45 protein-coding genes, 1 tRNA gene and 1 riboswitch (2 of these 47 running past the window's edge) are annotated in these 57,671 nt (G+C 71.7%); of the genes, 28 read left to right on the forward strand and 18 right to left on the reverse strand.

The window, feature by feature from the left end:
• A protein-coding gene (locus tag IG84_RS0103975; RefSeq protein ID WP_031051392.1) for a sodium:solute symporter family protein crosses the window boundary here: on the reverse strand, positions 1-1,385 show its 5' portion. Its footprint begins 286 nt before the window's first position; 1,385 of the gene's 1,671 nt are visible here — the first part of the coding sequence; the start codon lies at positions 1,383-1,385; its stop codon lies beyond the left edge, outside the window.
• Positions 1,386-1,616: 231 nt separating this feature from the next.
• Here IG84_RS0103975 and galT point away from each other — a divergent pair, with 231 nt between their 5' ends.
• The 4 genes from galT to IG84_RS0103995 all read left to right on the forward strand — a co-directional run bounded on the left by galT (position 1,617) and on the right by IG84_RS0103995 (position 6,194).
• Complete coding sequence (gene galT, locus IG84_RS0103980) at positions 1,617-2,663, forward strand: galactose-1-phosphate uridylyltransferase (RefSeq protein WP_031051393.1); 1,047 nt, start codon at positions 1,617-1,619, stop codon at positions 2,661-2,663.
• The gene (gene galE, locus IG84_RS0103985) at positions 2,660-3,631 is read left to right on the forward strand and encodes a UDP-glucose 4-epimerase GalE (RefSeq protein WP_031051395.1); all 972 of its coding nucleotides are present in this window, start codon (positions 2,660-2,662) and stop codon (positions 3,629-3,631) included. Before galT ends, galE begins: the two co-directional genes overlap by 4 nt.
• A gap of 154 nt (positions 3,632-3,785) precedes the next feature.
• Positions 3,786-4,961, forward strand: coding sequence for a galactokinase (galK, locus tag IG84_RS0103990; RefSeq protein WP_245659213.1), 1,176 nt, complete (start codon positions 3,786-3,788; stop codon positions 4,959-4,961).
• A gap of 426 nt (positions 4,962-5,387) precedes the next feature.
• Positions 5,388-6,194 carry a response regulator transcription factor gene (locus tag IG84_RS0103995; RefSeq protein ID WP_037799156.1) on the forward strand — a complete coding sequence of 269 codons (807 nt, stop codon included), beginning with the start codon at positions 5,388-5,390 and terminating at the stop codon, positions 6,192-6,194.
• 110 nt (positions 6,195-6,304) lie between these two features.
• Here IG84_RS0103995 and IG84_RS0104000 read toward each other — a convergent pair whose 3' ends face one another.
• The 3 genes from IG84_RS0104000 to tamR form a co-directional block, all read right to left on the reverse strand.
• A complete protein-coding gene (locus IG84_RS0104000) occupies positions 6,305-8,308 on the reverse strand; it encodes a beta-galactosidase (RefSeq protein WP_031051401.1) in 2,004 nt (667 codons plus the stop codon).
• 75 nt (positions 8,309-8,383) lie between these two features.
• Positions 8,384-9,187, reverse strand: coding sequence for an SDR family NAD(P)-dependent oxidoreductase (locus IG84_RS0104005; RefSeq protein WP_031051402.1), 804 nt, complete (start codon positions 9,185-9,187; stop codon positions 8,384-8,386).
• A gap of 138 nt (positions 9,188-9,325) precedes the next feature.
• The gene (tamR, locus tag IG84_RS0104010; RefSeq protein ID WP_031051404.1) at positions 9,326-9,823 is read right to left on the reverse strand and encodes a MarR family transcriptional regulator TamR; all 498 of its coding nucleotides are present in this window, start codon (positions 9,821-9,823) and stop codon (positions 9,326-9,328) included.
• A gap of 132 nt (positions 9,824-9,955) precedes the next feature.
• Here tamR and IG84_RS0104015 point away from each other — a divergent pair, with 132 nt between their 5' ends.
• Together IG84_RS0104015 and IG84_RS0104020 are read left to right on the forward strand one after the other, a co-directional pair.
• Positions 9,956-10,780 (forward strand): trans-aconitate 2-methyltransferase, encoded by an 825-nt coding sequence (locus IG84_RS0104015; RefSeq protein WP_031051407.1) that lies wholly within the window; start codon positions 9,956-9,958, stop codon positions 10,778-10,780.
• Positions 10,781-10,784: 4 nt separating this feature from the next.
• Entirely contained in the window at positions 10,785-11,147 is a 363-nt protein-coding gene (locus IG84_RS0104020) for a VOC family protein (protein ID WP_031051408.1), read from the forward strand.
• A 70-nt stretch (positions 11,148-11,217) separates the two neighbouring features.
• On the opposite strand, the gene IG84_RS0104025 is transcribed toward IG84_RS0104020, so the two are convergent.
• On the reverse strand, positions 11,218-11,904 hold the full coding sequence (locus IG84_RS0104025) for a TetR/AcrR family transcriptional regulator (protein ID WP_031051412.1): 687 nt from the start codon (positions 11,902-11,904) through the stop codon (positions 11,218-11,220).
• 7 nt (positions 11,905-11,911) lie between these two features.
• Positions 11,912-12,913, reverse strand: coding sequence for an acyl-CoA desaturase (locus IG84_RS0104030; protein ID WP_031051414.1), 1,002 nt, complete (start codon positions 12,911-12,913; stop codon positions 11,912-11,914).
• Between the two features lie 343 nt (positions 12,914-13,256).
• Here IG84_RS0104030 and ppc point away from each other — a divergent pair, with 343 nt between their 5' ends.
• Positions 13,257-15,944 (forward strand): phosphoenolpyruvate carboxylase, encoded by a 2,688-nt coding sequence (ppc, locus tag IG84_RS0104035; RefSeq protein WP_051861378.1) that lies wholly within the window; start codon positions 13,257-13,259, stop codon positions 15,942-15,944.
• Positions 15,945-16,032: 88 nt separating this feature from the next.
• On the opposite strand, the gene IG84_RS0104040 is transcribed toward ppc, so the two are convergent.
• The 7 genes from IG84_RS0104040 to IG84_RS0104070 all read right to left on the reverse strand — a co-directional run bounded on the left by IG84_RS0104040 (position 16,033) and on the right by IG84_RS0104070 (position 21,800).
• Positions 16,033-16,554, reverse strand: a complete 522-nt coding sequence (locus IG84_RS0104040; protein ID WP_031051419.1) for a hypothetical protein — start codon at positions 16,552-16,554, stop codon at positions 16,033-16,035.
• 81 nt (positions 16,555-16,635) lie between these two features.
• Positions 16,636-17,229, reverse strand: coding sequence for an aminoacyl-tRNA hydrolase (gene pth, locus IG84_RS0104045; protein WP_031051421.1), 594 nt, complete (start codon positions 17,227-17,229; stop codon positions 16,636-16,638).
• 128 nt (positions 17,230-17,357) lie between these two features.
• Positions 17,358-17,951, reverse strand: coding sequence for a 50S ribosomal protein L25/general stress protein Ctc (locus IG84_RS0104050; protein ID WP_031051424.1), 594 nt, complete (start codon positions 17,949-17,951; stop codon positions 17,358-17,360).
• Between the two features lie 215 nt (positions 17,952-18,166).
• Positions 18,167-19,141 carry a ribose-phosphate diphosphokinase gene (locus tag IG84_RS0104055; protein WP_031051427.1) on the reverse strand — a complete coding sequence of 325 codons (975 nt, stop codon included), beginning with the start codon at positions 19,139-19,141 and terminating at the stop codon, positions 18,167-18,169.
• 106 nt (positions 19,142-19,247) lie between these two features.
• Positions 19,248-20,729: a bifunctional UDP-N-acetylglucosamine diphosphorylase/glucosamine-1-phosphate N-acetyltransferase GlmU gene (gene glmU, locus IG84_RS0104060; protein WP_078648590.1), complete on the reverse strand. Its 1,482-nt coding sequence runs from the start codon at positions 20,727-20,729 to the stop codon at positions 19,248-19,250.
• Positions 20,730-20,850: 121 nt separating this feature from the next.
• Positions 20,851-20,922 (reverse strand) — tRNA-Gln (locus tag IG84_RS0104065).
• A 29-nt stretch (positions 20,923-20,951) separates the two neighbouring features.
• The gene (locus tag IG84_RS0104070) at positions 20,952-21,800 is read right to left on the reverse strand and encodes a hypothetical protein (protein ID WP_031051429.1); all 849 of its coding nucleotides are present in this window, start codon (positions 21,798-21,800) and stop codon (positions 20,952-20,954) included.
• A 156-nt stretch (positions 21,801-21,956) separates the two neighbouring features.
• On the opposite strand from IG84_RS0104070, the gene IG84_RS0104075 reads away from it, so the two are divergent.
• Positions 21,957-23,429: a sensor histidine kinase gene (locus IG84_RS0104075; RefSeq protein WP_051861339.1), complete on the forward strand. Its 1,473-nt coding sequence runs from the start codon at positions 21,957-21,959 to the stop codon at positions 23,427-23,429.
• Between the two features lie 78 nt (positions 23,430-23,507).
• Here the strand turns inward: IG84_RS0104075 and IG84_RS0104080 are convergent, their stop codons facing one another.
• On the reverse strand, positions 23,508-24,029 hold the full coding sequence (locus IG84_RS0104080; RefSeq protein WP_031051434.1) for an SUKH-3 domain-containing protein: 522 nt from the start codon (positions 24,027-24,029) through the stop codon (positions 23,508-23,510).
• Between the two features lie 8 nt (positions 24,030-24,037).
• Positions 24,038-24,613, reverse strand: a complete 576-nt coding sequence (locus IG84_RS0104085) for a YwqJ-related putative deaminase (protein ID WP_078648591.1) — start codon at positions 24,611-24,613, stop codon at positions 24,038-24,040.
• A 328-nt stretch (positions 24,614-24,941) separates the two neighbouring features.
• Here IG84_RS0104085 and IG84_RS0104090 point away from each other — a divergent pair, with 328 nt between their 5' ends.
• The 4 genes from IG84_RS0104090 to IG84_RS41770 all read left to right on the forward strand — a co-directional run bounded on the left by IG84_RS0104090 (position 24,942) and on the right by IG84_RS41770 (position 31,250).
• Positions 24,942-25,919, forward strand: a complete 978-nt coding sequence (locus IG84_RS0104090) for an SMI1/KNR4 family protein (protein WP_031051439.1) — start codon at positions 24,942-24,944, stop codon at positions 25,917-25,919.
• Positions 25,920-25,924: 5 nt separating this feature from the next.
• Positions 25,925-28,615, forward strand: a complete 2,691-nt coding sequence (locus tag IG84_RS0104095) for an SUKH-4 family immunity protein (RefSeq protein WP_031051441.1) — start codon at positions 25,925-25,927, stop codon at positions 28,613-28,615.
• A 265-nt stretch (positions 28,616-28,880) separates the two neighbouring features.
• On the forward strand, positions 28,881-29,816 hold the full coding sequence (locus IG84_RS0104100; RefSeq protein ID WP_031051444.1) for an LCP family protein: 936 nt from the start codon (positions 28,881-28,883) through the stop codon (positions 29,814-29,816).
• Positions 29,817-29,990: 174 nt separating this feature from the next.
• On the forward strand, positions 29,991-31,250 hold the full coding sequence (locus tag IG84_RS41770) for a hypothetical protein (protein WP_037799161.1): 1,260 nt from the start codon (positions 29,991-29,993) through the stop codon (positions 31,248-31,250).
• A gap of 10 nt (positions 31,251-31,260) precedes the next feature.
• Here IG84_RS41770 and IG84_RS0104110 read toward each other — a convergent pair whose 3' ends face one another.
• Positions 31,261-32,922, reverse strand: coding sequence for an MFS transporter (locus tag IG84_RS0104110; protein WP_483855140.1), 1,662 nt, complete (start codon positions 32,920-32,922; stop codon positions 31,261-31,263).
• A gap of 296 nt (positions 32,923-33,218) precedes the next feature.
• Between IG84_RS0104110 and mfd the strand changes: the two genes are divergently transcribed.
• Positions 33,219-36,755 carry a transcription-repair coupling factor gene (gene mfd / locus IG84_RS0104115; RefSeq protein WP_031051452.1) on the forward strand — a complete coding sequence of 1,179 codons (3,537 nt, stop codon included), beginning with the start codon at positions 33,219-33,221 and terminating at the stop codon, positions 36,753-36,755.
• Between the two features lie 60 nt (positions 36,756-36,815).
• Here mfd and IG84_RS0104120 read toward each other — a convergent pair whose 3' ends face one another.
• Complete coding sequence (locus IG84_RS0104120; RefSeq protein WP_031051455.1) at positions 36,816-38,282, reverse strand: DUF2079 domain-containing protein; 1,467 nt, start codon at positions 38,280-38,282, stop codon at positions 36,816-36,818.
• A 224-nt stretch (positions 38,283-38,506) separates the two neighbouring features.
• Here IG84_RS0104120 and IG84_RS0104125 point away from each other — a divergent pair, with 224 nt between their 5' ends.
• Positions 38,507-39,271: an HNH endonuclease family protein gene (locus tag IG84_RS0104125; RefSeq protein WP_031051457.1), complete on the forward strand. Its 765-nt coding sequence runs from the start codon at positions 38,507-38,509 to the stop codon at positions 39,269-39,271.
• A 127-nt stretch (positions 39,272-39,398) separates the two neighbouring features.
• On the opposite strand, the gene IG84_RS0104130 is transcribed toward IG84_RS0104125, so the two are convergent.
• Positions 39,399-40,223 carry a DUF4190 domain-containing protein gene (locus IG84_RS0104130; protein WP_031051459.1) on the reverse strand — a complete coding sequence of 275 codons (825 nt, stop codon included), beginning with the start codon at positions 40,221-40,223 and terminating at the stop codon, positions 39,399-39,401.
• 290 nt (positions 40,224-40,513) lie between these two features.
• On the opposite strand from IG84_RS0104130, the gene IG84_RS0104135 reads away from it, so the two are divergent.
• From IG84_RS0104135 to IG84_RS0104200, 14 genes are all read left to right on the forward strand, one after another.
• Positions 40,514-42,748: an N-6 DNA methylase gene (locus IG84_RS0104135; protein ID WP_031051460.1), complete on the forward strand. Its 2,235-nt coding sequence runs from the start codon at positions 40,514-40,516 to the stop codon at positions 42,746-42,748.
• Between the two features lie 226 nt (positions 42,749-42,974).
• Entirely contained in the window at positions 42,975-43,709 is a 735-nt protein-coding gene (locus IG84_RS0104140) for a hypothetical protein (RefSeq protein ID WP_031051462.1), read from the forward strand.
• Positions 43,706-45,487, forward strand: coding sequence for a serine/threonine-protein kinase (locus IG84_RS0104145; protein ID WP_031051464.1), 1,782 nt, complete (start codon positions 43,706-43,708; stop codon positions 45,485-45,487). The genes IG84_RS0104140 and IG84_RS0104145 overlap by 4 nt, the downstream gene beginning before the upstream one ends.
• A gap of 207 nt (positions 45,488-45,694) precedes the next feature.
• Positions 45,695-46,324 carry a SurA N-terminal domain-containing protein gene (locus IG84_RS0104150; RefSeq protein ID WP_031051466.1) on the forward strand — a complete coding sequence of 210 codons (630 nt, stop codon included), beginning with the start codon at positions 45,695-45,697 and terminating at the stop codon, positions 46,322-46,324.
• Positions 46,325-46,427: 103 nt separating this feature from the next.
• The gene (locus tag IG84_RS0104155; protein WP_031051468.1) at positions 46,428-47,390 is read left to right on the forward strand and encodes a nucleoside triphosphate pyrophosphohydrolase; all 963 of its coding nucleotides are present in this window, start codon (positions 46,428-46,430) and stop codon (positions 47,388-47,390) included.
• A gap of 204 nt (positions 47,391-47,594) precedes the next feature.
• Positions 47,595-48,944, forward strand: a complete 1,350-nt coding sequence (locus tag IG84_RS0104160; protein ID WP_078648592.1) for a cytochrome P450 family protein — start codon at positions 47,595-47,597, stop codon at positions 48,942-48,944.
• 274 nt (positions 48,945-49,218) lie between these two features.
• Complete coding sequence (locus IG84_RS0104165) at positions 49,219-50,151, forward strand: transglycosylase family protein (protein ID WP_342668394.1); 933 nt, start codon at positions 49,219-49,221, stop codon at positions 50,149-50,151.
• 275 nt (positions 50,152-50,426) lie between these two features.
• A riboswitch (cyclic di-AMP (ydaO/yuaA leader) is annotated at positions 50,427-50,596 on the forward strand.
• Between the two features lie 3 nt (positions 50,597-50,599).
• A complete protein-coding gene (locus tag IG84_RS0104170) occupies positions 50,600-51,271 on the forward strand; it encodes a LysM peptidoglycan-binding domain-containing protein (protein ID WP_031051473.1) in 672 nt (223 codons plus the stop codon).
• 295 nt (positions 51,272-51,566) lie between these two features.
• On the forward strand, positions 51,567-52,847 hold the full coding sequence (gene eno, locus IG84_RS0104175) for a phosphopyruvate hydratase (RefSeq protein WP_031051474.1): 1,281 nt from the start codon (positions 51,567-51,569) through the stop codon (positions 52,845-52,847).
• Between the two features lie 117 nt (positions 52,848-52,964).
• Positions 52,965-53,354 carry an FtsB family cell division protein gene (locus IG84_RS0104180; protein WP_342668395.1) on the forward strand — a complete coding sequence of 130 codons (390 nt, stop codon included), beginning with the start codon at positions 52,965-52,967 and terminating at the stop codon, positions 53,352-53,354.
• 43 nt (positions 53,355-53,397) lie between these two features.
• Complete coding sequence (locus tag IG84_RS0104185; protein ID WP_031051477.1) at positions 53,398-53,943, forward strand: DUF501 domain-containing protein; 546 nt, start codon at positions 53,398-53,400, stop codon at positions 53,941-53,943.
• Entirely contained in the window at positions 53,940-54,929 is a 990-nt protein-coding gene (locus tag IG84_RS0104190) for a Ppx/GppA phosphatase family protein (protein ID WP_031051479.1), read from the forward strand. Before IG84_RS0104185 ends, IG84_RS0104190 begins: the two co-directional genes overlap by 4 nt.
• Positions 54,930-55,351: 422 nt before the next feature.
• Positions 55,352-56,734 carry an NAD(P)/FAD-dependent oxidoreductase gene (locus IG84_RS0104195; protein WP_031051482.1) on the forward strand — a complete coding sequence of 461 codons (1,383 nt, stop codon included), beginning with the start codon at positions 55,352-55,354 and terminating at the stop codon, positions 56,732-56,734.
• Positions 56,735-57,002: 268 nt separating this feature from the next.
• A protein-coding gene (locus IG84_RS0104200; RefSeq protein ID WP_031051484.1) for an SAM-dependent methyltransferase crosses the window boundary here: on the forward strand, positions 57,003-57,671 show its 5' portion. 645 nt of this gene lie beyond the right edge of the window; the window shows 669 of its 1,314 coding nt (coding positions 1-669); it begins with the start codon at positions 57,003-57,005; its stop codon lies beyond the right edge, outside the window.

Here is a 57,671-nt window from a genome sequence, read left to right on the forward strand (position 1 = left end):
AAGTAGTTGACCATCGCGGCGACGGTGCCGGAGAGCAGGCCCCAGAAGCCGGCGGCGGCGCTGGTCCGCTTCCAGAACATGCCGATGATGAACACCACGAACAGCGGGACGTTGAAGAACGAGAACAGCGTCTGCAGGTAGTTCATGATGTTGCTGAAAGAGGACGCGATGAACGCGGTCCCCATGCCGATCAGCACGCCCACCGCGGTGACCACCCGGCCGGTCTTCAGGTAGTACGCGTCCTCGCGGCCCTTCTTCAGGTACGCCGCCCAGATGTCGTTGGTGAAGACCGTGTTGAACGAGGAGACGTTCGCCGCCATACCGGCCATGAACGCGGCGAGCAGACCGGTCACCGCGATGCCCAGCACGCCGTTCGGCAGCAGGTCCCGCATCAGGACCGGGATGGCGTCGTTGTACTGCAGGCCGTCCTTGGTCTTGCCCAGCGAGGGCTCCATGACCAGCGCGATCAGGCCGGGCACGACCACGACCAGCGGGATGAAGATCTTGGGGAAGGCGGCGATGAGCGGGGTGCGCTTGGCGGCGGAGCCGTTCTTCGCGGACAGCGCGCGCTGCACCTCGGCGAAGTTGGTGGTCCAGTACCCGAAGCTCATCACGAAGCCGAGGCCGAGCACGATCGTCAGCCAGTTGGCGCCCAGCGGGTTGGACTCGCCGATGCCGGTGCCGCCCCAGGCGGTGAGGAAGTCAGCGCCGTGGGAGTCGGTGAGGCTGCTGGTCAGGCCGTCCCAGCCGCCGACGCGCTTGAGGCCGACGATGGTCAGCGGGATCAGCGCGGCGAGGATCACGAAGAACTGCAGGACCTCGTTGTAGATCGCGGAGGACAGGCCGCCGATGGTGATGTACGCGAGGACGAAGAAGCCGGCGACGACGATCGCGACCCATTCCGGCCAGCCGAGCAGCGCCTCCAGCACGATCGCCATCGCGTAGAGGTTCACGCCCGCGATCAGCACGGAGGAGACCGCGAAGATGATCGAGGACAGCAGGTGCGAGGACGGCCCGAAGCGGTGCAGCAGGAACTCCGGTACGGAGCGGACCTTGGAGCCGTAGTAGAAGGGCATCATCACCAGGCCGAGGAAGACCATGGCGGGGATGGCGCCGATCCAGTACCAGTGCACCGTGTACGCGCCGTACTGCGCGCCGTTGGCGGCCATGCCGAGGATCTCGGTGGCGCCGAGGTTGGCGGCGACGAACGCGAGGCCGGTCACCCACGCGGGCAGCGACCGGCCGGAGAGGAAGAAGTCCAGGCTGGTCTTCACGCTGCGTTTGGCGGCGAAGCCGATGCCCAGGACGACGGCGAAGTAGATCGCCAGGATGGTGTAGTCGAGCCCGTTGGTAGGGAGGCGTAGCCCTTCGGCCATCGTGATCATGGGGTCTCGCTTCGTTGCGTGGCGCCGGTGGCTTGAACGAGCAGCAAGTTACGCGCGGTCGCTCGGAAACTGAACACTTTTGTTGGTTTTGTTTGTTGGATCGTGATCGAGTGGGCTCTCTTGGTGACGCTGGGTGCGACGGACGCATCGCTCTGTCCCCAGCGTTGACGGAAGTGTTGGCTCGTGGTTCATTATGTTTGTTTCTGTTTGGTCGCCTGGCGAGGAGCAACAGTGAAGAAGACGTCCACGCGGCTCGCGGACGGCCGGGAGCTCATCTACTACGACTCCCGCGACGACGTCGTGCGCGACGCCGTCGACGAGCGCCCCCTGCCGCAGGTCACCACCGCCTCCGAGATCCGGCACGACCGCCTCCTCGGCGACTCCGTCGCCGTCGCCTCGCACCGCCAGGGCCGGACCTACCACCCGCCGGCCGATGAGTGCCCGCTCTGCCCCTCGCGCGAGGGGCGGCACTCGGAGATCCCCGCCGCCGACTACGACGTCGCGGTCTTCGAGAACCGCTTCCCCTCGCTCGCCGGCGGCACCGGCCGCTGCGAGGTCGTCTGCTTCACCTCCGACCACCACGCCTCCTTCGCCGACCTCACCGAGGAGCAGGCCGCACTGGTCCTGGAGGCATGGACCGACCGCACCGCCGAGCTCTCCGCGCTCCCGGACGTGGAGCAGGTCTTCTGCTTCGAGAACCGCGGCGCCGAGATCGGCGTGACCCTCGGCCACCCGCACGGCCAGATCTACGCCTATCCCTTCGTCACCCCCCGCACCGAGCGGATGCTCGCCTCGGCCACCGAGCACGCCGAGCGCACGGGCGGCCGCAATCTCTTCGACGACGTCGTGGCCGACGAGCTCGCCGACGGCAGCCGCGTCGTCCTGGAGGGCGAGCACTGGGTCGCCTTCGTCCCGTACGCGGCGCACTGGCCGTACGAGGTGCACCTCTATCCGCGGCGCCGGGTCCCCGACCTGCTCGCGCTGAACGAGGACGCGCGCACAGAGTTCCCACAGCTCTACCTGGAAGTCTTGCGACGGTTCGACCGGATCTTCGGGGAAGGGGAGCCGCCGACGCCGTACATCGCCGCATGGCACCAGGCGCCGGTGCGCGCCCCGCACCGCGACGGCTTCGCGCTCCATCTGGAGCTCTTCACCATCCGACGCACTCCCGGCAAGCTGAAGTTTCTCGCGGGTTCCGAATCCGGCATGAATGTGTTCATCAACGATGTGCCGCCGGAAGCCGCGGCGCAGCGACTGCGAGAGGTAGCGAGCACGTGAGCAAGAAATACCTGGTCACCGGCGGAGCGGGATACGTCGGCAGCGTCGTGGCGGCACACCTTCTGGAAGCCGGCCACGAGGTCGTGGTCCTGGACGACCTGTCCACCGGCCACCGCGTGGGCGTCCCCGAGGGCGCGGAGTTCATCGAGGGCCGGGTCCAGGACGCGGCCAAATGGCTGGACCGCTCCTTCGACGCCGTCCTGCACTTCGCCGCGTTCTCGCAGGTCGGCGAGTCCGTCGTGGACCCGGAGAAGTACTGGCGCAACAACGTCGGCGGCACGATGGACCTGCTCGCGGCAATGCGCGTCGCGGGCGTGCGCACGCTCGTCTTCTCCTCCACGGCGGCGACGTACGGCGAGCCCGTGAACACCCCCATCACGGAGACGGACCCCACCGCGCCCACTTCCCCGTACGGCGCCTCGAAGCTGGCCGTGGACCACATGATCAGCGGTGAGTGCGCGGCGCACGGCCTGGCCGCGGTCTCGCTGCGGTACTTCAATGTGGCCGGCGCGTACGGAGACTGCGGCGAGCGGCACGACCCCGAGTCGCACCTCATCCCGCTCGTCCTCCAGGTCGCCCAGGGCCGCCGCGAGTCGATCTCCGTCTTCGGCGACGACTACCCGACGCCGGACGGCACCTGCATCCGTGACTACATCCACGTCGCCGACCTCGCCGACGCCCATCTGCTGGCGCTGGACGCGGCTGTCGCGGGCGAGCACCTGATCTGCAACCTCGGCAACGGCAACGGCTTCTCCGTGCGCGAGGTCATCGAGACCGTCCGCAAGGTCACCGGCCACCCGATCCCCGAGGTCGTCGCGCCGCGCCGCGGCGGCGACCCCGCGGTCCTGGTCGCCTCGGCCCGGACGGCCATCGACCGTCTCGGCTGGCAGCCGAAGCGCGCGGACCTGGCGGAGATCGTGGCGGACGCGTGGGCCTTCGCCCAGGCGGGCCGGGCGGCAACCCGGTAGGGGCCGCAGCACCGCTGCCGGGCGCGCCACCGTCGTGGTCGCTCGCGCAGTTCCCCGCGCCCCTTCAGGGGCGCGGGGAACTGCGCGCTCAGCCAAAGCGGCGCCGCACCCGGGCCCGGGCATTCGCACAATGAGCTGGACGAAGGAGTCCGAGTTGAACAACGACACGGCACACGGCGCACGCCGCACAGAGGCCGCCTTCCGCGAGGTGTACGGAACCGCCCCCGCGGGGGTATGGGCCGCCCCCGGCCGGGTCAACCTCATCGGTGAGCACACCGATTACAACGACGGCTTCGTGATGCCGCTGGCCCTCCCGCACACCACGATCGCCGCGGCCGCGCCCCGTACCGACGGCGTGCTGCGCCTGCACTCCGGCAACGTCAAGGGCGGGATCGTCGAGCTGCGCACCGAAGTGCTGCGGCCGGCACCCGACGGCGGCTGGGCGGCGTACCCGGCCGGTGTCCTGTGGGCGATGCGGGAGGCCGGGCTGCCGGTGGGCGGCGGCGCCGACCTGCACTTCGACTCCGTCGTCCCCACCGGCGCCGGGCTCTCCTCCTCCGCGGCCCTGGAGGTCGCCACGGCGCTGGCCCTGAACGACCTGTACGGCCTGGGCCTGGACGGCCAGGAGCTGGCCCGGCTGGCCCAGCGCGCCGAGAACGCCTTCGTCGGCGTGCCCTGCGGGATCATGGACCAGACCGCCTCGGCCTGCTGCACCGAGGGCCACGCCCTCCTCCTGGACACCCGCGACCTCACCCGCCGTCAGGTCCCCTTCGACCTCGCGGCGGCCGGGCTGCGCCTCCTGGTCGTCGACACCCGCGTTCAGCACGAGCTGGGTGACGGCGCCTACGCCGAACGCCGCGCCGGGTGTGAGCGGGCCGCGCGGGCACTGGGCGTACGCGCCCTGCGCGACGTGGCGTACGACGGACTGCGCCAGGCGCTGGAGTCGCTGGCGGACGAGGCCGCCGTACGGCCCCTGGTACGGCACATCGTGACCGAGAACCGGCGGGTGGAGGACGTCATGGCGCGCCTCGACGCGGGCGACCCGCGCGGCATCGGCCCGCTGCTGACGGCCGGGCACGACTCGCTCCGCGACGACTTCGCCGTGTCCTGTGCTGAGCTGGACCTCGTGGTCGAGGCCGCGAACGAGGCCGGCGCGCTGGGCGCCCGGATGACCGGCGGCGGCTTCGGCGGGTCGGCGATCGTGCTGGTGGAAGAGGCGGAAGCGGAGGCCGTGGGCAAGGCGGTCACCGAGGCGTTCGCGGCGGCCGGGCACGCCGCGCCGCGGATCTTCACCGCCGTGCCGAGCGCGGGGGCCCGGCGGCTGGCGTGAACCGGACGGCGGCGGGGGCGTGAAAGTGCGCCCCCGCACACTCCCGACGCGCTGTCAGCCGGTCCGTGCGACTGGCCGATTGCCCCGCCGACGTCCGGCGGTAACCGGTCGGAATGAGCCGATCACCCGCTACTGGTGTCTCGTGGTGAGCCCGCTGCCCCACCCTGAACACATGGGTCGGGCAGTTTTGCCAATCGGCTTCCGTTGCCGGACCCCGTACGTACGCTGAACAGAGCACCGGTGGGGGCCGGTGCCGATCAGGGGGCGAGCTGGACCCTCTCCGCCGAACGCGGCGCGGGGAGGTGAGGGTACGGCGCCCGGGACGGGACAGCGACGCAGCACGGCGGCGGCCGTGCCGCTGCGGCGACCCCGCCCCCGGGCGCACGTACCCGTTTCTGCCCGTTTCCCCGAGACAGGGGGTCCTCAGTGCAACGCATCCGGGTCTTGGTGGTCGACGACCACCGCATTTTTGCCGAGTCCCTGGCGGCAGCCCTCGCGGCCGAACAGGACGTGGACGTGGCGGCGGCCGGGAGCGGACCGGCGGCCCTGCGCAGTCTGGAGCGGGCGGCCTCCGAAGGCCGGCGCTTCGACGTCATGCTCGTCGACGCCGACCTCGGCGCCGCCGTCGCACCGCTCGCTGCCGTCCCCTTACGGCCGCAGGGTCACCGCGACGGGACCGCCGACGGCGCGCCCGTGGACGGAATTTCGCTGGTCACCTCGGTCCGCACCACGCACCCGATGGTGCGCGCCGTGGTGCTCGCGGAGAAGGACGACCCGCGCAGGGCCGCGTCCGCCCTGCAGGCCGGGGCCGGCGGCTGGGTCGCCAAGGACTGCTCGCTCTCCCGCCTGCTCGCCGTGATCCGCGGCGTGCTGCGGGACGAGACGCATCTGCCGCCCGCGCTCCTCACCGGCGTGCTGCGGGAGCTGACGGCGGCCCGCAAGCACCGCACGGAGAGCGAGCGCCTGGTCGAGTCGCTGACCCCGCGCGAGCGCGAAGTGCTGCGCTGCATGGTCGCGGGGCTCGGCCGCAAGGCGGTCGCGGAGCGGCTGTTCCTCTCGCCGCACACGGTCCGTACGCACATGCAGAACGTCCTGGGCAAGCTCGGCGTGCACTCCACGCTCGCGGCCGTGGCGCTGGCGCGCCGGGCCGGGGTGGGGCCGGTCGAGCTGGAGCCGCCCCCGTCGTCCCCGGCGGCGCAGCCGGTGCCGTCGGCGTCGGTCTCGGTGCCGTGAGGCGCGCATGGACCGGCGGCCGCGCCCCGGCCGGCACGGTGGCCGGCGACCGCCTGAGCACGGCCGCCGGCAGACCCTGACCGCCCCGCCGTCCGGGGCCGCGGCGTAGCTCAGGAGCCGGCCCGCGGGCCGGACTCCGACAGGACGGCCACGCCGCGGGCGGGCAGGGTGAGGTGATACACGGTTGCCGCCCGCGGTGTGGCCTGCGCCAGCGCGTCGGTCATGGGGCGCGGAAGCGCCACCTCGGCCGGCTCCTGGCCGTGGTTGAGCAGGAAGAGATAGCGCGCGCGGGCATCGGAGCGCACGGTGGCCTGCACCCCGGCCGGCAGCCCCGGCAGTACGGGCGTCACGCCCGCCGCCTCCCGTACGTCGTCCATCAGGGCCCGCATCAGCGCCGGGTCGGGACGCGTGCCGACGTACCAGGCGGCGCCCCGGCCGTGGGCGTGCCGGGTGATCGCGGGCCGTAGCCCGTCGTACAGGAAGTCCACGACGGACCCCGCGCCTTCGAGGACGATGTCCTCCGCCCAGAGGTCGGCGCGCCCGGCGTACCGCCCGCGCAGCGGGACGGCCGCGCGCTCGTCCAGCGGCCAGAACTCCTCGACCCGCAGTCCCAGTACCTCGCGCAGCGGCGCCGGGTAGCCGCCGGAGTGCACCCGGTCGTGCGCGTCGACGATGCCGGAGAAGAACGACACCAGCAGATGCCCGCCGTCGCGCACGTAGGCGGCCAGCCGCTCGGCGTCCTCGGTGCGCAGCAGGTAGAGGTTGGGCACGACGACCAGGCGGTACCCGGTCAGGTCCCGGTCCGGGGGCACGACGTCGCAGGCGACGCCCGCCTCGAACAGCGGGCGGTAGTGGGCCAGGGCCCGCTCGGGCGCCTGCAGCGCGGTGGAGGGGCGGGAGTCCAGCTCCAGCGCGCGCCGGCTGTCCCAGTCGGCGAGCAGCGCGACCTGCGCCTCGGAGCGGGTGCCCTCGATGCCCGGTACGGCGGCCAGCTCCCGCCCCAGCTCGGTGACCTCGCGGAAGATCCGCGTGCCGGTGCCGCCGTGCGGGACCATCGCGGAGTGGAACTTCTCGGCGCCGCCGAGCGACTGCCGCCACTGGAAGAAGAGCACCGCGTCGGCGCCCTGGGCGACGGCCTGCCAGCTCCACAGGCGCATCGCGCCGGGCGGCTTGGGGCCGTTGCGGGGGCGCCAGTTGACGGCGCCGGGGGCCTGTTCGAGCAGCAGCCAGGGCTGCCCGCCGCGCGCCGAGCGCATCAGGTCGAAGTTGTAGGCGGCGCGGATGTGGTCGTCGGGGTCGTGGGGGTCCTGGTAGAAGTCCAGCGCCATGACGTCCATGTCGCGGGCCCAGGCGAAGGCGTCGACGGGCTTGTGGTCCGGCATCAGGTTGGTGGTGACCGGCACGTCCGGGGTGACGCGGTTCAGTACCTCCTTCTCGGCGAGGTAGCAGGCGCGCAGCGCGTCGTCGCTGAAGCGGAGGTAGTCGAGCTGCTGCGCCGGATTGGCGGAGGCGGGCGCGGTGCGCGGCGGCAGTACCTCTTCGAAGTCGCCGTAGCCCTGCGACCAGAAGGCGGTGGACCAGGCGTCGTTGAGGGCCTCGATGGTGCCGTAGCGCTCGCGCAGCCAGCGGCGGAAGTCGCGGGCCGAGACGTCGCAGTAGCACTGCCGGGTGTGGCAGCCGTACTCGTTGCCGATGTGCCACAGGGCGAGCGCGGGGTGGCCGGCGTAACGGTGGGCGAGGCGTTCGACGAGGCGGACGGCGTGCTCGCGGTAGACCGGGCTGGAGGGGCAGTAGTGCTGGCGGGCGCCGGGCCAGCGGCGGGTGCCGTCGGCGTCCTCGGGGAGGATCTCCGGGTGCCGGTGGGCGAGCCAGGGCGGTGGTGAGGCGGTCATGGTGGCCAGGCAGACCGCGATGCCGGCCTGCCCGAGGCCGTCCATGACGCGGTCGAACCAGCCGAAGTCGTAGGTGCCTGGACGGGGTTCGACACCCGCCCAGGAGAAGATCCCGGCGGTCACCATCGTGACGTGCGCCTGCTTCATGAGGACGAGGTCCTCGGCCCGTACGTCTTCGGGCCACTGCTCGGGGTTGTAGTCCCCGCCGAACCGGATTCCCATCGCGCGCTCCCCCCTGGGGGCTTGTCGGGTCGCGTGGTCGCTGGTCGCTGCTGTGGTGCTGAACGAATTCGCTGGTCAGGAGGAGTTCTTCAGGACGCTCCAGCCGCCGTCGACGACGAGGCTCGCGCCGGTGACGAAGGAGGCGTCCGGGGAGAGCAGGAAGGCGATCGCCGCGGCGACCTCCTCGGGACGGCCGAGCCGGGCCGCTGCGGTCTCGGCGGCGGTCGCCTCGCGGTCCTCCTCGGGGACGCTTTCCCAGGCGGGCGTGAGGACCGGCCCGGGCAGTACGGAGTTCACCCGTACGTCGGGCCCGTACTCCACGGCGAGCTGGCGGGCGAGGCCGGTCAGGCCCGCCTTGGACGCGGCGTACGCGGGCCGCCCCGGCAGCCCGAAGAGGGCGTGCACGGAGGAGGTCAGCACGACGGCGCCCTGCCGCGCACGCAGGTCGTCCAGGGCCGCCCGTACGCCGAGGAACGCGCCGGTGAGGTTCACGGCGAGCTGGTGGTCCCAGTCGGCGCGCGGGGTGCGGTCGGCGGGCGCGACGTAGCGGGTGAAGGCGTTGGAGACCAGGCCGTCGACGGGCCCGTAGCGGCCCCGGGCGGCGGCCACGGCACGCTGCCAGGCGGCCTCGTCGGCGACGTCGCAGTGCTCGTAGGAGGCGGTGCCGCCGGCGGCGCGGATGCGGCGCGCGGTGCGCTCGCCGCGCTCGTCGTCGACGTCGAGGAGAAGGACGCGGGCGCCCTCGGCGGCGAGCCGGTCGGCGGTGGCCGCGCCGATGCCGGAGGCGGCGCCGGTGACGAGGTGGGTGCGGCCGTTGAACCGCTGCGCCGATTCCGGCGCGGCCGGCCCATCACGCTGCGCGTTGCGCTGCTCGCTCATGGCGGCGATCCAAGTGGACGTGGCCCTTGCGGGCAAGGGGGCGCGACGTGCGGGGCACCGCCGTGGGGCTGTGGTTCGGCCGCCGGGCGCGGCGCCGTCGTGGCTGGTCGCGCAGTTCCCCGCGCCCCTACGGGGCGCTCAGCCCGGAATGTTGTCGAACGGTGCCGTCAACTGCCGCAGCAGGCCCGCCAGTTCGCCGCGCTCCGCGCGGGACAGCTCCGCCAGGATCGCCCGCTCCTGGGCGAGCAGCCCGGCCAGCGACTGATCGGCGCGGTCGCGCCCTTCCGCGGTGAGCCGGACGAGGACGCCGCGCCGGTCGCTGGGGTCGGGCAGCCGCTCGACGAGGCCCTTCTTGGCGAGCCGGTCGATGCGGTTGGTCATCGTGCCGGAGGTGACCAGCGTCTGGGTGAGCAGCTGGCCGGGGGAGAGCTGGTACGGGGAGCCCGCGCGGCGCAGCGCGGTGAGCACGTCGAACTCCCAGGGCTCCAGGCCGACCTCGGAGAAGGCCAGCCGCCGCGCGCGGTCGAGATGCCGGGCGAGCCGGCTGATACGGCTGAGCACCTCGAGTGGTTCCACATCGAGGTCGGGGCGCTCGCGGCGCCATGCTGCGACCAGTCGGTCGACCTCGTCCTCCATGACGATCAGTGTAGTGGTTGTGTCGACATGAAGTCTCTTGACGTCAAGATATATTTTGCTGGACGATTGGGCAGCGTCGGCAGGAGTTCAGGCCCTACCGGCCTTGGCCCGTACCAGCAGAGGGGTTCGACCATGCACGACACGCACGTTGCGCCGACCTGGGACCCACAGCAGTACCTCCGCCACGCGACCCACCGCACCCGCCCCTTCCTCGACCTGCTCGCCCGGATACCCGAGCTGCCCGCGCCCCGCCGCCCCCGCATCGCCGACCTGGGCTGCGGCCCCGGCAACGTCACCGCCCTGCTGGCGGACCGCTGGCCCGACGCGCACATCACCGGCTTCGACAGCTCCGCCGACATGCTGGCCAGGGCCGAGTCCTACGCGGGTCCCACCCCCGGCGGCGGCCGCCTGGACTTCGCCCCCGCCGACGCCGCGACGTGGATCCCCGACGAGCCCTTCGATCTCATCGTCTCCAACGCGGCACTGCAGTGGGTCCCCGGCCACGCCGACTCCTTCGCCCCCTGGATCGACTCCCTCGCCCCCGGCGGCACCCTCGCCTTCCAGGTCCCCGGCAACTTCACCTCCCCCAGCCACGCCCTCCTCGGCGAGCTGTGCGAGACCCCTCAGTGGCGCACCCGCCTCGGCGGCAAGGGCCGGCGCTTCGTGCACATCCTGCAGCCGGAGGAGTACCTCGAGCGGCTGGTCGACCTCGGCTGCGCGGCGGACGCCTGGGAGACCACGTACGTCCAGGTCCTGCAGGGCGAGGACCCGGTACTGGACTGGGTCAAGGGCACCGCGCTGCGCCCCGTCCTCACCGCCCTGGACGGCGACACCGAAGCCATGACGGAATTCCTCGACCAGTACCGTGACCTGCTGCGCAAGGCGTATCCGGCCGGCCCGCACGGCACGGTCTTCCCCTTCCGGCGGATCTTCGCCGTGGCCCGTAAGGAGATCTGAGCGGATGATCACCGGCCTCGACCACGTCCAGCTCGCCGCGCCACCCGGAACGGAGGACGCGCTGTGCCGGTACTGCGAGGGCGCGCTGGGCATGGCCCGGGTGCCCAAGCCGCCCGCGCTTGCCGCTCGCGGAGGGTGCTGGTTCGAGGCCGGGACGGTCCGACTCCATCTCGGCGTCGATGACGCGTTCCGGCCATCGGCCAAGGCCCACCCTGGCCTCCGCGTCACCGATATCGATGCTCTCGCCGCCCGCCTCACCGCCCACGGCGCGGACGTCACCTGGGACGACGGCCTCCCGGGCCACCGCCGCTTCTACTCCCACGACCCCGTCGGCAACCGGCTGGAATTCCTCGAACCCCTGTCCTGACCCGGCGCGCACGGGGTCTCCTGCGCTGCTCACTCTTTCGGGTGAACTTTGGGGCGCGTGTGGCCAGAGGTCACGCCTTCCGGTGGCCTATCAGCCGCGGTTTCGGCTCCAGCCCGTCCAGCCCGTGCCAGGCGAGGTTCACCAGATGCGCGGCGACTTCCGCTTTCTTCGGCTTGCGCACGTCCAGCCACCACTGGCCCGTCAGCGCCACCATCCCGACCAGCGCCTGCGCGTACAGCGGCGCCAGCTTCGGATCAAAGCCGCGGGCCTTGAACTCCAGACCCAGGATGTCCTCGACCTGAGTGGCGATGTCGCTGATCAGCGACGCGAACGTACCCGTCGACTGCGCCACGGGGGAGTCCCGCACCAGGATGCGGAAGCCGTCGGTGTAGGTCTCGATGTAGTCCAGCAGCGCGAACGCCGCCTGTTCCAGCAGCTCACGCGGGTGCCCCGCGGTCAGGGCACCCGTCACCATGTCCAGCAGCTGCCGCATCTCCCGGTCCACGACGACCGCGTACAGCCCTTCCTTCCCGCCGAAGTGCTCGTACACCACCGGTTTGGACACCCCGGCCTTCGCCGCGATCTCCTCCACCGACGTGCCCTCGAAGCCGCGCTCGGCGAACACCGTGCGCCCGATGTCCAGCAGCTGCTCCCGGCGCTCCTTGCCCGTCATGCGGACCCGCCGCGCACGCCGCGCGCCCGCACCGGAAGACGCCCTGTCCTTACTGCCACTCACGCTGCTGCCATCGATCGCCACCCGTCAATCATGCCGCCTGTGCGGCCTTGTCCTTGCGGCGGGAGCCGTTCTCCTGACGGCGGGAGTCGAGCCGGGAGGCGTTCGGCCAGCGCACGTCGTACGCCCACCTCAGCTGCTCGAACCAGCGGATCAGCCGGGCACTGGAATCGAGCTGCCCCTTCAGTACACCGTGCCGCGCACTGGTCGGGTCCGCGTGGTGCAGGTTGTGCCAGGACTCGCCGCAGGACAGGATCGCCAGCCACCACACGTTCCCGGAGCGGTCACGGGACTTGAAGGGGCGCTTGCCCACCGCGTGGCAGATGGAGTTGATCGACCACGTGACGTGGTGCAGCAGCGCCACCCGCACCAGCGAGCCCCACAGGAACGCCGTGAAGGCGCCCCACCACGACATGGTCACCAGCCCGCCGATCAGCGGCGGGATCAGCAGCGACACGGACGTCCACAGGACGAACTGGCGGGAGATCCGGCGGATCGCCGGGTCCTTGATCAGATCCGGCGCGAACTTGTGCTGCGGCGTCTGCTCCTCATCGAACATCCATGCCATGTGCGCCCACCACAGGCCCTTCAGCAGGGCCGGCACGGTCTCGCCGTAACGCCACGGCGAATGCGGGTCACCCTCCGCATCGGAGAACTTGTGGTGCCGGCGGTGATCCGCCACCCACCGCACCAGCGGACCCTCCACCGCCAGCGACCCCATGATCGCCAGCGCGATCCGCAGCGGCCGCTTCGCCTTGAACGACCCGTGCGTGAAATAGCGGTGGAAACCGATCGTGATGCCGTGGCAGCCAATGAAGTACATCGCCACCAGCAGCCCCAGATCGAGCCAGCTCACGCCCCATCCCCAGGCCAGTGGCACCGCGGCCACCAGCGCCAGGAACGGCACGATGATGAACAGCAGCAGCGCGATCTGCTCCACGGAACGTTTGCTGTCGCCGCCCAGTGTCGCGGGCGGCGGCGCACTCTCGGCGCTCTTCGGTGTTTTCTCGACGACTTCAGGGCCAGCGGTCATGTGTGTCCCTCGCTGGGGTCGGAGGCAAGGCTACGGTTCCGTAACCTACGGTCTCGTAAGTATGGCAGTGCGGCCACACCGTACAAGGGTGTGACCGGCCCGACAGCTCCTCTCACAGAGCGGACGGTATGACCGCCCGAAAAGCGGAGATCTATTCTTGAGGCGTCGGACAGCGCGGTCCGCAACCCGCCACCAGGGAGTGTCCACAAGACACCCACCAGCCCAGACGTGCTCAACACTGCAAGGAGCCGCACCTGTGAGCAGTGCCGACATCTCTCCCGACGCCGCCCAGCAGACCCCGCGCCCCGGGGCCCCCGACACGCCGGACGCAGGCAATGGCGCCCTGCGCGCCGACATCCGCCGCCTCGGCGACCTGCTCGGCGAGACCCTCGTACGCCAGGAAGGCCCCGAGCTCCTCGATCTGGTGGAACGCGTACGCGCCTTGACGCGCACCGACGGCGAGGCCGCCGCCGAGCTGCTCGGCGACACCGACCTGATCACCGCCACCAAGCTCGTGCGGGCCTTCTCCACGTACTTCCACCTCGCCAACGTCACCGAGCAGGTGCACCGCGGCCGCGAGCTGCGCACCCGGCGCGCCGCCGAGGGCGGCATCCTCGCCCGCACCGCCGACATGCTCAAGGACGCCGACCCCGAGCACCTCCGCGAGACCGCGGCCCACCTCGGCGTACGCCCCGTCTTCACGGCCCACCCCACCGAGGCCGCCCGGCGCTCCGTCCTCACCAAGCTCCGCAAGATCGCCGAGCTGCTGGAGACCACCGACGCCGGCGACCGCCGCCGCGCCGACCTCCGCCTCGCGGAGAACATTGACCTGATCTGGCAGACCGACGAGCTGCGCGTGGCGCGCCCGGAGCCCACCGACGAGGCCCGGAACGCCATCTACTACCTCGACGAGCTCGGCCGCGGTGCCGTCGGCGACGTCCTGGAGGACCTCGCCGCCGAGCTGGAGCGGGCCGGCGTCCAGCTTCCGCCCGGCACCCGCCCCCTCACCTTCGGCACCTGGATCGGCGGCGACCGCGACGGCAACCCCAACGTCACCCCCCAGGTGACCTGGGACGTCCTCATCCTCCAGCACGAGCACGGCATCACCGACGCGCTGGAGCACATCGACGAGCTGCGCGGCGCCCTGTCGAACTCCATCCGCAACTGCGGCGCCACCGAGGAACTCCTCGCCTCCCTCCAGCAGGACCTGGAACTCCTCCCCGAGATCAGCCCCCGCTACAAGCGGCTGAACTCCGAGGAGCCCTACCGCCTCAAGGCCACCTGTATCCGCCAGAAGCTCGTCAACACCCGCGAGCGCCTGGCCAACGACACCCCGCACGTCACCGGGCGTGACTACCTCGGCACCGGCGAGCTCCTCGACGACCTCGCCCTGCTGCAGACCTCGCTGCGCGAGCACCGCGGCGGCCTCGTCGCCGACGGCCGCCTGGAGCGCACGATCCGCACGATCGCCGCGTTCGGCCTCCAGCTCGCCACCATGGACGTCCGCGAACACGCCGACGCCCACCACCACGCCCTCGGCCAGCTCTTCGACCGCCTCGGCGAGGAGTCCTGGCGCTACGTCGACATGCCGCGCGACTACCGCCGCAAGCTCCTCGCCAAGGAACTGCGCTCGCGCCGCCCTCTGGCCTCCACCCCCGCCCCCCTGGACGCGGCCGGAGCCAAGACCCTCGGCGTCTTCGAGACCATCCGCAAGGCCAAGGCCACCTTCGGCCCCGAGGTCATCGAGTCGTACATCATCTCCATGTGCGCCGGCTCCGACGACGTCTTCGCCGCGGCGGTCCTTGCCCGCGAGGCGGGCCTGATCGACCTGCACGCCGGCTGGGCCAAGGTCGGCATCGTCCCCCTCCTGGAGACCACCGACGAGCTGAAGATCGCCGACCAGCTCCTGGACGAGATGCTCTCCGACCCCTCCTACCGACGCCTCGTCGCCCTCCGCGACGACGTCCAGGAGGTCATGCTCGGCTACTCCGACTCCTCCAAGTTCGGCGGCATCACCACCAGCCAGTGGGAGATCCACCGAGCCCAGCGCCTGCTCCGCGACGTCGCCCACCGGCACGGCGTCCGGCTGCGCCTCTTCCACGGCCGCGGCGGCACCGTCGGCCGCGGCGGCGGCCCCTCCCACGACGCGATCCTCGCGCAGCCCTACGGCACCCTCGAAGGCGAGATCAAGGTCACCGAACAGGGCGAGGTCATCTCCGACAAGTACCTCGTGCCGTCCCTGGCCCGCGAAAACCTGGAACTGACCGTCGCGGCCACCCTGCAGGCATCCGCCCTGCACACCGCGCCGCGCCAGTCCGACGAGGCGCTGGCCCGCTGGGACGCCACCATGGAGACCGTCTCCGACGCCGCGCACGCCGCGTACCGCAAGCTCGTCGAGGACCCGGACCTGCCGACGTACTTCCTCGCCTCGACCCCCGTCGACCAGCTCGCCGACCTGCACCTGGGCTCGCGGCCCTCCCGCCGCCCCGGCTCGGGCGTCTCCCTCGACGGCCTGCGCGCCATCCCGTGGGTCTTCGGCTGGACCCAGTCCCGCCAGATCGTCCCCGGCTGGTTCGGCGTCGGTACGGGCCTGAAGGCGGCGCGCGAAGCCGGCCTGGACTCCGTGCTCGACGAGATGCACGAGCACTGGCACTTCTTCCGCAACTTCCTGTCCAACGTCGAGATGACGCTGGCCAAGACCGACCTGCGGATCGCCCAGCACTACGTCGACACCCTCGTCCCCGACGAGCTCAAGCACGTCTTCGACGTCATCAAGGCCGAGCACGAGCTCACCGTCCAGGAAGTCCTGCGCATCACGCAGGAGGCCGAACTGCTGGAAGCCAACCCCGTCCTCCAGCAGACCTTCCGCATCCGCGACGCCTACCTGGACCCGCTGTCCTACCTCCAGGTCTCCCTCCTCGCCCGCCAGCGCGAGGCCGCCCAGCGCGGCGAGGAATCGGATCCGGTACTGGCCCGGGCCCTGCTGCTGACCGTCAACGGTGTTGCCGCGGGTCTGCGTAACACCGGCTGACCTGCCGAACACAACGAAAGGGCCGGGCACCGCTCTCCGCGGCGCCCGGCCCTTTCGGCTGGATCAGAGGTTCGACCGGCTCACGGCGTCACAGCGTGAAGAACGCCGCCACCAGCAACGCGGCCCCCGCAAGACCCACGCCCCACGCCGTCCGCCGCATACGCAGCCCCCCGGCCACCACCAGCGAAGCCAAAAGCATCGCACCGCCCAGCGGCGCCCACGCGTACAGAATGCCGCCCGGACCCGTACGCACCGCACGATCCGAAGCGGGCTCCACCGTCACCTCGACGAGCTGCCCCTTCTCCGGGGCCGCCGCCTCCGCGAGCACCACCTTCGCCCGCCGCTCCCCGTCCCCGCCCGTCGGCACGTACGGACCCCAGCAGCGCTCCTCACCGCACGACGCCACCGTCATCGTGCCGCGCTCCTTCGCCTGCACCAGCATCGCGTACTGCGCCGTACCCCACGACGTCCACGCACCGGCCACCAGCAACAGCAACGCGAGCAGCGTCATCAGCAGGTTCTTCAGGACGAGCAGCAGCCCGAAGGCGCTCTCGCCCGCCCGCTTGGTACGGCTGCGCTTCTTGGAACCTGTCGTACCTGTCCTGGACATGGCGGCGATCCTTGGCCATCGAGGTACGCCCGGTCAACTCGATCAGAACGCTTCGTCAGACGTCGTCCCGCGCTGTCCCGCTCAGGAGTTGTAGGCGGATTGCGCCCGTTCCAACCCCTCTGTGACCAGCGCCTCCACCGCATCCGCCGCCCGGTCCACGAAGTAGTCCAGCTCCTTGCGCTCCGCCGACGAGAAGTCCTTCAGCACGAAGTCCGCCACCTGCATCCGCCCCGGCGGCCGCCCGATCCCGAACCGCACCCGGTGGTACTCGGCACCCAGCGACTTCGTCATCGACTTCAGCCCGTTGTGACCGTTGTCCCCACCGCCCAGCTTCAGCCGCAGTGCCCCGTAATCGATGTCCAGCTCATCGTGGACCGCCACGATGCGCTCCAACGGCACCTTGTAGAAATCCCGCAGCGCCGTCACCGGACCACCCGACAGGTTCATGTACGACGACGGCTTCGCCACCACCACCCGCCGACTCCCCGGCCCCGGAGGACCGATCCGGCCCTCCACCACCTGCGCCCGCGCCTTGTGCGCCTTGAACCGGCCGCCCATCCGCTCCGCCAGCAGATCGGCCACCATGAACCCCACATTGTGGCGATTGGCGGCGTACTCGGGACCGGGATTCCCCAGCCCCACCACCAGCCACGGGCTCGCCGATTCCTCACTCACCGCTGCACTCCTGCACGTAAGAAACAGTACGTAGAAAAGCCGCCGCCCCGCTCGCAACGAACGGGACGGCGGCGGAAAAACCGGTGACGGAAACCGCCCGAAGGCGACCGTCAGAGGCGGTCCGAGGCTCAGGCCTCGGCGCCCTCCTCGGCCTCGCCCTCGCCCTCAGCGGCGGCCTCGGCCTGCGCGGCCACGACCTGCAGGACGATCGCGTCGTCCTCGACACCCAGGGAGACACCGGCCGGCAGCTTGATGTCCTTGGCCAGCACCGACTGACCGGCGTCCAGACCCGAGATGTCGGCGGTGACCGACTCGGGGATGTGGGTGGCCTCGGCCTCGACCGGCAGGGTGTTCAGCACGTGCTCGAGCAGGTTGCCACCCGGGGCCAGCTCACCCTCGGTGTGGATCGCCAGCTCGACGGAGACCTTCTCGCCCTGGCGGACCAGCAGCAGGTCGACGTGCTCGATGATGCCCAGGCGGATCGTGGCGCGCTGCACGGCCTTCGGGATCACCAGCTCGCGCTTGCCCTCGATGTCCAGGCTGATCAGAACGTTCGAGTTCTTCAGCGCCATCAGGGTGTCGTGGTGCGGCAGCGCCACGTGACGCGGCTCCGCGCCGTGACCGTAAATGACCGCGGGAACCTTGTCCTCGCGACGCAGACGGCGGGCGCTGCCCTTGCCGAACTCGGTACGCAGCTCGGCGGAAATCTTGACCTCGGCCATGATGCACTCCTCGTAGTACTTCTCAACGGATCTGACGGCCGTCACCCGGCCCACGACAGACCTGCTACGAAGAGCGCGTCGATAACGGACAGCCGTACAAAAAAGTACGGCCTCCCTCGCCGAGCAACTCCGTGAGTCTACCCGGCGGGGAGGCCGCCTCGAAAATCGATCTACAGAAGCTCCCGAGCGGAGCCCCGGCTAAGCAGGAAATCAGCTCACTGCTCCTCGAACAGGCTCGTCACCGAGCCGTCCTCGAAGACCTCACGGATCGCACGCGCGATCGTCGGGGCCATCGACAGCACCGTGATCTTGTCCAGCTCCAGCTCACCCGGCGTCGGCAGCGTGTTCGTGAACACGAACTCGCTCACCTTCGAATTCTTCAGCCGGTCGGCCGCCGGGCCGGACAGAATGCCGTGCGTGGCGGTGACGATGACGTCCGCCGCACCGTTCGCGAACAGCGCGTCAGCGGCCGCACAGATCGTGCCGCCGGTGTCCACCATGTCGTCGACCAGGACACAGACGCGGTCCTTCACGTCACCGACGACCTCGTGGACCGTGACCTGGTTCGCCACGTCCTTGTCACGCCGCTTGTGCACGATCGCCAGCGGCGCGTCCAGCCGGTCGCACCAGCGGTCGGCGACGCGCACGCGGCCAGCGTCCGGAGAGACGACGGTGAGCTTGTCGCGGTCGACCTTCGCGCCCACATAGTCCGCGAGGACCGGCAGCGCGAACAGATGGTCCACCGGGCCGTCGAAGAAGCCCTGGATCTGGTCCGTGTGCAGATCCACCGTGACGATGCGGTCCGCACCCGCCGTCTTCAGCAGATCCGCCACCAGACGCGCCGAGATCGGCTCACGGCCGCGGTGCTTCTTGTCCTGACGGGCGTACCCGTACGAGGGGATGACCACGGTGATGCTCCGCGCCGAGGCACGCTTGAGAGCATCAATCATGATCAGCTGCTCCATGATCCACTTATTGATGGGAGCCGTGTGGCTCTGCATCAAAAAGCAGTCCGCACCACGCGCCGACTCCTGATAACGGATATAGATCTCACCGTTCGCGAAGTCGAAAGCCTTCGTCGGGACCAGGCTGACACCCAGCTGGTGAGCAACCTCCTCCGCCAGCTCGGGGTGGGCGCGGCCGGAGAAGAGCATCAGCTTCTTCTCGCCGGTCGTCTTGATCCCGGTCACAGCAAATCTCCTTGCCAAGCTCTCAAACATGAGGGCGCTTTGCCTGCGCCGACCACGTTGCGTGCGCTTATCACGGTACGCCCCGCACGGCGCACCCGTTGCCCGGTCACTGCTCGCCCTCACTCTTCTGACGAGCAGCCGAAGCGGCCTGCGCGGCGGCGCTTCCCGGTCGCTTGCGAGCGACCCAGCCCTCGATATTCCGCTGCTGACCACGCGCGACAGCCAGCGAACCCGGGGGCACATCCTTGGTGATCACGGAGCCCGCCGCGGTGTACGCGCCGTCCCCGACCGTGACAGGAGCCACAAACATGTTGTCCGACCCCGTCTTGCAGTGAGACCCCACCGTCGTGTGGTGCTTCGCCTCACCGTCATAGTTCACAAAGACGCTCGCAGCACCGATGTTGGTGTACTCACCAATGGTCGCATCCCCCACATACGACAGATGCGGCACCTTCGTGCCCTCACCGATCGAAGCGTTCTTCATCTCCACGTACGTGCCGGCCTTCGCCTTCGGCCCCAGCTCCGTACCCGGCCGCAGATACGCATACGGACCCACACTCGCCCCCGGCCCGACCTTCGCACCGTCCGCCACCGTGAAAGACACCACAGCGCCCTCACCGACCACCGTGTCCGCCAGCCGCGACTGCGGCCCCACCTCCGCGAACGACGCCACATGCGTGTCACCCAGCAACTGCGTACCCGGATGCACCACCGCATCCGGCTCGAACGTCACCGTGGCGTCCACCCACGTCGTCGCCGGATCCACGACCGTCACACCGCTGAGCATGGCCGCTTCCAGCAGCCGGTCGTTCAGCAGCCGGCGCGCCTCCGCCAACTGCACACGGTTGTTGATCCCCAGAATCTCCCGGTGATCGGCCGCCACCGCCGCACCCACTCGGTGCCCGGCCTCCCGCACGATCCCCAGCACATCCGTGAGGTACTCCTCACCCTGGCTGTTGTCCGTCCGCACCTTGCCCAGGGCCTCGATCAGCAGCCGCGCGTCGAACGCGAACACGCCGCTGTTGATCTCCCGGATCGCACGCTGCGCGTCGCTGGCGTCCTTGTGCTCCACGATCGCGGTGACCGCGCCGGTCGCCTCGTCCCGCACGATCCGGCCGTACCCGGTCGCGTCCGGCACCTCGGCCGACAGCACGGTGACGGCGTTGCCGTCGGCGGCGTGCGTCTCGGAAAGCTTCTTGAGGGTCTCCCCGGTCAGCAGCGGCGTGTCGCCGCACACGACGACCACGGTGCCGTCCAGCTCGACACCCGGCGCGCCGGCCTCGCCGGAGCCCCCGGAGGTCAGCTCTTCCAGCCCCATACGGACGGCGTGCCCGGTGCCGTTCTGCTCGTGCTGCACCGCCGTGCGGACGCCCGCGTCGATCTCGCCGAGATGCGCGGTCACCTGCTCGCGGGCGTGGCCCACGACCACGACGAGGTGTTCGGGGTCCAGCTCACGGGAGGCGGCGACGACGTGGCCGACGAGGGAGCGGCCGCAGATCGCGTGCAGGACCTTCGGGGTCGCCGACTTCATGCGGGTGCCCTCACCCGCTGCGAGAACGACGACGGCTGCCGGGCGGTTGGCGCTCACGGGGATGCCCTTCGGCTTCTTGGCTACTTCGGGTGGTGGACACCCGAAGGATACCGGTGCGTATTGCAGCCGAAACGCGGACGGGTCCCGACGATGCCGTCAGGACCCGAACTGAGCATTGCTCCCCTGCGAGGACTCGAACCTCGAACGATCGGACCAAAACCGACTGTGTTGCCTATTACACCACAGGGGAGTGTAAAAGCGTCCAAACCGGACACCTCGTCAGGCTGGCCGCTCAGCACCCAACACTATGCCGTACCACCAGCCTTCAATGCGACGGTACAGATCGGCTCCTTGTGCGACGCGGACCGTCAGGCAGCCGTGGTAGCCCTCGCCGACATTCTTGCGGACGGTGCTCGGATTGTGCTTCTTCAGTGTCGTCTTGCTGAGGGCGCCGACGCCGATACCGACCAGCTCGGCCCAGTAGCGCTCCGCGCCGGCGGTATCGGCGGATTCGTGGATCGATACGCGGAACTCCAGTCGGTCACGCTCTACACCGAGCAGGTCGAGCCAGGCGAGGTAGACGCGGATCATCTGCGGGTCGCTGTTGATGAAGGTGACGCGCTCCCGCCGCGCGTGCGGCTTGCTCTTGGTGCCCTCGGACCAGTACAGCCCGACGCCGATCAAGAAGAGCTCGCGATCCGTGACGGCTCCGATCTCGTCGGTCGCCTGCCGCTTGGTTGTCTGGCGCTCCTCCTCACGGCGCTTGAGCGTCGCCTCCCAGCCGCGTCTGGCGATCGCGGAAGCCTCCTCCGAGGTGCGTTGCCGCTCCGGCTTCGGCAGGTCCCGGACCCATAGCGAGATCGAGCTCTTCGAGCAGCCGAGCTCCAGTTGGATCTGGTCGTAGGTCATGCCTTGGAGGCGCAGTTCGCGGGCCCGTGCTCTGAGGTCGTCCTTCGCGTGGGGGCGTGTGGTCCATTCCGGGACCGGGACGCCGTCCAGGAGGCGGTTGAGGAGGTCGTTGTTGTGGACGTGGAGGCGGTCGCGGATCTGGCGGCGGCTGAGGCCCGCGCGGCGGAGGGCCACCGCCTCGTCGCGCAGGGACTCGAATCCAGCGTGGGTGTTCGTCACAGTGCAGAGCGTCGCGCCCGCCGTGGACAGATGTGCCGAAAATGTGGGTGATTCGCCGGTTCGAGGGAAAGTCGCAGGTACTGGTCCGTAACGGACGGGTCGCAGGGTGGTGGGCGTGGCCGGAAATCGGGGGCGGGCGCCCGTAGGGTGGGCGGTATGACCGCGACGGGGGTAAGGGACGCCGGGGGCGTCAGGGGTGCGCCGGGTGGCGGGCCGTGGTGGTGGGAGCACCGCCGCAGCGCCGTGTTGGACGTGTGTCTGGCGCTGGCCTCGACGGTGGAGTGCGTGCTGGAGGGCGTGCAGTTCGCGCAGGAGTCCCGGCTGCCGGTGGCGGTGGGGATCGCGCTCGGTCTGCTGGTCGGCCCGGTGCTGCTGCTGCGGCGCAAGTGGCCGATTGTCGTCGTACTGGTGTCGATCGCGGTGACCCCGGCGGAGCTGGGTGCGCTGCTGGGGATCGTGGGTCTGTACACGCTGGCGGCGTCGGACGTGCCGCGGCGGTTCACGGTGTTGCTGGCGGGGATGTCCGTCGTCGGCACGTTGATTGTCACGATCTTGAAGATGCAGCAGGACGTGGCGTCGCAGGAGGACTTCGATCCGCCGTGGTGGTTCGTGCCGCTGGTGTCGGTGGCGCTGGGGCTGGTGCTGACGGCGCCGCCGGTGCTGCTGGGGCTGTATGTGGGGGCGCGGCGGCGGCTGGTGGAGAGCCTGCGGGAGCGCAATGACGGTCTGGAGCGGGAGCTGATGCTGCTCGCGGAGCGCGCGGAGGAGCGTGCGGAGTGGGCGCGTAATGAGGAGCGGACGCGGATCGCGCGGGAGATGCACGACGTGGTGGCGCACCGGGTGAGTCTGATGGTGGTGCATGCGGCGGCGTTGCAGGCGGTGGCGTTGAAGGATCCGGAGAAGGCGTCGCGGAATGCGGGTCTGGTGGGGGACATGGGTCGGCAGGCGTTGACGGAGCTGCGGGAGATGTTGGGGGTGTTGCGTACGGGGGAGGGTTCGGGGTCGTCGGTGCGGGTGTCGGACGAGCCGGAGCGGCTGGTGGCGGTGGCGTCGAAGGTGTCCAAGGTGTCGCAGGTGTCGGAGTCCGCCGGGTCGTCGGAGGGGGCGGCTGCGGCGGGGGACGTGCTGGTGGACGGTGGGCCGGGGGCGGTGCGGGAGCGTCATGCGAGTGGCGGCCGGGCGGCGGGGCGGTCGGAGGCCGAGGGGGAGGGGCCGTCGCTGGCGGATGTGGCGGGTCTGGTGGATCAGTCGCGGGACGCGGGCACGGTGGTGGAGCTGTCCGTGGAGGGGGAGGCGCGGGCGTACGGGCCGGGGGTGGAGCAGACGGCGTTCCGGGTGGTGCAGGAGGCGCTGACGAATGTGCACAAGCATGCGCCGGGGGCGCGGGTGCGGGTGCGGCTGGCGCATCGTGCGGGGGAGGTCGCGGTGCAGGTGGAGAACGGTCCGTCGGAGGGCGGTGCGGCGGACGCGGGGCTGCCGAGTGGGGGGAACGGCCTGGTGGGGATGCGGGAGCGGGTGACGGGGCTCGGTGGCGTGTTCGTGTCGGGTGCGACGGAGGCGGGTGGCTTCCGGGTGTCGGCGGTGCTGCCGGATGGGGTGGAGCGCCGGGCGGACGGGGCGGACCGCTAGCGGGACGGCGTATCGGGTCCGTCCCGCCGGGTGGTGCGCGTCGTGTCGGGCGTGCCGAGGGTCAGGCGGTGCCGGCGGTCAGGCCGTGCCGACGGTCAGGCGGGTCGGGCGGGTGCCCAGGACGAGGGTGGCGAACGCCTGGTCGATGTCGTGGCCGAGGTACCAGTCGCCGGTGTGGTCGAGGCTGTAGACGTGGCCTTCGGCGTCGATGGCGAGGGTGGCCTGGCTGTCGGCTTCCCGGCCGAGCGGTGCGACCTGGGTGTCCAGGGCGCGGCCGAGGTCGCCGAGGGTGCGGGCGAGGTGGATGCCGTACAGCGGGTCGATCTCGAAGGGGGTGGGGGCGATGTGCCGGCCGGGTCCGGGTGCGCTGATGCGGAAGGTGCCGAATTCGGCCCAGGCTTCGACGGCGGCGGGGAAGACGGTGTGCCGGTGGCCGCCGGGGGAGGCGTATTCGCGGAGGGCGTCGGCCCAGCGTTCGGCCTGCTTGATGTCCCAGTGGCCGGGCTGCCAGCCGGCTTCGTGCAGGGCGGCGTCGACGGCGACGGGGAAGCGGGTGGTGGCGCCGGCGGCGCGGTCGTACGCGGTGGTGGGTGGGGTCATGGTGCGGTTCAGCTCCCTGCCGCGGAGAGGCCGACGGGCATGACGCCGAAGAAGGCCAGGAGTGCGTCGCAGGAGCGGCAGGGCGCGGCGTAGTGGCCGTGCTGGGGGTCGCCGTCCTCGCGGATGTGGCGGGCGGTGAGTTTTGAGTGTTTGAGGGAGCGGCGGGCCTCGCCGTTGGTGAGCGGTTTTTTGGACTGGCGTTTGGAGCGGTTCGCTTCGACGGCGGTGAGGTGCCGGGAGAGCAGGACGGCTTCGGGGCAGCGCCCGGTGAAGCGTTCGCGCTGTGCGGTGTTCAGGGTGTCGAGGAAGTCCTGGACGAGGGGGTGGAGTGCGGGGGGCTGTTCGGACTTGCTCGCGGTGCAGGTGAGGGTGGTGCCGCGGACGGAGAGGGCGGCGGCGACGGTGGGGAGGATGCCGTCGCGGCGGTGCCGGAGTGTGGGCGGTCCTTCGTTGTCGGCGGTGGCGCTCCAGCCGATTCGGGGGTCGCCGTTGGGGTGCGCGGATGACGGCGCGGTGCCCTGGTCGGTGCTCCCGGTGCCGGTGCCCGTGGCGGTCCGTGCGGCGGACTGTGCGGTGGTGCTCATGCGGTGCTTTCCCTCCCTGCATCCCCCCGTCTGCGGGGGTCAGCCTGCCAAACGCGCTGGGTGTTGCGGAAGTCGGGCATGCCCTGTGGGTGTCACGGCTCTGTGCCGGTCCTTGTCACCGGTCTGTGACAGTCGGCCGGTCGGGGGTGTGGTGGCACAGATGTACGAGGGTGTGGTGGTGCGGGTGTGACGTCCCGAAAAGGCGCTCTATAAGCGGCCGGTGCGTGGCCGACGGGCGGCCTGCAAGGGCGGGCGGGGGCGGGAGCGGGGGTTGCCGCACCGCTTAGGCTGTGCGGCAGTAGCCAGTTCCAGCCAGGGGGCAACCGCCATGACGACAGGTCGGCTCGGGCAGAGCGCCGCGCCACCGAACACGGCCTACGCCGGGCAGGTCGTGCATTTCCCGGACCCGGTCCGGGCCGCGCGCTTTCCGCGGGGTGTACAGGTGGACGGTTCGGGTTTTCCGGACTTTTCTCTGTATGCGCGGGCAGCGGCGGAGGTCGCCGAGCCGCCGGAGGGTTTCGGGGTCGACGAGCTGCGGCTGACGGACTTCGTGTCGGCCAACGCCGCCCTGCACGCGGCGGGCCACGAGCTGTGGGAGGACGTGCCGTCGGTGGCGACGCCGCACGGCTGGACGTGGCACCACGTGGCGGGGACGCGGCGCATGGAGCTGGTGCCGGTCGAGGTGAAGGCGCTGCTGCGGCACCACGGCGGGCTGGCGACGGCGGCGGTGGACCACGAGAAGCGCGGGACGCGGCCCTTGCAGGAGACGCGGCCGGCGCACTTCGGGCTGCCGCACCGTGACGTGTCGGTGCCGGAGGACGCGGTACTGCAGGCCGAGGAGGCGCTGGGGTACCGGCTGCCGGGCGCGTACCGGGCGTTCCTGAAGGCGGCGGGCGGGTGCGCGCCGGTGGGCGCGGCGCTCGATCCGGAGCTGGGGCTGCTGGTGGACCAGCCGTTCTTCACGGTGCGGGACGACGCGGCCGTGAACGATCTGGTGTACGTGAACAAGTGTCTGCGGGACCACTTCACGAAGGACTACCTGGGCGTCGGGTTCGTCCAGGGCGGTGTGATCGCGGTGAAGGTGCGGGGGGAAGCGGCGGGGTCGGTGTGGTTCTGCGCGTACGACGACGCGCGGGACCGGGACGGCTGGTCGGTCCAGGAGCGGGTCGAGCGGCTGCTGCTGCCGTGCGGCGGGGACTTCGACGAGTTCCTGGAGCGGCTCGCGGGCAATCCCCCGGAGCTCACGACCGTGGCGAACCTGATGGTGGACGGTGGCTTCGCGCGTGCCGTTCCGGTGGAGGGATGAGCGCGATGGTGACGTTCGCGCAGGCGCAGGAGCGCGCGGAGCGCTGGGTCAACGGCGAGGTGCCGGCGTACCAGCAGCGTGAGGTACGGGTACGGGAGTTCGAGCTGGGCTTCGTGGCCTGGGCCGAGGACCGCGAGGGCGGGCCGGTCGTCGACGGCGGCCGGCAGCGGCTGGTGATCGCCCGGGACAGCGGGGAGACGACGCTGTGGCCGGGGCTGCCGGTGGGCGAGGTGATCCGGCGGTACGAAGAGGAGTACGGCGCGGTGCCCGAGGCGGCGCCCGCGCCGGAGGTGCCGCGGCAGCGGATCGATCTGGAGCAGACGTCGTTCCTGCTGACGCCGCCGGAGTGGCTGCAGGAGGCGGCGGACGCGGTCGGCATTCCGGATCGGGGAGCGGGGGCGTCGGAGACGCCGGAAGTGCCGGAGACATCGGGGGTGCAGGCTCCTGCCGCGGAGACTCCTGTCGCCGCGCAGGGGCCTGCTGAGCAGCCGCCTGCCGCGCCCGTGCCTGCCGCCGCGCCGGAGTCGGAGGAGCAGCAGCCCGAGGAGGAGAAGGAAACCGCTGCGCCCGTTTCCGGTACGGCCGCCGCTTCCTCCTGGGAGGGCACGGACATCACCGCGGACGACGACGGTGACGACCGGTCGGTGGGGCTGCCGGCGACCGTGTTCGCGCCGCCGCTGAGCTTCGACGAGGACGCCGAGCGGGGTTCGGCGCAGCCTTCGGTGCGCCCGGATGCCAGGACCGAGCTGCTCCAGGGGGGCAGCCAGTTGCCGCCCACGGCGGTCGCACCGGCCATCGAGGACCCGGCCGCCGGTCCGCCTCCGGGCCCCGCGGCTCCGGCCGCCGCCGCGCCCGGTCTGTCGGACCTGCCGCCGCCGTCCGGCCCGCCCGTCACGCATCTGCCGCCCCCCGGTGTGCCCGGCGCGGGCCCCGAGCGCCCGTCCGCCGCGGACGTCGCGGACGAGGCGACGAGCAGGGCGCAGGTGCAGTCCGGCGGTCCCGGTACGCCGCCCCCGGCTCCCAGTACGCCTCCGGCACCCAGTACGCCTCCGGCACCCAGTACGTCTGCGGCGCCCAGTACGCCCCCGGCACCCGGTACGCCCCCGCCGCCCGGTGCCCCGGGAGGCGGCGGTTACGTACCGACGCAACTGGTCTCCCAGTTGGACCCGAACGCCGCCGGCCCGTCCGGCGCCCCGGCCGCGATCGAGGGCTCGCAGCCCCCGCCGCCCGGCCCTCCCGCAGCCCCCGGTGCGCCGGGTACTCCCGGTACTTCCGGTGGTGGCGTGCACGCGGCCGCCACGATGCTGGCCGACGGTTCGTCGCTGCCCGGCAACGCCGGTGCGGCGAAGAGCGGGGGCGACGGGCCGCCGCCCCCGTCCCCGCCCGGTATGCCCCGCGCCGCGGGCCCCGGTACGCCTCCGCCGCCGCCCGCCGCCCCGGCCACTCCGCCCCCGGGAGCCCCCGGCGCTCCCGGCGCTCCCGGTGGTGGCGTGCACGCCGCGGCGACGATGCTCGCGGGCCCCGGTACGCCGCCGCCCGCCGGCCCCGGTATCCAGCCTCCGCCCGCCCCCGGTGCGCAGCCTCCCGCTGCCCCCGGTATGCAGCCTCCCGCGGGCCCTGGTGTGCAGCCTCCCCCCGGCCCCGGTATGCCGCCGCCCGCTGCTCCCATGGGGCAGCCCGGCGCTCCGGCCGGGCCGCCGCCGACCGGTCAGCCGACCGTCGGCCCCGGCTACATGGCCGTGCTGCGGTACCGCGCGCCCGACGGGTCCGAGCAGCAGATCATCCGGCGTTCGGCGCCCGGTACGCCGCATCCGGAGTGGCAGATCCTGCACGAGCTGCGCGGGCTGAACGTGCCGCCGGAGCAGGTGCTGGAGCTCCACACCGAGCTGGAGTCCTGCGACCTGCCGGGCGGTTACTGCGCCCGGATGATCCGGGAGACCTGGCCGCAGGTGCGGATCAGCCACACCGCCGCGTACGGCCACGACCACGCCTCGCGGCAGCAGGGCGTACGGCATCTGGTGGAGCATCAGGGCGAGCTGCACCAGGTGGCGGACGGGCCCGCCCGTCCGGCGCCGGTGCGCGTGCCGCTGCCGCACCCGTCGCAGATCCAGCTCGCGCCGCCGGTCCCGCCGCAGGCGATCGGGCAGGAGCTCGAGCAGGCGTTCGGGCCGCAGGGGGTCTTCCGCTTCGATCAGCGCGCCGTCTCCCGGCAGGGCGTGCCCGACGTGGTGGGGCAGACCCTGGTGTGGGCCGGTGTACCGGTCGATTTCGGCCCGTTCTTCTGGGGGCAGGCGCAGCCGGGCCGCCCGGTGCCGACACTGGCGGAGCTGGCCCAGGAGCGGGGCGTGCAGCCGGCTCCCGATGCGGGCTCGTACCTGGTCATGGGCTCGGACTTCGGCCGTCAGCTGTGCGTGCAGTACGGCACGGCGCACATCGTGGCGGTGCCGTTGGAGGCGGGCCCCGGTGGGCAGGCGGCGACGCCGCAGTTCGTGAACACCGGGCTGCCGGAGTTCGTGCGCTGCATGGCGATGCTGGGCCGGATGTGGCGGCTGCGGTACGGGCTGAACCCGGAGCAGGCGGGCCGCTGGACCACCGACTTCCAGGTGCAGCTCGCGGCGCTGGACCCGGCGGCGCTCGGCTCGCCGGAGACCTGGTGGTCGGTCCTGCTGGAGCAGATGTGGGACGGCCTGCTGTAACGGCGGGACGGCCTCCTGCAGCCGTGGGACGGCCTCCTGCAGCCGCGGGGCGGCGGCGCTGAGCGCGGTGTCGCCCGTACGGCCGTGACGGTGTGTCATACGTGGCGCTCGACCTGCGAGACGGGTCGGGCGCCACGATCATGCCGGTATGGCCCCACCGTCCCGACCCTCCCCACCGTCCCCGCCGCAGCCGAGTTCGACGGCGCTGTACCGCGCGGGGCGCGGGCGGGGCCGGCGCGGGCGGTCCTGGCCGCGGCGGATCGCGCTGCTGGTGACCGTGCTGGTGCTGCTGGCCCTGGCGCTGGCGGTCGCGCTGTTCTTCTGGGCGGGCGGGCAGCTCCGCCAGATGGACGCACTGAGCGCCTATCCGGGCCGGCCGGCCGCGGGCAAAGGCACGAACTGGCTCCTGGTGGGCTCCGACAGTCGGCGCGATCTGACCCACCGCCAGCAACAGGAGCTCCATGTGGGCCATGAGGCGGTGCGCAACACCGATACGGTGATGCTGCTGCACTACGGGGACAGCGGCCCGTCTCTGGTGAGCCTGCCGCGGGACAGTTACGTCGCGGTGCCGGGACACGGCAAGAACAAGATCAATGCGGCGTACGGCCTCGGCGGCGCGAAGCTGCTCTCGCGCACCGTCGAACAGGCGACGGGCCTGCGCGTGGACCACTACGCCGAGGTCGACTTCCTCGGCCTGGTGCGGGTGGTGGACGCGCTGGGCGGCGTACGGCTGTGCCTGGACGCGCCGCTGAAGGACGAGAAGTCCGGCGCCGACTTCCCGGCGGGCTGCTCGCGGATGAACGGCACTCAGGCGCTGGCGTACGTACGGGCCCGTTACAGCGACCCGAAGGGCGACCTGGGTCGGGTGCAGCGACAGCGGGCGCTCATCAGCGCCGTGTCGGAGAGGATGCTCGGCCCCGGGACGCTGCTGAACCCGTTCCGGACGGTGCCGGCACTGGACGCGGCGCTGGCGGCGCTGCGCGTGGACGGCCGGACCGGCGTGGTGGACCTGACGCAGATGGGACTGTCGATGAAGCAGGTGGCGAAGGGGTCGGGGACGGCCACGACGGTGCCGGTCACCGGCCCGGGGACGGCGGTCGCCGGCGCGGGGGACGTGCTCGTGTGGGACGCGGAGCGGGCGCGGCGGCTTTTCCGTGCCCTCCGTACCGACGAGCCGATTCCGACTTCTGCGGAAAAGTAACGCATCCTTGGGCAGTGATAGGTGCGGAGTGTCGCGTTATGGGCGCTTCGGAACAATCAACAAAGATGTGCGCCGGACCACGTCACTGTCGGAGAGGGGCTTTGAGGGATGAGTGCATCGGTGTCGCCTCACGGATTCGAGGTCGTACGAGGGCGTGGTTACCGTCCGGCGGACGTGGACCGCAGAGTCGAAGGGCTCTCCCTCGACCGCGACTCCTGCTGGGAACGGGCGGCCCGCCTCACCGTGCTGGCCAACGAGATGACCGCCGAACTGGAGCGGCTGCGCGAGTACCTCGCCCATATGCCGCCCCAGACGTACGAGTCCCTGGGCGAGCAGGCCCGCCTGATCCTGACCACGGTGGAGTCCGAGGCGGAGCGGCTGCGCACCGAAGCGGCGGCGGACGCCGAGCGGCTGCGGGAGGAGGCGGCGGACTACGGGCGGGAGCAGGGCGACGCCGCCGACGCGTACGCGCTGAGGCTCTGCCAGGACGCCGAGGACGCCGCTGTACGCGCTGAGGAGGCGGCGGAGGCCGAGGCGCGGACCATGGTCGAGGAGGCCGCCAGGGCCGCCGAGGAGGCGCGCCAGGAGGCGGAGGAAGGGCTCCGCGAGATGCGCCGGCGCACCGCGGAGGTCCTGGAGGACCAGGAGAAGAGCCTGGCCGAGCAGTGGACGGCGGCGGAGCAGGAGCTGGCCGACCGTGAACTGGCCATACAGCAGCGGATCGCGGACCTGGAGGAGCGCGGCGAGGCGCGCATCGTGGAGGCGCAGCGCCACTACGCCAGGATGGAGGAGTCCGCGCGGCACATCGATGAGGAGGCCGCGGCCCGCGCCTCCGAACTGATCGCGGAGGCCGAGGCGGAGGCGGCCCGCGTCGAACGCGCCACGGAACGCGTCCTGCGCGAGCACGAGGAGCGCCGCGAGGAGCTGCGCTCCCACATGGCCCACGTACGCAGCAGCCTGGCCACCCTCATGGGCAAGGACCCGGACGCGGCGGAGCAGGAACACGAGCAGGAGCAGGAGCAGGAGTACGGACGGGAGTCCGACGCCGGGCACGTGTACGACGTGGCGACGGAGGACGGGGAAGGCGTACGGGGGCACACGGAGGCGCCGTACGAAGAGGCTCCGGACGCTGCGTACGAAGGGGCCGCGGACGCTGCGTATGAAGGGGCCGCGGACGCTGCGTATGAAGGGGCCGCGGACGCTGCGTATGAAGGGGCCGCGGACGCTGGGTACGACGACGGCGCGAACGCTGCGTATGAAGGCGGCGCGAACGCTGCGTACGAAGAGGCACTCGCCCCCGAAGCCGCGCCTGCCCCTGAAGCAGTGCGCGCCTCTGAAGCCGCGCCCGCCCACGAGGAGGCCCCCGCCAAGCGCGGTGTGGACCCCGACGAGGAGGACACGCTCGAGACCGAGCTGCCGCGTACGGAGGGCTGAGCCGCCCGCCTCAGTCCTTCTCGGCGGGTCCGGCCTCCCCCTCTCCCCGTGCGTCCGCGTGGACGGGGAAGCGGCGCGGGGCGAAGAGCAGCGCGGCCAGGGCGAGCAGCCCGGCGACGGCGGCGCCGTAGTAGACGTGTTCGACCGTGGTGTCCACGGCGTGCCGCAGGTAGTCGGTGGCCTGCTCGGTGAGCGTGCCGGCGTGTTCCAGCGCGCGGGAGACGGCGTCCAGGTCGCCCGGCAGCCCGGCGCGGATGCCGGCGGGCGCGTCGGCCAGCCGCCCGGCCAGGGTGGTGTTGGCGACGGCCCCGAAGAGCGCGGCCCCGACGGACTGGCCGACCTGGCGGCAGAAGAGGATCGAGGCGGTGGCGGTGCCCCGTTCGGCGTACCCGACGGAGGACTGCACCCCGATGATCAGCGGCAACTGGAACAGTCCGAGGGTGGCGCCCAGCGCGAGCATGAGCAGCGCCGGCTGCCACGCCGCGCCGGGGTAGGGCAGTTGCGGGAAGGCCAGCAGCACCAGCGTGGCGGCGCCGATGCCGAGGAGCGCGCACGTGCGGATGCCGAAGCGGTTGTAGACGTGGCTGCTGAGCGCGGCCGCCACCGGCCAGCTCATGGTCATGGTGGACAGCACGAACCCGGCCGCGATGGGGCCGAGGCCCAGTACGGCCTGGGCGTAGGTGGGCAGGAAGACGGTCGGGGCGACCATCAGCAGCCCGAGGGCGCCGAGCGCGAGGTTGACGGTGGAGATGGTGCGGCGGCGCCAGACCCAGCCGGGGATGATCGGCTCGGCGGCGCGGCGTTCGATCAGTACGGTGGCGGCTGCGCACAGGGCGCTGCCGCCCAGCAGGAGCAGCGAGGGCGCGGACAGCCAGGGCCAGGCGACGCCGCCCTGGACGAGCGCGGTCAGCAGCAGCCCGCCGCAGGCGAAGATGGCCAGTGCGCCGGGCCAGTCGATGACCGGCCTGGTGGTACGGGTGCGGTGCGCGGGGTCCTCGTAGCCCCTCTTGTCCTCGAAGAAGTGGCGCAGGACGAGCCAGAGGGCGAGCGCGCCGACCGGCAGGTTGACGAGGAAGATCCAGCGCCAGTCCGCGTAGGCCGCGAGCAGGCCGCCGAGCGCGGGCCCGGCCACGGAGGAGGTGGCCCAGACGGTGGAGAGCTTCGCCTGTATGCGCGGCCGCTCCTTCATGGGGTACAGGTCGGCGGCGATGGTCTGCACGGTGCCCTGGAGGGCGCCGCCGCCGAGGCCCTGCAGGACGCGGAAGGCGATCAGCGAGGCCATGTTCCAGGCGCCCGCGCACAGCAGCGAGCCGGCGAGGAAGATCACGATGCCGGCGACGAGGACGGGCTTGCGGCCGAAGGTGTCGGAGAGCTTGCCGTAGACGGGCAGGGTGACGGTGACGGCCAGCAGGTAGCCGGAGAAGAGCCAGGAGAAGACCGAGAAGCCGCCGAGGTCGCCGACGATCTGCGGGACGGCGGTGGCGATGATCGTGGAGTCCAGGGCGGCCAGTGCCATGCCGAGCATGAGGGCGGCGACGACGGGGCCGCGGCGGGTGGCGGGTGCCGCGGCGCGTGTCTCCGGCTGCTCCGCTGCCGCGCTCCCGGTCGGCTCCGTCTTCGGTACCGCACCCGCCGTCCGCTCCGGTTCCGTCCGTCCGCCGGTGCCGCTCACCGTGCCCCCTCCGCCGTATCCGTGTACCGGACACCATTCCACGCGCAGCCGGGATGCGGTACGGGGCTTCTCGCCCGTCGAGACGGTGCCGCGCCGTCGTGGCCGAGCGCGCGGTTCCCCGCGCGACCAGCCGCAGCGGCGGTGCGCCGGTACCGCGCTCCCGAACCACCCCGATAGCCTCATCCGCACCGCGGCCGGGCGTACGCTGGGGGATCCTGGCCCGCCCGCGGTGCCGGCCGTCGAGCCGCCGCAGGGCGGCACCGCGTTGTCCGACTCCCTGGGACGGAAGCCTTTTCATGAGCCTGACAGGACTGCTCGACGCCGTCGTACGGGACCCGGCGCTGGCCGAAGCGGTCGAGGCCGCCACCGACGGGCACCGCCGTCACGTGGACCTGGTCGGCCCGCCGGCCGCCCGCCCCTTCGCCGTCGCCGCGCTGGCCCGCGATGCCCAGCGCCCGGTGCTCGCGGTCACCGCGACCGGCCGGGAGGCCGAGGACCTGGCCGCCGCGCTGCGCTCGCTGCTCCCCGAGGACAGCGTCGTGGAGTACCCCTCCTGGGAGACCCTGCCGCACGAGCGCCTCTCGCCCCGTTCGGACACCGTCGGCCGCCGCCTCGCCGTGCTGCGCCGGCTCGCCCACCCCACGAAGGACGACCCGGCGACCGGCCCGGTCTCGGTCGTGGTCGCGCCTGTGCGGTCCGTGCTGCAGCCGCAGGTCAAGGGGCTGGGCGACCTGGAGCCCGTCGCGCTCCGCAGCGGCGAGAGCGCCGACCTCGGCGAGATCGTGGACGGCCTGGCGGCCGCCGCGTACAGCCGCGTGGAACTGGTCGAGAAGCGCGGCGAGTTCGCGGTCCGCGGCGGCATCCTGGACGTCTTCCCGCCCACCGAGGAACACCCGCTGCGGATCGAGTTCTGGGGCGACGACGTCGAGGAGATCCGGTACTTCAAGGTCGCCGACCAGCGGTCCCTGGAGATCGCCGAGCACGGCCTGTGGGCGCCGCCCTGCCGCGAGCTGCTGCTCACCGCCTCCGTACGGGAGCGGGCCGCGGCGCTCGCCGAGGAGCACCCGGAGCTCGGCGAGCTGCTCGGCAAGATCGCCGAGGGCATCGCGGTGGAGGGCATGGAGTCCCTCGCGCCGGTCCTCGTGGACGAGATGGAGCTGCTGCTGGACGTGCTGCCGGCGGGCTCCATGGCGGTGGTCTGCGATCCGGAGCGGGTGCGGACGCGCGCCGCCGACCTGGTCGCCACCAGCCAGGAGTTCCTGCAGGCGAGCTGGGCTGCCACGGCCGGCGGCGGAGAGGCCCCCATCGATGTCGGCGCGGCCTCCCTGTGGGGCATCGCGGACGTCCGCGACCGCGCCCGTGAGCTGGGCATGATGTGGTGGTCGGTCTCGCAGTTCGCCGCCGACGAGGCGGCCGAGACGGACGGGGACACCCTCAAGCTCGGCATGCACGCCCCCGAGACGTACAGAGGCGACACCCAGCGCGCGCTCGCCGACACCAAGCAGTGGCTGGCCGACGGCTGGCGCACGGTCTACCTCACCGAGGGCCACGGCCCCGCGGCCCGTACGGTCGAGGTGCTCGGCGGCGAGGGCATCGCCGCCCGGCTGGACCCCGAACTGCCGGAGATCTCACCGGCCGTCGTGCACGTCTCCTGCGGCTCGATCGACAACGGCTTCGTCGACCCGGGGCTGAAGCTCGCGGTGCTCACCGAGACCGACCTCTCGGGCCAGAAGGCGGCCGGCAAGGACGCCACGCGGATGCCGGCCCGCCGCCGCAAGACCATCGACCCGCTCACCCTCGAAGCGGGCGACTACATCGTGCACGAACAGCACGGCGTCGGCCGGTACATCGAAATGGTGCAGCGCACGGTCCAGGGCGCCACCCGCGAGTACCTCCTCGTCGAGTACGCGCCCGCCAAGCGCGGCCAGCCCGGCGACCGCCTCTACATCCCCACCGACCAGCTCGAGCAGGTCACCAAGTACGTCGGCGGCGAGGCCCCGACGCTGCACCGCCTCGGCGGCGCCGACTGGACCAAGACCAAGGCGCGCGCGAAGAAGGCCGTCAAGGAGATCGCGGCCGACCTGATCAAGCTGTACTCGGCCCGGATGGCGGCGCCCGGCCACACGTTCGGCCCGGACACCCCCTGGCAGCGCGAGCTGGAGGACGCGTTCCCGTACGCGGAGACGCCCGACCAGCTCACCACCATCGCCGAGGTCAAGGAGGACATGGAGAAGTCGGTCCCGATGGACCGACTGATCTGCGGCGACGTCGGCTACGGCAAGACCGAGATCGCGGTGCGCGCCGCCTTCAAGGCCGTCCAGGACGGCAAGCAGGTCGCCGTGCTGGTCCCGACGACGCTGCTCGTGCAGCAGCACTTCGGCACCTTCACCGAGCGCTACGGTCAGTTCCCCGTCAACGTCCGCGCCCTCTCCCGCTTCCAGACCGAGACCGAGTCGAAGGCCACCCTGGAGGGTCTCAAGGACGGCTCGGTCGACATCGTCATCGGCACCCACCGGCTGTTCTCCTCCGAGACCAAGTTCAAGGACCTGGGCCTGGTCATCGTCGACGAGGAGCAGCGCTTCGGTGTCGAGCACAAGGAGCAGCTCAAGAAGCTGCGTGCGAACGTGGACGTGCTGACCATGTCGGCGACGCCGATTCCGCGGACCTTGGAGATGGCGGTGACGGGCATCCGTGAGATGTCGACGATCACCACCCCGCCCGAGGAGCGGCACCCGGTGCTCACCTTCGTCGGGCCGTACGAGGAGAAGCAGATCGGCGCCGCCATCCGCCGCGAACTGCTCCGCGAGGGCCAGGTCTTCTACATCCACAACCGTGTGGAGTCCATCGACCGGGCCGCGGCCCGCCTCCGCGAGATCGTCCCCGAGGCGCGCATCACCACCGCCCACGGCCAGATGTCGGAGTCCGCACTCGAACAGGTCGTGGTCGACTTCTGGGAGAAGAAGTCCGACGTACTGGTCGCCACGACCATCGTCGAGTCCGGCATCGACATCTCCAACGCCAACACCCTGATCGTTGAACGAGGCGACAATTTCGGCCTCTCCCAGCTCCACCAGCTCCGCGGCCGCGTCGGCCGTGGCCGCGAGCGCGGCTACGCCTACTTCCTCTACCCGCCGGAGAAGCCGCTTACGGAGACCGCGCACGAGCGGCTGGCCACCATCGCCCAGCACACGGAGATGGGCGCCGGCATGTACGTCGCGATGAAGGACCTGGAGATCCGCGGCGCGGGCAACCTCCTCGGCGGCGAGCAGTCGGGCCACATCGCGGGCGTCGGCTTCGACCTGTACGTCCGCATGGTCGGCGAGGCCGTGGCGGACTACCGCGCCTCCCTGGAAGGCGGCGTGGAGGAGGAGCCGCCGCTGGAGGTGAAGATCGAACTGCCGGTGGACGCGCACGTCCCGCACGACTACGCCCCCGGCGAGCGCCTGCGCCTGCAGGCGTACCGCGCGATCGCCGCCGCCAACACCGAGGAGGACATCGCCTCGGTACGCGAGGAACTGACCGACCGCTACGGCAAGCTCCCCGAGCCGGTGGAGAACCTCCTGCTGGTCGCGGGCCTGCGGATGCTCGCCCGCGCCTGCGGCGTCACCGACATCACGCTGCAGGGCTCCAACATCCGCTTCGGCCCGGTCGAGCTGCGCGAGTCCCAGGAGCTGCGGCTGAAGCGGCTGTACCCGCGTACGGTCATCAAGCCCGCCACCCACCAGGTCCTGGTACCCCGCCCGGCCACGGGCAAGATCGGCGGCAAGCCGCTGGTCGGCCGCGAACTGCTGGCCTGGGTGGGGGAGTTCCTCACCTCGGTACTGGGGTCGTGAGGTCGGTTCTGGGGGCTTAGCGGGGCCGCAGCGGCGGGGAACTCGGGTTCCCGCCGCGCCTCAGTCCTTCGTGGCGCGTTTGAGGAGGGTGAGGCCGCCGGCCTCGCCGTCCGGTACGTACACCGCGCCCGGGTGGCGGTGGCCGGCGTCCGCGAGGGCCTGCGGAGTGGTCCGGCCGTCGCGGAGCTGGACGGCGACGTAGTCCGGGGCGATGCCGCGGGTGTCGCCTATCCAGTACACCGTCGTACGGCCGGTGAGCCGGCTGATGGGCCGGACGTCGGCCTCGACGGTGGCACCGTCGGGGATGCGGCCGAGCAGCGCCTCGGCCTGGGCGACGGAGGGATCCGTGCGGTAGGTGTCCGCTTCGGTGAGCCGCGCGAGCGGCAGCGTCGTGGTCAGCGCGAGGGCTGCGGCGAGCGCGGCGGCCGGGAGGTGCGTGGCGTAACTGCGCAGCCAGGGGCGGACACTCGTACGGAACCGGGGCAGCGCGTCGACCAGCGCGAGGAAGACCACCGGCATCAGGACGGCGCTGTAGTGCCAGTCGGTGCCCCAGTAGTGGTCGTCGTGCGAGACGAAGCGCCAGCCGATGGTCGGCACCGCGGCGAGCAGCAGCGGTGAACGCAGGGCCAGCAGGCCGGTGGTGGGCAGCAGTATCCACAGCAGCGTTCGGACGGCCGTGTCCACGGGGATGAGCGGTGCCGGTCCGCCGTCGCCGCTGAGCTTGGTCCAGTAGTCGTACGAGCCGGTGCCGTTGAAGGCGGGGATGATCACGGCGAGCGTGAGGGCGGTGGCGGCGAGGCCGAGGAAAACCAGCGTGACGGCCGCGGGCACCGCGCGCCGGGCCCGGATCAGGACGATCACGCCGATGGCCGCCGCGGTCACCCCCAGATCCTCCTTGACCAGGATCAGCGGGGCCGCCCAGCACACCGCAGCGGTCCAGCGTCTGCCGATGACCGCTTCCAGCGAGAAGGCGATCATCGGCAGCGCGAACGCGATCTCGTGGAAGTCGAAGTCGACCGCGCGCTGCACCCCCCAGGACAGTCCGTACGCCGCGCCGACGGCGAGCCCGGCGCGGCGGCCGAGCAGCCGGGCCGCGCAGCGGGTGACGGGCACGGCGGACAGGGCGAAGAGCGCGGCCTGCGCGACGAGCAGGGTCACCGGGGAGGGCAGCAGCCGGTAGAGCGGGGCGAGCAGGGCGAGTACCGGACTGAAGTGGTCGCCGAGGATGTTCGCGCCGGGGCCCTTGAGGTCGGCGACGGGGGCCTGGAGATGCGCGTAGGACCGGACCACCTGCTCGAATATCCCGAGGTCCCAGGAGATCGTGCCCATGGTGCGGTACCGCTGTACGGACAACGTGGCGAACAGGGCGAAGAGGACGGCGGCCGTCCAGCACGGGTCCAGGCGCGGGCCGCGCAACGCGGCGGCCCGGACACCGAGGCGGCCCGGCCCGCGTCCGGTACGGCCGTCGGCCGCGGCCGGGGTCCGGGCGCCGGCCTCGCCCGTCGCGGTTGCTGCGGCCGTGTCCATGCGGATCCTTACTCTTCCTCGCTCGCCTGTCCCTGGTACTTGGGTACGTGCTCTCTGCCGTCTGAACTCTGAACTTCCGAAAAGGTACTCGACACCATCGAACCGGACGGCCCGTCATACAAGGTGGCCCACGAGACCTATGGTCACCAAGGGGCGGACACCCGCCCCGACCGCCCGCCGTGGCCACCGGCCCCGATGATCGTCGTGACGCAACCGAAGATTGGATGTCCCCCTTGATACGGTCCGCGCTTCCCGTACGCCGCGCCGCGCTCTCCGCGACGGCTCTCGCCGCGGCCCTCGCCCTGGCCGGCTGCAACCCGTCCAGCGGCAGCACTCATGGAGACGGCAAGCGGAGCCCGGACGTTCCCACGGCGACGGGCGAACCGGGCAGTGCACTCTCGGCGCTCGGCTCGCTCACGGTCAAGGGCCGGGCCCCGAAGACCGGATACGAGCGGGACCGCTTCGGCACCGCCTGGGCCGACACCGACAGCAACGGCTGCCCGACCCGTGAGGACATCCTCAAGCGCGACCTGACGCAGGTGCAGTACCAGGACGGCCGCTGCAAGGTGTCCTCGGGCGAACTGGCGAAGGACCCCTACACCGGACAGCGGGTGATCTTCCGGCGCGGCAGCAGCCTCGTGGACATCGACCACGTTGTGGCTCTGTCGGACGCCTGGCAGAAGGGCGCCCAGCAGTGGCCGGCCGGCAAGCGGATCGCGCTGGCCAACGATCCGCTGAACCTCATCGCGGTCGGCGCCTCCGCCAACCGTCAGAAGAGCGACGGCGACGCGGCCACCTGGCTGCCGGCCAACAAGGGCTACCGCTGCGACTACATCGCCCAGCAGGTCGCGGTGAAGAAGAAGTACGGCCTGTGGGTGACGCGCGCGGAGAAGGCGGCGATGGGGAAGGTGCTGCACACCTGCCCGGCCGAGAAGCTCCCCGCAGGCGGCAACCCGACCGAGGCCCCGCCCCGCTTCCACGCGCAGTAGCCGACCGGGGCACCGTCCCGTTTCCCCGCGCACTGGCCGACAGGCCGGGAGGCGCGGGCACGGCGGCCGTGCCCGGCAGCCTGGGACGGCCGGCCGGCCGGGCACGGTGCCGGTGGTCAGGGGCAGGTCACAGACCCAGGTCCCACTGGGACGCCTCGTGCTCCAGGCCCGGCGTCACCTCGACGTCGAGGTTCTTCGCCGCCGCCGGGGTGTCGAAGGCGAACTCCACGCTCGCGCTCTTGCCCGGCAGGATCTTGCCGTTGAAGCCCTCGCCGACCGTGCCGTCGAATATCTGCTCCGCGGCCTTGCCGTCCTTGCCGGCGCGCGCCTCGACCAGGGTCAGGGCGCTGTCGAACTTCTCCTTGCCCTTGTTCTCCAGCTGCACCGTGATCTTGTAAGCCTTCTGGCCCTCCTTGTGGCCGACGGCGAACTCGCCGACGGTGTACGCCGTCGCCTTGGACACCGTGACGCTCAGACCCGTGTCGTACTCGGCGGTGTCGCCGGCGTGCAGCGCCTCGCCCTCCGCGTCCTTCGAGTCGCTGCCCGTGCCGGCCGCGTCCTCATCCTCCGCGCCACCGCTCTTGGGCTGCGCGGTGGAGGTCTCCAGCGACTTGTTGATCTCGTCGACCGTGTCCTTGACCGCGGTGAAGGTGATGACCGCACCGACCACCGACAGGATCAGCGAGGCGACGCCCAGCAGCACGCCCGCCAGCGCGACCCCCTTATTGGTGGCCTGACCGCGCTTGGCGCGGCCCCGGCCGACCAGGCCGAAGATCAGGGCCAGCAGGCCGAGCGTGCCGGCGAACCAGAACAGGAGCGGTATCAGACCGGACAGGGCGCCGATCACGCCGAGCACGAGGGCCGCGATGCCCAGGCCGTTGCGCGTGGCCTGCGGAGCCGGGACGCCCGTCGGAACCGGGGCGCCGGGCGGGAACTGCATCTGCTGGGACATGGCTGTGGGTCCCTTCCGGGAGTCTCGATCGGTTCTGACGAAACGACCTGAAGCAAGAGAGAGGAGAAGAGCGAGAAGAGTGCGAAGAACAAGAGGAACGACGAGAAAGTCGAGAAAGGTGGAGCTGGTGTCGCGATGACTTAATAACAGCAGAGGCTGTGAACCGAGTCAACACGGTTCACGGGAAAGAGTTAATTCACGACGTGAAGGGGTCTGGGGCTGTGTCGTGGGTATGCTCGCTGACACAGGCGACACAGACGCGACGGAGCGATCGGACGGGAGCCAGTCAGGTGCCGGAGAACGCAACACCGGAGACCCCAGCGCAGACCGCGGTGGAAGCCGCGGTCGCGGCCGAGGTGACCGCTGCGGGTATTGCGCGCCTGGCCGGCGTGGGCCGGGCCGCGGTCAGCAACTGGCGCCGCCGGCACGCCGACTTCCCCAGGCCCGTAGGGGGGACGGAGGCCAGCCCCGCCTTCGCGCTGACCGCCGTCGAGCAGTGGCTGCGCGATCAGGGCAAGCTCGCCGAAGTGCCGCTGCGCGAGCGGGTCTGGCAGCAGGTCACGGGCCACCCGGCCGGCGCCGCCACGGCCCTGCGGCACGTCGGAGCCGTCCTCCTCCTCGTCCGCGACCGCCCCGCCGTCTGGCGCGGACTCGCCCGGGCCGATGACGACGCCGAGCTGACCGGCCTGCTGCCGCCCGCGCTCGACGCCGTCCTCACCGCCCGCCTCGGCCCCGCCCACCCCGTCACGGGCCTCACCCGCGAGACCCTCGCCCCGTCCAGCGCCCTCGTCCGGGCGGCCGCCGAGCTCGCCGAGGACGCGGAAGGCGCTCCGTATGCGTACGAGTTCCTGCTCGGCCGCCATCTGGACGCCAACCCCCGGCAGTACACCCTCACCCCGCCTGGTCTCGCCGCCCTCATGGCCGAGCTGGCCGGTCCCGCCGCCGCCGTCCTGGACCCCGCCGCCGGCACCGGCACCTTGCTGTACCCCGCGCAGGAGCCGGCCCCCGCGCAAGCGCCCAACGCCAAGGACGGACCCAAGGAAGAGGGGAGCGCCAAGGAAAGGGCGAAGGGAGAAGGAGAGAGGGGAGGAGAAGGGGACGGCCCGGATCCTCAGGCGCGGCCGGGGCCCGCCGCGGTCTACGGGCAGGAGGCCGACGCCGATCTCGCCGCGCTCACCGCACTGCGCCTGGCCCTGCGTTCGCCGGGGACCCAGGTCCGGATCCAGGCCGCCGACACCCTGCGCGACGACGCCTTCCCCGACCTCGAGGTCGACGCCGTCCTGACTCACCCGCCCTTCAATGAGCGCAACTGGGGCCACGACACCCTGGCCTACGACCCCCGCTGGGAGTACGGCTTCCCGGCCCGTACGGAATCGGAGCTGGCCTGGGTCCAGCACGCGCTGGCCCGCCTCAAGACCGGCGGCACGGCCGTCCTGCTCATGCCGCCCGCCGCCGCCTCCCGCCGCTCCGGCCGCCGGATCCGCGCCGACCTGCTGCGCCGCGGCGCGCTGCGGGCCGTCATCGCGCTGCCCGCCGGCGCCGCCCCGCCGTACGGCATCCCGCTGCACCTGTGGGTGCTGCACCGGCCGGGCAGCGCCCCGCCGCCCGCCCCCCACCTCCTGGTCGTCGACACCGCCGAACTGGCCCCGGGCGGCCGGGACAAGCTCGACTGGCAGACCGTGCGCGCCACCGTCCTGGACGCCTGGCGGACCTTCGACCACGAGGGCGGCATCGAGGAACGGCCGGGCGTGCGGCGCTCGCTGGCCGCCATCGACCTGCTGGACGACGACGTCGACCTCGCCCCGGCCCGGCACCTCCCACCCCCCGCGGCGGGCGGCGGCCCCGCCGAACTGGCCCGCGCGCACGAGGAGCTGACCGCCGCCCTCGCCCGTACCACCGATCTCGCGCCGGTCCCCGCGTCCGCCGGGCGGGAGGCGCCCGCCCGCTGGCCGCTGACCACCGTCGGCGAGCTGGCCCGGGCCGGCGCGCTGGTGCTGCGGGCCGGCGGGCCCGGCACCGCCGCCCTGGGAGAGGGCCCCGTCCAGCTCACCGAGCACGACGTCATCGGCGGCACACCGCCGTCCGGCACCCTTCCCGAACCGGCCACCGGGGACGCCCCCGAAGAGCCCGTCCTGCTCCAGGCCGGCGACGTCGTCGTGCCGGTCCTGGGCGGCGGGGCCATCGCCCGGGTCGTCGATGCCGCCACCGAGGGCGCAGCGCTCGGCCGCAACCTCTTCCTGCTGCGGCCGGACCCGGCCGCGCTGGACCCCTGGTTCCTCGCCGGGTTCCTGCGCGGCACCGCCAACAACCGCCAGGCCAGCAGCTACGCCTCCACCGCCACCCGGCTCGACGTCCGTCGCCTCCAACTCCCCCGGCTCCCCCCGGCCGAGCAGCGCGAATACGGCGAACGCTTCCGGGCGCTCGCCGCCTTCGAGGAAGCGCTCCGCGAATCGGCCCGGTTGGGCGAGCGCTTGGCGCAGGGCCTGTACGACGGGCTGACGGACGGGTCCATACCGCCGGGGTGACCGGCGCGGAGAGGCCGGTCACCCGCCGGGGCCGGTGACCGGCGAGGGCTCGTGGGGCCATCGGGCGGTTGTCGGTCTGTGCGGTCGGTGCCGGTGCGGCCGGAGCGTGCTGTGGCGGTTGTGACCGGACCGGGATGTGAGTCCGTACAACCCAGACGGTGTTGTCAGTGTCGGTATATACGTTCGAAAAAAACCGCCACGACGGCCATACCGACCAGGAGCAGCAATGCACGGCCCCGCCGCCCCGGCTCCGCCACCGCCGCCCCGCCCCGCCAAGCCGGGCACGGTCGTGCTGCTGCGGGTGGTCTTCGTGGCGATCGCCGTGCTCAGCATCGGGATGCTCGCCTGGGTGACGTTGCTGCGCGCCGCGCTGGTGCACCGGCGGCCGGTGGGCTGGTGGATCTTTGGAGTGGACGCGGCGCTGGCCATCCCGCTGATGGCCGTGGTCGGTTCGGTGCCCGAGAGCGACTGGCGCGGGGACGTTGCGCTGGCCCTGATCCTGCTGCAGATGGCGGGTGCCGTGGCGTACTACCTCGTGGTCGACATCCGTGCCCGTGCCCGTGCGCTCGCGAGGTACCCGGCCGGCTACGGCCGGACCGCCCAGCCGTACGGGGCCGCTGCGTTCGGAGTCCCCGCGTACGGAGCCCCGGGGGCTCCGGCCGGATACGCAGGAGGGGCGGTGTACGAGCAGGGCACGATGCCCGGTGCGCCGCCGGGTCCGGGGCCGGGGTCGGGGCCGGGCCCGTACGACTCCCTGCCGAACCCGTACGCCGCTCCCGCGCCCACCCCCGCGGGTCCGCAGTCGCCGCATGCGCAACCGGCGTTGGCACAACCGCCTTTGGCGCAGCCGCGGCCGCAGCGTATTGAGCGGGTGCGGGCCGAGCTGGATGAGCTCAGCGAGTACCTCCGCCGGGGTGAGGGCGCCGGGGGCGAGGGCCGGCGTGAGGAGGAAGGGCGGTGAACGGCAGAGTCATCGCCGAGCGGTACGAACTCTCCGCACTGCTCGGCCAGGGCGGCATGGGCCAGGTGTGGATCGCGTACGACCGGCGCCTGGACCGCCGGGTCGGCGTCAAGCTGCTCCGCCCCGACCGGCTGGCCGGCGCGCCCGACGCGGAGGAGCTGCGCCACCGCTTCGCGCGCGAGTGCCGGGTGACCGCGCAGGTGGATCACCCCGGCCTGGTCACCGTGCACGACGCGGGCAGCGACGGGGACGACCTCTTCCTGGTCATGCAGTACGTCGAGGGGGCCGACCTCGCCGACCACCTCGCCGAGCACGACCCCTACCCCTGGACCTGGGCCGTGTGCGTGGCGGCGCAGCTGTGCGCGGTACTGGCGTCCGTGCACGCGGTGCCGATCGTGCACCGCGACCTCAAGCCGCGGAACGTCATGGTCAAGGCGGACGGCACGGTCACCGTCCTGGACCTCGGCATCGCCTCCGCGCTGGACACCGACACCACACGCCTCACCCACACCGGCTCGCCCATCGGCAGCCCCGCCTACATGGCGCCCGAGCAGGCCATGGGCGGGACGGTCGGCCCGTACACCGACCTGTACGCGCTCGGCGTGCTGCTGCACGAACTGCTCAGCGGGTCCGTGCCGTTCGCCGGGTCGACGGCGCTGGGCGTGCTGCACCGGCATCTGTACGAGATGCCGGTGCCGGTCCGGCAGCTGCGCCCCGACGTGCCCGAGGCGCTGGAAGCGCTGGTGCTTCGGCTGCTGGCCAAGGACCCCGAACACCGCCCTGCCGACGCGCAGGAGGTGTACCAGGCGCTGGCCCCCCTGCTCCCGCACGCCGGCTCCGGAAGAGGGGGAGCGGGGACGGGGGCGCCCATGGATCCGACCCGGCCGTTTCTGCTGCCGCACGCCCCGTGGCCGCGCCGCGCGGCACCGCCGGCCGCCACGGCGCCTACGGTGACGGCCGTACCGGTGGCGGCAGCGGTACCGATGACGGTTGGACCGGTGGCGGCGGGGCCGGTGGCTGAGGTGCGGGCACCGGCTGCACCGCCCGTGCCCGTACAAGCCGTGCCCGCACCGCCCGTACCCGTACCGGCCGTTGCCGTATCGCAGGTGCCCGCCGCGTCAGTGCCCGGGCCCGTGTCCGTGCCGCCGGGGACGGACCCTCGTACGCCGATCTCTGTGCCGTCCTCCACGCCCATGTCCACGCCCGCCCCCACCCCCCTCGGGCTGGACGTCGCGGCTGCTGTGGAGGAGGTCAAACGGTTGCTGGACCACGGGCGGATCACGCAGGCCGTCGACATCCTGGGTGGCATCCTGCCGGCCGCCGCCGCGCGGCACGGCGAGCACTCGCCGGTCGTGCGTACGCTGCGCAAGCAGTACGCGGCCACGCTGATGGACGACGGGCAGTACCGGCGAGCGCTGCCGGAACTGCGGCTGCTGGTCGAGGAGTTCGCGCGCGGGTCCGGTCCGCGGGCGGCCCGCCAGGCGCTCCAGTTCCGTTTCGAGGCGGCGCAGTGCCTGGAGCAGCTCGGCGAGGCCGCGGCGGCCCTGGAGGAGTACCGCACGCTGCTGCCGCACTTCGAGGCGGCTTCCGACGACCCGGTACGACCGCTGGAGATACGGCGTTCCATCGGCCACTTGCTGCTCGCGCTGGGCGAGCGCGGTGCGGCGCAGGAGACGCTGGCCCGGCTGCTGTACGACGCGGAGCGGGTGCACGGCGCGCATCACGCCTTTCCCGCGGAGGTGCGTCGGACGCTGGAGTGGCTGGCCCGCGTCCGCTGAACGGTCGCCCCCGCCGCGGCCCGCCGCTCCGGAGCAGCCGACCCCGCCGCCTCCTGGGTACGAAACACAAAAGTGCCGCAATCGTTGGTCGAATTGCTGGTCCGCGCCGCGCGGACTCCATACCATCGATCAACGCCAGGACTGATACGCCCGCGAGGTGCTGTGGAAGGCCCCCGCTGTCGTTCATGATCTTCGCCGGGAGGCCGAATGCTCCGCCGTAGGACTGCGCTCTCCGTTTCCGCCGCCGTGATCGTGGCGGCCCCGCTCCTGTCCGCCTGCGGCAGTGACGCGCACCCAGGTGCCGCGGCCGTCGTGGGAGGCGAGCGGATCACCGTGGCGCAGCTCCAGGCGCGGGTGAAGAACGTCCGTACCGCCCAGGAAGGCGCCCCGCAGGGCGCGCAGCTCATCGAGAACACCGGCCGGCTCAGCCTGGCCACGCTCAACAGCATGATCTTCGACCGCGTACTGGCGTGCAGCGCGAAGGACGCCGGCGTCGAGGCCAGCCGTTCCGACGTGCAGAAGTGGCGGTCCGCTGCGGAGCGGCGGGCCGGTGGCGCCGACCGGCTGAAGGCGATGTGGCTGCAGCAGGCCATCGCGCCGGGCGAGATCGACGGCGTGGTGCGCAACCAGATCCTGATGGACGGGATCGCGAAGAAGCTGGGTGTGAACCGCCAGTCGCCGCAGGGGCAGCAGCAGCTTGCCCAGGCGCTGGCCAAGACCTCGCGCGACCTCGGGATCGATGTGAACCCGCGCTTCGGCAAGTGGGACGACCGCCAGGTCATGCTCGGCGAGGCGAAGACCCCGTGGGTGCGGACGGAGCAGAAGCAGCAGGTGTGACGCCGGGGCGGCAGGCAGGCGGGGCCCGCCCCGGACGGGGCGCCGTCCGGCGTGGGCCTGGCCTGCCGCCCGGCAAGCCACCCCCGTGCGTTACGTTCGACGGGTGAACGCTTCCGCCACCGGCCGCCTGGTCCTGCTCACCACCAGCCACCGGGTCGCACCCGGCCTGCTGTCCTGGCCCGCGTGGCAGACGCTGCGCGGCGCCGACCGTGTGCTGTGCACCGACCCGGACCACCCGCAGTTGCCGTACCTCGCCGAGGCGGGCATCGCCGTCGAGATCGCGGAGCCCACCGCCCGTGAGCTGGTCGACCACTGCGTGACCGGCGGCCGTACGGCGGTCGTACTGACCTCCGCCGACGGCGAGAGCGCGCTGACCGACGGGCTCGCCCGGCTCGCCGGGTCGGGCCGGGAGGCGATGCCCGACCTGGAGCTGCTGCCCGGTTCGTACGATCTGCCGGGTGCCCGGCTGCTGGACCTCGTACAGGTCATGGACCAGATCCGCGTCGCCTGTCCGTGGAGCGGCATCCGGACGCACGAGGACCTGGCGAAGTACGGCCTGGAGGAGGCGTACGAGCTGGTCGAGGCGATCGAGGAGGGGGACCGGGAGGCGCTCGCCGAGGAGCTGGGCGACGTACTGCTCCAGGTCGTCTTCCACTCCCGGATCGCCCAGGACGACCCCGACGAGCCGTTCTCCATCGACGACGTCGCGGGTGTCATCGTCGACAAGCTGATTCATCGCCATCCGCATGTCTTCGGTGACGAGGAGGCGGCGACGCCGGAGGACGTCAGGGCGCACTGGCTGCGGACCAAGGCCGTCGAGAAGCAGCGCGAGTCGGTGACGGAGGGCGTACCGCTGGGGCAGCCGGCCCTGGCGCTGGCCGCGAAGCTGGCCTCCCGGGCCCGTACGGCCGGCCTCGACGTGCCGGTCGCGGGCGAGGGCATCGGCTACGAGCTGCTGGCGCTGGCGGTGCGGGCCCAGGCGGAGGGCACCGACCCGGAGACGGCGCTGCGGGCTGCGGCGCGGACGTACCGGGACGCGATTGTGGCGGCGGAGCGGGCGGGGTAGCTGTTTCCTGGCTGGGCCCCTCGTCCAGCAGTTTCCTGGCAGGGCCCCTCCCTCTCCCCATCCACCGGGAGTCCGGGTGGCCCCAAAAACACCCCCAGAGCCAACGATGAAAGCCCCTCCCCCACCTCCACCGCACTACCCAAGACGCTACAGTCCGCCACTGACAGTCACCGGGGCCTGTGGACAACCGGATACGGTCGAGGGGTGTACGAACAGACCCCCGCCGCCCCCGTTCCCGCCTGCCCCGAACTCTTCACCTGGGAGTTCGCCGCCGACCCCTATCCCGCGTACGCGTGGCTGCGGGAGCACGCGCCGGTGCGCAGGACGGAGCTGCCCAGCGGGGTCGAGGCGTGGCTGGTCACCCGGTACGCGGACGCGCGCGAGGCGCTGGCCGACCCCCGGCTGTCGAAGAACCCGCAGCACCACAGCGAGGCCGCGCACGGCAAGGGCAAGGTCGGCATCCCCGGCGAACGCAGCGCCAACCTGATGACGCACCTCCTCAACATCGACCCGCCGGACCACACCCGGCTGCGCCGCCTCGTCTCCAAGGCGTTCACGCCGCGTACGGTGGCGCGCTTCGCGCCGCGCGTACAGGAGCTGACCGACCAGCTCATCGACGGCTTCGCCGAACGCGGCGAGGCGGACCTCATCCACGAGTTCGCCTTCCCGCTCCCCATCTACGCGATCTGCGACCTGCTGGGCGTGCCCCGCGAGGACCAGGACGACTTCCGGGACTGGGCCGGGATGATGATCCGGCACGGGGGAGGGCCGCGCGGCGGGGTCGCCCGGTCCGTGAAGAAGATGCGCGCATATCTGGCCGATCTGATCCACCGCAAGCGCGAGTCGCTGGCGGCCGAGGAGACCGAGGGCGAGGATCTGATCTCGGCCCTTATCCGGGCCTCCGACCACGGCGAGCACCTCACCGAGAACGAGGCCGCGGCGATGGCCTTCATCCTTCTGTTCGCCGGGTTCGAAACGACCGTCAATCTCATCGGTAACGGCACCTATGCGCTGCTGCGCAACCCGGAGCAGCGGGCGCGGCTGCAGGCCGCGCTGGCCGCGGGCGACGAGGAGCTGCTCGCGACCGGCATCGAGGAACTGCTGCGCTACGACGGGCCGGTGGAGCTGGCGACCTGGCGGTTCGCGACGCAGGAGCTGACGATCGGCGGGCAGCGGATCGCCGCGGGCGACCCGGTACTGGTGGTACTGGCGGCCGCCGACCGGGACCCGGAGCGGTTCGACGCGCCGGACACCCTGGACCTCGGACGCCGCGACAACCAGCACCTCGGGTACGGGCACGGCATCCACTACTGCCTGGGCGCGCCGCTCGCCCGCCTCGAAGGCCGTACGGCGCTGGCGACCCTGCTGACCCGGCTGCCCGACCTCCGGCTCGCCGCCGACCCCGATGACCTGCGGTGGCGCGGCGGCCTCATCATGCGCGGGCTGCGGGCGCTGCCGGTGGGATTCACGCCGGAGAGCGCGCGGGAGGCATCGCGGGAGACGCCGTCCGGAGCTCCGGACGCCGCGCAGTCCGGCGCGCCAAAAGGCGCATAGCGGAACGTCTCGGGCGGTGCGCGCGCCGCTCCCCGACGGCCCGTCAGAAAGGGCATTCGCGTACGTACCGGAATGCGCCAAGGGCGCCGGGGTCGAGAAGAACTGACCCGGCGTCAGCAGCGTGATCTTCGCGTGATCTCCGCTACACCGGGTTGAGACCGGAGCGGGCCCCCGCTACCTTGCGTGCGACAACTCAAGCCGCCGCTCGAAAGGCACTCGCATGCGCTCCGGCAACGGTAGACACCGCCGACCCCGTCAGGCTCCCGCCCTTCTGGTGGCGGCCTCCGTCACGGGGGCCGGACTGGCGCTGCCGCTGCTCACGGCGGGTGGTGCCCAGGCCGCCGACACCGCCACCTGGGACCGCGTCGCGCTGTGCGAGAGCGGCGGCATCTGGAGCGCCAACTCCGGCAACGGCTTCTACGGCGGGCTGCAGCTCACCCTGGAGATGTGGAAGGACTACGGTGGCGAGTCCTACGCCGAGCGCCCGGACCTGGCCAGTCGCTCCCAGCAGATCGCGGTCGCCGAGTCGATCCTGAACGACCGCGGCCCGGACGCCTGGCCGAGCTGCTCGGTGAACGCCGGGCTCGACCTGGACGGGCTGATACCGGACGTGGATCCGGGCAGCACGGAGACGCCCGCACCGGAGCCGTCCGACGGCGACTCGGGCGGCGTGGACCTCGACGACCCCCAGCCGTCCGACGGCGCCACGGACGGCACCACCGACGAGCCGTCGGCCACGCCCTCCGGTGACGCCGACTCCGGCGATGCACAGCCCTCCGAAGAGCCCTCCGAGAGCCCGTCCGGGGACTCCTCCGAGCAGCCCACCGCCGATCCCTCGGACCCCTCAAGGCAGCCCTCGGACAGCGCGGAGCCCTCCGAGGGCGCCACCGAGCCGCCCGCGTCGTCCGACGGCGGCGCCTCCGCGCCCGGTACCGGCCGGCACCGCGGCGGTGCCGACGACGGCAAGGGTGACGGCAAGGACGGGCGCCCCGAGGGGCGGCACGCCTCGCGCGGCGGTGACGGTCACCGCGGTACCGGGGAGGGCGACGGCATGTACACGGTGCGGCCGGGCGACAACCTCTCCGCGATCGCGGCGGAGCACGGGCTGGCCGAGGGGTGGGCCGGCCTGTACGACGCCAACGAGGGCGTCATTGGAGCTGATCCGGACCTTATTCAGCCAGGTCAGCGACTCGACCTCGGGCAGTGACCGGGGTCCGCACGGCGTAAGTGCGCGATGGTTGCCCCCATTTGGGGAAAGTGAGACATGGGTCTCGTCCCGAGGGATTCCGTCCGGCCTGTCCGTTCTTTCCATACCGTGTGCCACCTGCGCAAACGGATGTCGCCGACGATCAAAAACCACAAACTGTCCTACGAAAGGGTGGTTTGAACCGCCGAGGGGTGTGTGTTTACGTTCTTCACCGCTCGCACCAAGCGAGCCCGCCGATCATTCGCCGAATCCTGCCGGTGATCGGTCGGACAACCGTCGCGCAAGCGCCGTAGGCAGGAGCGGGGGACCCAAGGTAAGTGCCGTACCGCAGCGGGAACGCAGCGGCCGGCTTGGGGTGAAGCCGGATGTGCGGACAGCGCATCCGGCCGGGCCACTCACAGCCCGAACCCGACAGCTCACCTCGCAGGCGTCGGTGAGGAAGAACAACATGCTCAAGGGCAAGCACCGCCGCCCCTCGAAGGCCGTCCGCGTCGTCACGCTCGCCGGTGTCGCCGGCGCCGCCGTGGCCGTCCCGCTGATGACCGCCGGTTCCGCCAACGCCGCCTCGGTCGCCACCTGGGACAAGGTCGCCCAGTGCGAGTCCGGCGGCAACTGGTCGATCAACACCGGCAACGGCTACTACGGTGGCCTGCAGTTCTCGAACTCCTCCTGGGCCGCCGCCGGCGGTACCAAGTACGCGGCGCGCGCCGACCTGGCCACCAAGGACCAGCAGATCGCCACCGCCGAGAAGCTGCTCGCCATGCAGGGCCCGGGTGCCTGGGGCTGCGCCGGTGCCGGCGGCCTGACCGCCGGCGGCCCGTCCGCGCAGGTCGACACCGGTGGCTCCGGCCAGGTCCAGCAGCAGGCCGCCCCGAAGCAGGAGGCCCCGAAGCAGCAGGCCGCGCCGCAGCAGCAGGCCGCGAAGCCGCAGCCCGTGCAGCCCAAGGCCGACCCGAAGCCGGTGACCGGCCACGGCAACTACACCGTGAAGTCCGGCGACACCCTGGGCAAGATCGCCAAGGCGCACGGCAAGAACTGGAAGGCCGTCTACGAGGCCAACAAGTCGACGGTCGGCGGCAACGCCGACCTGATCTTCCCGGGCCAGAAGCTCAACGTCTGATTGGTCCCCAGGCCGGCGTGAGCGCCGCCTCGTAAGACTGCCCCGCCAGGCGCGAACCCCCGAGCGCGCCCGGCGGGGCTGCCCCTTTTCTGTGGCCATCCGGGCGGCCTTCCGCTCACATGCGTACGGACCGTTTTGTCCCGTACGTCCGCTGCAAAACGCAGACGTTACCTCCCGTATTGCGGGCCTTTGGGTCCTTTTTCGTCTCACAGATGGGGCTAGGGGCAGGCGGAGGGTCCCCGGGCCGTTAGGCTCGTGCTGCAGAACTCCAGATGACACCCATGAAGGAGACAACGTGCCGTCGATCGACGTCGTCGTAGCTCGCGAGATCCTCGATTCGCGAGGCAACCCCACGGTCGAGGTCGAGGTCGGCCTCGACGACGGCAGCACCGGCCGCGCGGCCGTGCCGTCGGGCGCCTCCACCGGCGCCTTCGAGGCCATCGAGCTGCGTGACGGCGACCCGAACCGTTACCTCGGCAAGGGCGTCGAGAAGGCCGTGCTGGCCGTCATCGAGCAGATCGGCCCCGAGCTGGTCGGCTACGACGCCACCGAGCAGCGCCTCATCGACCAGGCGATGTTCGACCTGGACGCCACCGACAACAAGGGCTCCCTGGGCGCCAACGCGATCCTGGGCGTCTCCCTGGCCGTCGCGCACGCCGCGTCCGAGGCCAGCGACCTGCCGCTGTTCCGCTACCTCGGTGGCCCGAACGCGCATGTCCTGCCCGTCCCGATGATGAACATCCTGAACGGCGGCTCGCACGCCGACTCCAACGTGGACATCCAGGAGTTCATGATCGCGCCGATCGGTGCGGAGTCCTTCTCCGAGGCGCTGCGCTGGGGCGCCGAGGTCTACCACACCCTCAAGAAGGTCCTGAAGAGCAAGGGCCTGGCCACCGGCCTGGGCGACGAGGGCGGCTTCGCCCCGAACCTGGGCTCGAACCGTGAGGCCCTCGACCTCATCCTCGAGGCCATCAAGGAGGCCGGCTACACCCCCGGCCAGGACATCGCGCTGGCGCTCGACGTCGCCGCCTCCGAGTTCTACAAGGACGGCGCGTACGAGTTCGAGGGCAAGTCCCGCTCGGCCGCCGAGATGACCGAGTACTACGAGGAGCTCGTCGCCTCGTACCCGCTCGTCTCCATCGAGGACCCGCTCTTCGAGGACGACTGGGCCGGCTGGAACGTCATCACCGAGAAGCTCGGCACCAAGGTGCAGCTCGTGGGCGACGACCTGTTCGTCACCAACCCCGAGCGCCTGGCCCGCGGCATCGAGGAGAACTCCGCCAACGCCCTCCTGGTCAAGGTCAACCAGATCGGTTCGCTGACCGAGACCCTGGACGCCGTCGAGCTGGCCCAGCGCAACGGCTTCAAGTGCATGATGTCGCACCGCTCGGGCGAGACCGAGGACGTCACCATCGCCGACCTGGCCGTCGCCACCAACTGCGGCCAGATCAAGACCGGTGCCCCGGCCCGCTCCGAGCGCGTCGCCAAGTACAACCAGCTGCTGCGCATCGAGGAGATCCTCGACGACGCGGCGGTGTACGCGGGCCGCAGCGCCTTCCCGCGTTTCAAGGGCTGAGTTCCGGCCTACGGGGGCTGATGGTCCCCACCTCCGTACGTCCCCGGCAGCGGTCCCGTACCGTTGCCGGGGACGTACGTACGCCGTCGCGTACAGAGCACTCCAGGGGAGGCCACCGTGTTCCGCCGCAGCCGGCTCACCGGGCGCGCCGCGTTGCTCGTGCTCGTGCTGTGCTCGCTGGTCGTGGCCCTCGCGTATCCGATAAGGGCGTACGTCTCCCAGCGCTCGGACATCGCCGAGCAGCGCCGTGAGGCCGAGACGGCCCGCGAGGCGGTGCAGCGGCTGCGCCAGGAGAAGGCCCGCTGGCAGGACCCCGCCTACGTACGCCAGCAGGCCCGCCGCCACCTGCACTACGTGATGCCGGGCGAGACCGGCTACACCGTCGTGGACGGCACCGGCGCGAGCCGGCCGCGGGCCGGCCACAGTGCCGTGCAGCGCCCCTGGTACGAAGCCATCTGGTCCGGCCTGGACTCCGCCGACGCGCGCCACAGGGCCGTCGGGGGATGATGGGGCGGCCGACCGTTCAACCCTGACGACAAGAGAAGCCTGCATGGACACGCCGCCTCCCCAGACCGAGCCCACCGAGCCCACCGACGCGGACGTCGCGGCGTTCCGGGAGCAGCTCGGCCGCCCGCCGCGCGGCCTGCGCGCCATCGCGCACCGCTGCCCCTGCGGCAACCCCGATGTGGTCGAGACGGCCCCGCGCCTGGAGGACGGCACGCCCTTCCCCACGCTGTACTACCTCACGTGCCCGCGCGCGGCCTCCGCGATCGGCACGCTGGAGGCGAACGGCGTGATGAAGGAGATGACCGACCGGCTGGCCACGGACCCGGAGCTCGCCGCCGCCTACCGCGCGGCGCACGAGGACTACATCCGCCGCCGGGACACCATCGAGGTGCTGCAGGGCTTCCCGAGCGCCGGCGGCATGCCGGACCGGGTCAAGTGCCTGCACGTGCTGGTCGGGCACTCCCTGGCGGCCGGTCCCGGCGTCAATCCGCTGGGGGACGAGGCCATCGCGATGCTGCCGGAGTGGTGGAAGAAGGGGCCGTGCGTGAGCCCGTGCGGCGCCGGCGACGACGAAGGAGACGCCAAGTGACCCGGGTCGCGGCCATCGACTGCGGTACGAACTCCATCCGCCTGCTCGTGGCGGACGCGGACCCGGAGACGGGCGAGCTGAAGGACCTGGACCGCCGGATGAAGATCGTCCGGCTCGGCCAGGGCGTGGACCGTACCGGGCGGCTGGCGCCGGAGGCGCTGGAGCGGACCTTCGCGGCCTGCCGCGAGTACGCCGCGGTGATCGAGGAGCTGGGCGCCGAGAAGGTGCGCTTCGTGGCGACCTCGGCCTCGCGCGACGCGGAGAACCGCGACGACTTCGTGCGCGGCGTGCTGGACATCCTGGGCGTCGAGCCCGAGGTGATCACCGGTGACCAGGAGGCGGAGTTCTCCTTCACGGGCGCGACGAAGGAGCTGACCGGGCGCGACGACCTGGAGAAGCCGTACCTGGTCGTGGACATCGGCGGCGGGTCGACGGAGTTCGTGCTCGGGCGGGCCCACCCGTCGCCCACCACCACCCTTGCCGGAGACGCTTCGCGTCGCACCTCTTATCGGGCGGCGCGCTCCGTCGACGTCGGCTGCGTGCGGATGACCGAGCGGCATCTCGTGCACGACGGCGAGGTCACCGACCCGCCGACCGCCGAGCAGATCGCCGCCATAAAGGCGGACGTCGCGGCGGCGCTGGACGAGGCCGCGGAGACCGTGCCGCTGGGCGAGGCGCACACGCTGGTCGGCCTCGCGGGGTCGGTGACGACGCTCGCCGGGATCGCGCTGCGGCTGGAGGAGTACGACTCGGCCGCGATCCACCACTCGCGGATCCCGCTGGCCAAGGTCCGCGAGATCACCGACCGGCTGCTCACCTCCACGCACGACGAGCGTGCGGCGATTCCGGTGATGCATCCGGGCCGGGTGGACGTGATCGCCGCGGGCGCCCTCGTGCTGCTGTCGATCATGGAGCGTACGGGCGCTCAGGAGGTCGTCGTCTCAGAACACGACATCCTTGACGGGATTGGATGGAGCCTTGCCTGAGAGGGCCGTTGACGGCCTCTGAGAGGTGCTCGGAAGGGGCCTCGGAGCGTGCGAACGACGCGTTCCGGGGCCCCTTCGCGACGTGTCGCCGAGAAAGTTCGTGAAACTCTTCACATGAAAAAAGGGCCCGCTGGGCGAACAAACCGCCCGCCGGGACGCCGTGCGGGGCTCACTTGGGCGCCCGGCCCTGGGAATGTGCACTTTCGGCGGTGTTAAAGAAGCGCTTATGCGGCCAGTGGTCCAGCCTCACAGAAGCGTGCAATCCCTGATGAGAAGGGGTGCCCAACGCTCGGCGGTACACCGTGGTTCCCCTGTGGCGCTATGGCGTCGATCACGAAGGCGCGGAGTGTAGCAGACCCCTCTTCCATGCTTGTGAAGGCCCTCACGAGCGACCCCCCAAGTGGGGGTGGATACTCGATGACATGAGCACCACGGAGCGTCCCAGGATCCTCGTTGTAGGCGGTGGGTACGTAGGCCTGTACGCGGCACGCCGCATCCTCAAGAAGATGCGGTACGGCGAGGCGACCGTCACGGTCGTCGACCCGCGCTCGTACATGACGTACCAGCCCTTCCTCCCCGAAGCTGCGGCCGGCAGCATCTCTCCGCGCCACGTCGTGGTTCCGCTGCGGCGTGTGCTTCCCAAGGCGGAGGTCCTCACCGGCCGCGTCACGACCATCGACCAGGACCGCAAGGTCGCCACCGTCGCGCCGCTCGTCGGCGAGGCGTACGAGCTGCCCTTCGACTACCTGGTCATCGCGATGGGCGCGGTCTCGCGCACCTTCCCGATCCCCGGCCTGGCCGAGAACGGCATCGGCATGAAGGGCGTCGAGGAGGCCATCGGCCTGCGCAACCACGTCCTCGAGCAGCTCGACAAGGCCGACTCCACGACGGACGAGGAGGTCCGCCGCAAGGCGCTGACCTTCGTCTTCGTCGGCGGCGGCTTCGCCGGCGCGGAGACCGTCGGTGAGGTCGAGGACATGGCCCGCGACGCCGCGAAGTACTACACGAACGTGAAGCGCGAGGACATGCGCTTCCTCCTGGTCGACGTCGCCGACAAGATCCTCCCCGAGGTCGGCCCGAAGCTCGGCGCCTACGGCAAGGAGCACCTCGAGGGCCGCGGCGTCGAGGTCTACCTCAAGACCGGCATGGACTCCTGCGTGGACGGCCACGTGGTCCTGAACAACGGCCTCGAGGTCGACGCCAACACCATCGTGTGGACCGCGGGCGTCAAGCCGAACCCGGCGCTGTCCCGCTTCGGTCTGCCGCTGGGCCCGCGCGGCCACGTCGACACCGCCGCCACCCTCCAGGTGCAGGGCACCGACTACATCTGGGCCGCGGGCGACAACGCCCAGGTGCCGGACCTCGTCGGCCGCAAGGCCGGTAACGAGAACGCCTGGTGCCCGCCGAACGCCCAGCACGCGCTGCGCCAGGCGAAGATCCTCGGCGACAACGTGGTCTCCGGCATGCGGGGCTTCCCGCAGAAGGAGTACAGCCACGCCAACAAGGGCGCGGTCGCGGGCCTCGGTCTGCACAAGGGCGTCGCGATGATCGTCCTGGGCAAGACCAAGATCAAGCTGAAGGGCCGGCTGGCCTGGTACATGCACCGCGCGTACCACGGCATGGCGATGCCGACCTTCAACCGCAAGATCCGGGTCTTCGCCGACTGGACCCTGGCGATGTTCCTCAAGCGCGAGGTCGTCTCGCTCGGCGCGATGGAGAACCCCCGCGAGGAGTTCTACGAGGCCGCCAAGCCCGCGCCGAAGCCGGCCGCCGCCGAGGACAAGACGGCAGCCAAGGCTTCCTGAACACCGGCTTCCTGACCACGCGTCGGAAAGCCACGCAGTACACACGCCGAAGGGCGCCTGCCATCCGTGGGGCAGGCGCCCTTCGGCGTATCCGTATGCGGTCGGCGGGGCACCTCCGAGAGCCGCTCCTTCGGCGTATTCACAATGGCGCCGGTAACGGGCTTTGCTGTTCCCTTACGAACGAACGGGACTACCGGGACCCCATCAGGCGTTTACGTGGTGGGTGAAACTATCTCGCCCCGACTCGTCAATAACGGAGGTGTGCGACATGGCCGACGCCGCTGGACGGCTCACCAAGCTCGCGGAGGAGGTACTGGGCGTCCCGCTCCCGGTGCGCATCCGGGCCTGGGACCACAGCGAGTCCGGTCCGCCAGGAGCCCCGGCCCTCGTCTTCCGCAGCCGTCGCGCGCTGCGCCACCTGCTCTTCAAGCCCGGCGAACTGGGCCTGGCACGCGCCTGGGTGGCCGGCGACCTCGATGTCGACGGTGACCTCTACGCCGCCCTGGACGGCCTCGCCGAAATGATCTGGGAGCGCGACCCGGAGGACCAGGCCAAGCCGCGGCGCGCCCCCGTGCTGCGCGCCCTGGCCCGCCCCGAGGTCCGCAGCGCGGTCCGCGAACTCCTCTCGCTCGCCGGCGCGCCCCTGCCGCCCCGCCCGCCCGCCGAAGAGGCCCCGAAGTCCCACGGCCCGCTGCACACGCTGCGCCGCGACAAGCAGGCCATCAGCCACCACTACGACGTCGGCAACGACTTCTACGAGCTGGTCCTCGGCCCGTCGATGGTCTACTCCTGCGCCTACTGGGAGAGTCCGGACGCGACGCTGGAAGAGGCCCAGCGCGACAAGCTCGACCTCATCTGCCGCAAGCTGGACCTCAAGGAGGGCGAGCGGCTGCTGGACGTGGGCTGCGGCTGGGGCTCGATGGTGCTGCACGCCGCC

This window comes from Streptomyces ochraceiscleroticus, from assembly GCF_000720485.1.
GTDB lineage: Bacteria > Actinomycetota > Actinomycetes > Streptomycetales > Streptomycetaceae > Streptomyces > Streptomyces ochraceiscleroticus.

Coding starts and splice junctions, on each gene's coding strand:
- IG84_RS0104090 (WP_031051439.1), top strand. CDS start 24,942: ATGACGACAGGTCGGCTCGGGCAGAGCGCCGCGCCACCGAACACGGCC.
- IG84_RS0104150 (WP_031051466.1), top strand. CDS start 45,695: ATGCTCCGCCGTAGGACTGCGCTCTCCGTTTCCGCCGCCGTGATCGTG.
- IG84_RS0104075 (WP_051861339.1), top strand. CDS start 21,957: ATGACCGCGACGGGGGTAAGGGACGCCGGGGGCGTCAGGGGTGCGCCG.
- IG84_RS0104015 (WP_031051407.1), top strand. CDS start 9,956: ATGCACGACACGCACGTTGCGCCGACCTGGGACCCACAGCAGTACCTC.
- IG84_RS0104000 (WP_031051401.1), bottom strand. CDS start 8,308: ATGGGAATCCGGTTCGGCGGGGACTACAACCCCGAGCAGTGGCCCGAA.
- IG84_RS0104140 (WP_031051462.1), top strand. CDS start 42,975: ATGCACGGCCCCGCCGCCCCGGCTCCGCCACCGCCGCCCCGCCCCGCC.
- mfd (WP_031051452.1), top strand. CDS start 33,219: ATGAGCCTGACAGGACTGCTCGACGCCGTCGTACGGGACCCGGCGCTG.
- IG84_RS0104080 (WP_031051434.1), bottom strand. CDS start 24,029: ATGACCCCACCCACCACCGCGTACGACCGCGCCGCCGGCGCCACCACC.
- tamR (WP_031051404.1), bottom strand. CDS start 9,823: ATGGAGGACGAGGTCGACCGACTGGTCGCAGCATGGCGCCGCGAGCGC.
- IG84_RS0104120 (WP_031051455.1), bottom strand. CDS start 38,282: ATGGACACGGCCGCAGCAACCGCGACGGGCGAGGCCGGCGCCCGGACC.
- IG84_RS0104130 (WP_031051459.1), bottom strand. CDS start 40,223: ATGTCCCAGCAGATGCAGTTCCCGCCCGGCGCCCCGGTTCCGACGGGC.
- IG84_RS0104020 (WP_031051408.1), top strand. CDS start 10,785: ATGATCACCGGCCTCGACCACGTCCAGCTCGCCGCGCCACCCGGAACG.
- IG84_RS0104005 (WP_031051402.1), bottom strand. CDS start 9,187: ATGAGCGAGCAGCGCAACGCGCAGCGTGATGGGCCGGCCGCGCCGGAA.
- IG84_RS0104125 (WP_031051457.1), top strand. CDS start 38,507: ATGTCCCCCTTGATACGGTCCGCGCTTCCCGTACGCCGCGCCGCGCTC.
- IG84_RS0104030 (WP_031051414.1), bottom strand. CDS start 12,913: ATGACCGCTGGCCCTGAAGTCGTCGAGAAAACACCGAAGAGCGCCGAG.
- IG84_RS0104185 (WP_031051477.1), top strand. CDS start 53,398: ATGGACACGCCGCCTCCCCAGACCGAGCCCACCGAGCCCACCGACGCG.
- IG84_RS0104050 (WP_031051424.1), bottom strand. CDS start 17,951: ATGGCCGAGGTCAAGATTTCCGCCGAGCTGCGTACCGAGTTCGGCAAG.
- IG84_RS0104040 (WP_031051419.1), bottom strand. CDS start 16,554: ATGTCCAGGACAGGTACGACAGGTTCCAAGAAGCGCAGCCGTACCAAG.
- IG84_RS0104170 (WP_031051473.1), top strand. CDS start 50,600: ATGCTCAAGGGCAAGCACCGCCGCCCCTCGAAGGCCGTCCGCGTCGTC.
- IG84_RS0104085 (WP_078648591.1), bottom strand. CDS start 24,613: ATGAGCACCACCGCACAGTCCGCCGCACGGACCGCCACGGGCACCGGC.
- IG84_RS0104095 (WP_031051441.1), top strand. CDS start 25,925: ATGGTGACGTTCGCGCAGGCGCAGGAGCGCGCGGAGCGCTGGGTCAAC.
- IG84_RS0104195 (WP_031051482.1), top strand. CDS start 55,352: ATGAGCACCACGGAGCGTCCCAGGATCCTCGTTGTAGGCGGTGGGTAC.